Source organism: Nocardia concava NBRC 100430, from assembly GCF_000308815.1.
In the GTDB taxonomy this organism is placed as follows: domain Bacteria; phylum Actinomycetota; class Actinomycetes; order Mycobacteriales; family Mycobacteriaceae; genus Nocardia; species Nocardia concava.
Genome location: NZ_BAFX01000099.1, coordinates 1 through 56,076, shown reverse-complemented (window position 1 = coordinate 56,076; position 56,076 = coordinate 1). Strand labels below are relative to the sequence as shown.

Below are 56,076 nucleotides of genomic sequence, written 5' to 3'. Positions count from 1 at the left end.
ATTGACCCCGGCCCGACCATTCGGCACACTGCCCCGATGGGGAAATCTGTGCACGCGGACCTGCTGGACCGCTGGACGAAACTGGCCGGGCCGCAAGCACAAGCGGTGGGGGAGGACCTGGTCCGGCGCTACAGCGAGCCGCACCGCCGCTATCACACCGTCGAACATCTGGCCGCCATGCTGAGCGTCATCGACGACCTGGCCGCCGATGCCGAGGACCTGGACGCGGTCCGCTACGCCGCCTTCTTCCACGATGCCGTCTACGCCATGGACGGTGGCGACAACGAGGAGGCCAGCGCCCGCCTGGCCGAAACCACCCTGCCCACACTGGGAATCGACCCCGAGACCGTGGCGGAGGTGGCGCGCCTGGTCCGGCTCACCGGCGGCCATCACCCGGACCCGGCCGATCGCAATGGCGCGGTGCTCTGCGACGCCGACCTGGCGATCCTGGCGGCCGACGAATCCGCCTATGCCGCATACACCGCCGCCGTCCGCGCGGAATACGCGCACGTCCCCGACGACCTGTTCCGCGCCGGTCGCGCCGCCGTCCTGGCCGCCCTCGCCGACCAGCCCAACCTCTTCCGCACCCCGACCGCCCGCTCCCGCTACGAGGCCGCCGCCCGCGCCAACCTCGCGGCTGAATTGAGTGCTCTCACAAGCGATTAGGGGCCATTTTCCTCGTCATCCCGGCGTGTTTTTGGCCGGGATCCATCGTGGATTCCGGCCAAAAACACGCCGGAATGACGGGCGGACCTGGCGAGCCGGTCAGCGCGTGCCGTACTTGTAGGTCTGCTTGCGCAGCTTCAGGTACACCATGATCTCGGCGTGGCGGACTCCGCCGAGCGCCCGAATCCGGTTGGACACCAGGTCGAGCAGGGCTTCGTCGTCGGGGCAGACCGCCTCGACGAGGATGTCGTAGCGCCCCGCGCACACCACCACGTAGTTGATCTCCTCGATGGCGGCGAGGGTGTCGGCCACCGGCTGCACCGGCCCGTCCACGGTGATTGCGATCATGGCCTGCCGGAACAGACCCACCTGCAGCGGATCGGTGACCGCGACGATCTGGATGACCCCCGCGTCGGCCAGCTTCTGCACCCGCTGCCGCACCGCCGCCTCGGACAGGCCGACCGCCTTCCCGATGGTGGAGTAGGCGCGCCGCCCGTCCTCCTGGAGCTGGGCGATGATCTGCTTGGAGATGTCGTCGAGGATCGGAGTTCCCCGGCCGGATGTCTGGTCGGTCACGCGATCATCCTCCCTGATCGAAGCCGTCCGGACGAACGGTCCGCCGCCTGCCGCGCGTGCGCGGGTATGTTGGTTCGAAGTCGCCGGGTTCGGCGGTTTTCGGTCCGATAAGGATGATCTCCCGTGAAGTACGTTCCGCGCGCGGTTCTGTTCCTCGGCATTCCCGCCCTCCTGTTCGCCCTGCCGTGGTGGCTGCTGGTCTACACGACACTGTCGGGCCCGTGGTTCTGGCTCGGCACCGCGATCTTCGCGCTCGGCTATCTGGCGTTGCCCGCGGGGATGGTGCTCGGGCACGGGCCGCGCGAGTCGGATGCGGCGTCGCTGGTCGGCGATACCCTGCTGGGCGTGATGTGGGTGCTGTTCACCTGGTCGGTGATCGGGGCCGTGGTGCGGGGAGCGCTCGCGGTCGCGGGCGTGGACGATCCGGTGCGCTCACGCATCGTGGCACTCGGCGTGCTGGGTGTCTCGGTCGTGCTGACCGCGTGGGCGATCTACGAGGCGCGGCGGGTTCCGCGCATCCGCACCGTCGATGTCGAAATCCCGGGTCTCGGAGCGGGTTTGGACGGCTTCCGGCTGGTGGTCGTCACCGACACCCACTACGCCGCGACCGATCGGCTGCGCTGGTCGGAGCGGGTAGTCGAGGAGGTCAACGCGCAGCGTCCCGATATCGCCTGCCACGCGGGCGATCTCGCCGACGGTTCGGTGGTCAAGCGCCGGGCGCAGGTCGATCCGCTGGGCAAGGTCGAGTCGGAGTACGGGCGCTTCTACATCACCGGCAACCACGAGTACTTCGGCGACGCCCCGGGCTGGATCGAGCACATGTCCGGCCTGGGCTGGCAGCCGCTGCGCAATCAGCACGAGGTCATCACCCGCAATGGCGACAGCCTGGTCCTTGCGGGCATCGACGACCCCACCGGCGCCGCCCTGTCCGGCCACGGCCCGGACATCACCAAGGCGCTGGCCGGCGCGGACCCGTCCCTGCCGGTGATCCTGCTGGCCCATCAGCCCAAGCAGGTCACCGACGCGGTGTCCGCCGGTGTGGCACTGCAGATTTCGGGCCACACCCACGGCGGCCAGATCTGGCCCTTCCGCTACCTGGTCCGCCTGGATCAGCCGGTGGTCGCGGGCCTGTCCCGGCACGGCGAGCGCACCCAGCTCTACACCAGCCGGGGCACCGGCTTCTGGGGCCCGCAGCTCCGCCTCTTCGCACCCAGCGAAATCACCGTCCTGGTACTGCATCCCGCTAGCTGACCGCCGAATGGCACATGCGGGCGGCGGTTTCGGACAAATCTCCACGCGGATGTGCCACTCGGCGAATGGTTTCGGCGTAGGCGGCGGGATGGGTGAGGTTGCCATTGTGGCCGCCGGGGAATTCGGTGAGCTCCACGCCGAGCAGGTCGGAGAGTTCGATGGCGCAGTGCCGATCGAAGACCTGGGTGGGCGTGCGGCGGCCGACGCCGGGCAGGATCCGGGTCGTGGTGCGCGCCAGCCGCGCGACATCGACCCAGTCCTCGCACACGGCCGTGAAATCCTGCTCGATGAAATAGGTGAAGTTGCGCGCCCTTTCGGGGGTCAGCGGCCGTAGCTGGACGCCCGGCTCGGTCTCCTGATCGGCGGGGTTGATGCCGAGCGTCTCGACCATCGGCGCGAGCGCGGCCTTCCAGCCCTCGGCACGGCACACGTCCTGGCAGTGCTCGAGTTCGCGCACGTGATGGGCACGGTCGGTGGCGGCGAGCAGCCACGGCGAGACCGGCTCGTGGGCGATGAGGGTGTGCACCTGCTCGGGATGCGTTGTGGCCAGGTGCAATCCGATGGACGCGCCCATGCTGCAGCCGACCATGAGCACCGGCTCGTCGGTCACCGCCGCCAGCAGCCGGTGCACGTCATCGGCGTGGGCGGCAATGCTCGGCCGCCGGTTCGTGTCGTGAATCAGGCTGCGCGACAGGCCCCGTCGGTCGTAGGTGACGACGGTGAACTCGTCCTCCAGGTTCCGCACCAGGGCTTCGCTGCGGCCCGCATCGCCCTCACCGCTCTGGGACAGCAGCAGCATCGGTCCGGTGCCGCGGATTTCGTAGTAGAGCTCCGCGCCGTCGACGGGGAGGGTGGCGTTCTCGATCGTGGTCATGACACCAACCATAATCCATCAATTCTGATGTATCAAGAGTGATGTATCTGAAGTGATGTATTGTCGGGGCATGAACGGAGTCGAGCTGTTCCTGCTGGGGCGCGCGCTGATGAAGATCGGCGAACAGGCGCTGCCCGACACCGGCGCGCGCACCGGAAACCGCGCTGTCCTGGTCGTTCTCAGCGATGTCCTGGAACATCCGGGCACCACGATCAGCGAGGTCGCCGCCCGCACCGGCCTACCGCAGAGCGCGGTATCCGGGGCGGTGGCACGGCTGCGCGAGGCCGGTTCGGTGGTGGCGGAGAAGGATCCGCGCGATGCCCGGCGCACACTGCTGGAGCCCGCGCGTGAACTCTCCGGCCGGGTGGCCGAAGTCCGTGCCACCACAATCGATGATGCCGTCGCGGCGGCCGTGGGCGGCGATGATCCCGCCGCCGTCGAAGAGGTTGTCGAGGCGCTGAAACTGCTGTCTCAGCGCCTCGGCGTCCGACCGTGAAACCTCAGCTGTCGAAGCCCAATCCGGTGTAGTCCAGGGTCTTCAACCACAGATTCCGGCGGCCCTGATGTGCGTCGGCGCGGGCCAGCGACCAGCGGGTGAGGTGAATTCCGGCCGACCGCAACGGTTCCGGCGGCAACGGCAACGGCCGGGAGCGCACCATTCGCAGCCGGGTGCGTTCGGTGTCGAGACCCCAGAGCCGGTCGAGCATGACCTCCGCGCCGAACCGGGTCGCCCCGACTCCGAGCCCGGTGTACCCGGCGGCGTAGACGAGTTTGCCCTTGTAGGCAGAGCCGAAGAAGGCGCAGAACCGGCCACAGGTATCGATGACGCCGCCCCAGCGGTGGGTGAAGCGCAGGCCGTCGAGTTGCGGGAAGGTCTGGAAGAAGTGCTGCGCCAGGGTTTCGAAGGTGGCCTCGTTGTACTCCAGGGTCGGGGCGATGCGATTGCCGAAGTGGTAGATGGCGTCGTAACCGCCGAAGAGAATGCGGTTGTCGCTGGTCAGCCGGTAATAGTGGAAGCGATAGGACGCGTCGCCCAAGCCCATGCGGGTGTGCCAGCCGATGCTGTCGAGCTGTTCGGTGGTGAGCGGTTCGGTCATGAGCGCGTAGTCGTAGACCGGCACCACATGCCGTGACACCTTCGGCACCGGCCCCGCGAAAGCGCTGGTGCACAACGCGACCCGGGGCGCGCGCACCTCACCGTGCGGCGTGTGCAGGGTCAGGGTGCCGCCGCAGGATTTCGAAATCCGTTGCACGGGAGTGCCTTCGTAGATGCGCACCCCGGCTTCCATGCAGGCCCTGCGCAATCCCCAGGCCAGCCGTGCCGGATCCAGCATGGCCACCCCGTCGCGATCCCACCACCCGCCCAGATAGGTGGGGGAGTGCACCATCCCCTGCACCTGGCCCGCGTCCAGCAATTCGGTGCGGTAGCCCAGGGATTCGGCCGCGTCGTGGCTCTCCCGCAGCCAGTCGATCTCGTGCGGGGCGGTGGCGACCTCCATCTCGCCGGTGCGCTCGAAATCGCAGTCGATGCCGTAGCGCAGGATGGCCTTCTCGATATCGTCGAGGTTGGCGCGGCCGAGCCGTTCCAGCTCGGCGATCTCGTCGGGGAATCGCTCCATCCCGTTGGCGAGCCCGTGGGTGAGGCTGGCGGAACAGAATCCGCCATTGCGGCCCGAGGCCGCGTGCCCGCAGAGCCCGGATTCCAGCAGCACCACATCGGTGCCGGGATTGCGTTCCTTGGCCAGCAGGGCGGTCCACAGTCCGCTGTAGCCGCCGCCGATGACGGCCAGATCCGCCTCGGTGGCGGTGGTCAAGGGGTCTGTCGGGGCCGGCCGCTCGGGCCGGTCGGTCCAGTAAGGCGTCGGCGCCGCATCGATGAGCGCCGACGCCGACAGTTTGCTTCCTTTGGCCGACATGGCCGATCAACTCCTTCTCTCTTGCCGACCGGTCCGGCCGCTCGGCGGTGATGTGTCCCTGTGCAGGTATGCGTGGTCACGGTGTGCGGATATGCGAGAACCCCGTCCGGGTATGCCAAAAGACCGCCGGTCGGTCCGCGTGAACGGACGACCGGCGGTCGAGGACGGGATCAGCTGGTGGCGGCGCGATCGTCGCAGCGGCGGCGCATGCGCAGCTGCCCGGCGATATTCATGGCTGCGTGCTGCAGCCTCGGGTCCAACCCGGCGGTGCGGGTTTCCACGGTCAACCACCTCAGAACGTGACGTGTGCGGTGAGAATAACTCACCTCGAGGTGGAATGTCGGAACCGGGTTATTCCGTGTCGCCGCCGTTACTCGGCCCGGAAGATCACCTCGTGCCAGGGTTTGCTGGCGGCCGCGGTGATATCGGACATGACGTGCTTGATATTCGTGTACTCCTCGAATGCGTACGCGGACATGTCCTTTCCGAACCCGGAGGACTTGTATCCGCCGTGCGGCATTTCACTGATGATCGGAATGTGGTCGTTGATCCACACGCAGCCCGCCTGGATTTCGCGAGCGGCTCGCTGGGTCCGGAAAACACTGCGTGACCAGGCCGACGCGGCGAGCCCGTAGGGCGTGTCGTTGGCCAGGGCGATGGCCTCGTCATCGGTGTCGAAGGGCAGCACGACCAGCACCGGGCCGAAGATCTCCTGCTGCACGATCTCCGAGGACTGGGCCGCGCCGGTGATCAGAGTGGGCTCGTAGTACGCGCCGGCCTCCGGGGTGTGCTCCGGAATTCGGCCGCCGCGCACGATTTTCGCGCCGGATTCGCGGGCCCGCTCGACCATGCCGCTCACCTTGTCCCGATGCGTGCGGGAAATGAGCGAGCCCAGATCGGTTTCCGGGTCCTCGACGGGACCGACCCGGACCTGATCCATGAGATCGGCGACCCGCCCCACGAATTCCTCGAACAGCGGCCGCTGCACATAGGCGCGGGTGGCGGCGGTGCAATCCTGGCCCACATTGATGAGCGCGCCCGCGACCGCACCACGTGCGGCGGCCTCGAGATCGGCGTCGTCGAACACCACGAACGGGGCCTTGCCGCCGAGTTCGAGATGGACCCGCTTGACCGCACCGGCGGCGGTCGCGGCCACCTGTCTGCCGACGGCGGTGGAGCCGGTGAACGAAACCATCGCCACCGCGGGGTGTTCCACCAGCGGCTGCCCCGCTTCGAGGCCGGTGCCGGTGAGGACATTGATGACGCCCGGCGGCACGCCCGCCTCCGTGGCCGCCTCCGCGAAGATCAGGGAGGTGAGCGGGGTCAGCTCGGAAGGCTTGAGCACCACCGTGTTTCCGGCCGCGATGGCGGGCAGGATCTTCCAGGCCGCCATCTGCAGCGGGTAGTTCCACGGCGAGATGGAACCGATCACGCCGATCGGCTCGCGGCGGATGGAGGAGGTGTGGTCGCCGGAGTACTCGGCCGACGCCTTGCCGTCGAGATGCCGTGCGGCGCCGGCGAAGAAGGCGGTGTTGTCGATGGTGCCGGGGACGTCGAATTCGCTGGAGAGCCGAATCGGCTTGCCCGCGTTGAGACTTTCGACCGACGCCAGCTCCTCGGCGCGGGTCCGCAGGATCCGCGCCCATTCGTGCATGATGTCCGATCGCGCCCCCGGCGTGAGCCCGGCCCAGCCCGGGAAGGCGGCCCGGGCCGCCGCCACGGCCGCCTCCACATCGGCGGCGTTCGCGCCCGGACCGGAGACGATCTCCGCTCCGGTGGCGGGCGCGATGACCGACAGCGGCGCACCCGACCCGGATTGCCGTGTGCCATTGATGAATTGCAATTCCTGAGGATGCACCGTGCTCCTAGCTGGTCGAGATCGTCGAGGTCACCGGGTCACACAGTATGACCGTCGGCGACCGTGAGCGCCTGGTCGAGAATCGCGAGGCCCTCCTTGGCCTCGGCCTCGGAGATGGTGCAGGGCGGCACCACGTGCAGGCGGTTGAAGTTCACGAACAGCAGCAGACCGGCGGCCTTGGCGGTGGCGACGGCCTCGGTCATGGCCGGGCTGCTGCCGCCGTAGGGGGCCAGGGGTTCGCGGGTGGTGCGGTCGGCGACCAGCTCGACGGCCCAGAACACGCCCAGGCCGCGGACTTCGCCGACGCTGGGGTGGCGTTCGGCCAATTCGCGCAGGCCGGGGCCGAGTACGCGCTCGCCCATGTCGGCGGCGTTCTCGACGATCCGCTCCTCGGTCATGGCATTGATGGTCGCGACGGCAGCGGCCGTGGCCAGCGGATGACCGGAGTAGGTGAGCCCGCCCGGATACGGGCGATCATCGAAGGTCGCGGCGATATGCGGCGCGATGGCGACGCCGCCCAGCGGCACATAGCCGGAGTTGACACCCTTGGCGAAGGTGATCAGATCGGGTACGACATCGAAATGCTCTATGGCGAACCACTTTCCGGTGCGCCCGAAGCCCGCCATCACCTCGTCGGCGATGAACACGATCCCGTACCGGTCGCACAGCTCACGCACCCCGGCCAGGTAACCCGGTGGCGGAACCATGATTCCGGCCGTTCCCGGCACCGACTCGAGGATGATGGCCGCGATGGTGCTCGGTCCCTCGAACACGATGGTCTGCTCGAGATGCTGCAGCGCCCGCTCGGTCTCCTCGGCCTCGGTGGTGGCGTGGAACTGCGAGCGGTACAGGAACGGCCCGAAGAAGTGCACGACCCCGGCATTGCCGTGGTCATTGGGCCAGCGCCGGGGGTCGCCGGTGAGGTTGACCGCGGTCTCGGTGCCGCCGTGATACGAGCGGTACCGCGAGAGCACCTTGTACCGGCCGGTGTGCAGCCGCGCCATGCGCACCGCGTGCTCGACGGCGTCCGCGCCGCCATTGGTGAAGAAGATCTTGTTCAGCTCACCGGGGGTCCGTTCGGCGATCAGCCGCGCCGCCTCCGAGCGGGCGTCGTTCACGAAGGCCGGGCCGATGGTGCACAGCGTGGCCGCCTGCTCCTGGATGGCGGCCACCACCTTCGGATGCTGGTGCCCGATATTGGTGTTCACCATCTGCGAGGAGAAGTCCAGCAGGCGGTTGCCGTCGCCGTCCCACACGTAGCAGCCCTGGGCCGCGGTGATCGTCATGGGGTTCAGCGACTTCTGGGCGGACCAGGAGTGGAAGACGTGCGCACGATCCAATTCGTAGGCGCGGGCGGCCTTGTCGCGGGCCGCGTCGGGGGTGAGGCCATTGGGCAGAGTCATCGCATGTCCTTTTGTCGGGTTGGCCTCGGGGGTCAGTGGTTCTGCGGGAAGCCGAGATTCAGCCCGCCGTGGCTGGGGTCCAGCCAGCGGGTGGTGACGGCCTTGGTGCGGGTGAAGAAGTGCACGCCGTCGGTGCCGTGCGCATGCGAATCGCCGAACAGGGAGTTCTTCCAGCCGCCGAAGCTGTAGTAGGCCATGGGAACCGGGATCGGCACATTGATCCCTACCATGCCCACCTCGACCTCGTTGTGGAAGCGCCGGGCCGCGCCGCCGTCATTGGTGAACAGCGCGGTGCCGTTGCCGTAGGGGTTGGAGTTGATCAGGGCCAGCGCCTCGTCGTAGCTGTCCACGCGGACCACCGAGAGCACCGGGCCGAAGATCTCGTCGGTGTAGACGCTCATGTCGGTGGTGACGTGGTCGAGAATCGTGGGGCCGAGCCAGAATCCGTCGGCCTCGCCGTCGGGGGCCACCGCGCGGCCGTCGAGAACGATGGTGGCTCCGGCGGATTCGCCCGCAGCGATGTAGGAGGCCACCTTGTCGCGGTGCGCCTCGGTGACCAGCGGGCCCATATCGGTGCCGCGGGTGCCGTCGCCGGTGCGAATCGTCTTGGCGCGCTGATCGATTCGCGCCACCAGATCGTCGGCGATGGAGCCGACCGCCACCAGCGCGCTGATCGCCATGCAGCGTTCCCCGGCCGAGCCGAAGCCCGCGTTCACCGCGGCGTCCGCGGCCAGGTCCAGGTCCGCGTCGGGCAGCACCACCATGTGGTTCTTGGCCCCGCCCAGCGCCTGCACCCGCTTGCCGCTGGCGGTGCCGCGCTCGTAGACGTACTTGGCGATCGGCGTGGAGCCGACGAACGAAACCGCCTTGATCGCAGGGTTTTCCAGCAGCTCGTCGACCGCGACCTTGTCGCCCTGCACGACATTGAACACGCCGTCGGGCAGTCCGGCCTCCTGCCACAGCTCCGCCATCCACAGCGACGCCGACGGATCCTTCTCACTCGGCTTGAGCACCACGGTGTTCCCGGCCGCGATGGCGAGCGGGAAGAACCACATGGGCACCATGGCCGGGAAGTTGAACGGCGAGATGATCGCCACCGGGCCCAGCGCCTGCCGCACCGAGAAGATGTCGACCTTGGTGGAGGCGTTCTCGGTGTAGCCGCCCTTGAGCAGATGCGGGATGCCGCAGGCGAATTCGACGATCTCGAGGCCGCGGGTCACCTCGCCCAGGGCGTCGGACAGCACCTTGCCGTGCTCGCTGGTGATGATCGCCGCCAGCTCCTCCTTGCGCTCGTTGAGCAGCTCGCGGAACCGGAACAGCACCTGGGTGCGCTTGGCCAGCGAGGCGTCGCGCCAGGCAGGGAAGGCCGCCGCGGCGGCCTCGATCACGGTGCGCACGTCGGCCGCGGAGGCCAGGGCGACCTGTCCGGTGACCACACCGGTGGCGGGATTGGTGACGGGCGCGGTCGCCGTGCTGGAACCGGCGAAGGGCTTGCCGTCGAGCCAATGTGCGATGGTCTGCATGTCTCCTCGATTCCCTGATGCTTTCGATCCGGTCCCTACTCTGCGCCATTACCCGCCGGTTCGCTCCCGACATTCTGTGCGTGATTTCGCGATTCGTTTTACGATTCGTCGGTGCTCCTCACCGTTGCCGACGTCGTAGCCATGCCGGTCGTGCGGGCCGGCGAACCCGAGATCATGGGCGGCGGCTCCCTCGATCGGCCGGTGCGCTGGGTGCACGTCAGCGAGCTCGCCGACGTCGCCAAGCTGCTGGTCGGCCGGGAACTGATTCTCACCACCGGGCAGGCGCTGGCCGGTAGCGACGCGGCGACCGTCGCCTATCTGGAATCACTGGCCGCCGCCGGGGTTTCGGGGCTGGTCGTCGAATTGGGCACCTACCTGCGGGAAATGCCGAAGCTCGTGGTCGATACCGCCGATCGGATCGGGTTGCCCGTGGTGGCGCTGCACCGGGTGGTGCGGTTCGTGGAGGTCACCGAGGCGGTGCACCGGGTGATCGTGGCCGACCAGTACGACGAACTGGAATTCGCCCGCACCGTGCACGAGACCTTCACCGACCTGAGCGTGCGCCGCGCCTCCCTCGCCGAGATCGTGAAGACCGCTGCCGGGATGCTGGACGCCTCGGTCGTGCTCGAGGACCTCACCCACCGCGTACTGGCCCTGACCGCCCGGCACACCAGCACCCCCGCCCTGCTCGAGCATTGGGAATCGCTGTCCCGCCTGCTGCCCGACACCGACCCGAATGTCGTTCCGGTGGGCCCGCATACACAGCGCTGGGGCCGGCTGCTGCTGCGCTCGAACCGGGTGCCGACCGCCCGCGCCCGCATGGTGCTCGAACGCGCCGCCCAGACCCTCACCCTGCACCGCATGATCGAACGCGACCGCTTCGGCCTGCACCGCCAGGCCCAGACCGGCCTCATCGACGATATGGTCAACGGCCGCCTCACCGACGAACGTGACGCGGTGGCGCTGGCCGCCGCCCTCGGCCTGGCCCGCCGCGCCCGATACGTCCCCCTGGCCATCGACGTCGCCGCCGCGGCCACTGAAACACTCGAAAGCGCGGATCCGGTGGCGCAGCAACGCCACACCGCCGCTCTCCTCGACGCCACCCTCCACGGCGTGGCCCTCGCCAAGGCCACCGCCCTCGCCGCCCCCGACCACGGCACCCGAGTCACCCTGATCCTGGCCATATCCCGCACCGGTGACCTGGACAAGGCCCTCACCACCATCTGCTCCACCATCCTCGCCGAAGTCCGCCGCGTCCCCGGCGTAGACAACGCGGTCATCGGCGTAGGCGCGGAATCCGACTCCCTCCTCGACACCGCCCGCGAACTGGCCCAAGCAGCCCACGTAGCCGAAGTAGCCCTCTCCCTCACGGCCTCCACCCCCCGCCCCTTCTACCGCAGCGGCGACATCCGCCTCCGCGGCCTCCTCTCCCTCATCCGCGACGAACCAGGCGTCCAACGCTTCGCCGAAACCGAACTCTCCGCCCTCCTCCGCCACGACATCCGCAACGCCACCGACCTGACCCGCACCCTCCGCCAATTCCTCGACCTGGCAGGCAACAAAACCGAACTGGCCAAACGCCTCAACATCTCCCGCCCCACCCTCTACGACCGCCTCTCCCGCATAGAACGCATCCTCGACCTCGACCTCGACAACGGCGAAACCCGCACCTCCCTCCACACCGCCCTCCTAATCCGAGACCTAGTCACCACCCCCACCCGCTGACCCGGCGACGAGAATGCGCTGACGGACACATCGGCCGAGAAGCCATGTCCGTGAACGCATTCTCGCGGGGCGGGCTGCTGGCCGGGGTGAGGGCGGGGAGTGGCGGCATACTGGCCGCGTGGAGTTCGGGATTTTGGGGCCGGTCGAGGCGCGGCGCGGGGATGGGAGTCCGTTTCCGGTCGGGGGGCCGCAGGTGCGGGCGTTGCTCGCGGCGCTGGCGTTGGATGCCGGGCGGGTTGTGAGGCGGGAGCGGCTCATCGATGAGTTGTATGGGGAGGAGCCGCCGGGGGATGCGGGGCATGCGTTGCAGTCGCAGGTTTCTAGGTTGCGGCGGGCGTTGCGTGGGGGTGGGGAGTTAAGGGAGATCGTCGAATCGGCCGGTGCGGGTTATCGGTTGGCGGTTGAGACGGAGGCAGTGGATGCGCTGCGGTTCGCGCGGTTGGCGGAGGCGGGGCGGAAAGCCCTGCGGGACAGTGATCCCGGGGCTGCGCTGACTCTGCTGGATGAGGCCCTCGAGCTGTGGCGGGGAACCGCGCTGGCCGATGTCAGGGATGCACCGTTCGCGGAAGCGCAGGCCGCGCGGTTGGACGAGCGGCGATTGGCCGCTGAGGAGGATCGGGCCGAGGCGGCGCTGGCGGTGGGGGAGCCGGATGCCGTACTGCCCGCCCTGTCGGAACTCGTTGCGGCGCATCCGCTTCGAGAACGTGCCCGCGCATTGCTGATGCGCGGGTTGTATGCGGCCGGACGCCAGGCCGAGGCCCTCGAATCTTTCGAACAGGGACGGCGACTACTCGCCGATGAGCTCGGTGCGGACCCGTCGGCGGAGCTCATGGACGCCCACCTGGCCATCCTGCGCGCGGATGAGGTTGCGGCGGTATCGAATCGGCGATTGCCAACACCGCTCACCAGCTTCATCGGCCGAGAAGAGGACCTCGCGCGACTGGTGCCGCTATTGGCGAGTTCACGATTGGTCACCCTGCTCGGTCCGGGCGGAACCGGGAAGACCCGGCTCGCCTTGGCGGCGGGAACCCGTGTGCGCGGCGAGGTGTACTTCGTGGACCTCTCGCCCCTGGTGGATGGTTCGCAGATCGCCCAGGCGGTGGAGGCCGCACTCGGCGGACGCGACAGCTCCGCCCACATGAATCCAGCTGCCGCCCACATGAATCCGGGTGCCGACGGCGTGAATCAGGGTGCCGCCCAATCAAACCGCGACCCCGTGGAGCGGCTGACAACGATGCTTGCGGATCGCGCGCTCGTCTTGATCCTCGACAACTGCGAGCAGGTCGTCCTCGACGCGGCCCGCCTCGCCAACCACCTGCTCCGCACCTGCCCGGGCCTGCGCATTCTCGCGACCAGCCGCGAAGCCCTGCGCATCACCGGCGAAACCGTGGTCCCCGTATCCCAATTGCCCATCGCCGCATCCGACGCACCCCTGCCGGCCCAGCTGTCGAGCCCCGCCGTCCGCCTGTTCGCGGAACGCGCCACGGCCGTCCGCCCGGATTTCACCGTCGACGCGGGCACCATCGCCATGGTCTCCCGCATTTGCACCCGCCTCGACGGCCTGCCCTTGGCTATCGAACTGGCCGCCGCCCGCCTGCGCACCCTGGATCTCACGGAGATCGACGCCCGCCTCGACGACCGTTTCCGCCTCCTGGCCCGCGGCGACCGCACCGCCGAACCCCGCCACCAAACCCTCCAAGCCGTCGTCGCTTGGAGCTGGGACCTACTCTCACCCGCCGAACAACACCTGGCTCAACGCTTCTCGGTCTTCGCCGGTGGCGCGACTGCCGACCAAGTCCGCGGCGTGTGCGCCGCGTCCGTGGTCGCCGAGCCGCTGGATGAGATCGACGATCTACTGGCCGATCTGGTGGACAAATCTCTGCTGAACGTGCACAGCGGTCGCTATCGAATGCTCGAAACCATCCGCGAATTCGCCGCCCGCCACCTCGCCGAATCCGAGGCCCACGCCCCCACCCACCACGCCCACGCCGCATACTTCACCACCGTGGCCGAAGCCGCAGAACCCTTGCTGCGCACCCGAACCCAACTCGACCACCTCGCCCGCCTCGCCGCCGACCACGACAACCTCCAGTCCGCCCTACGCTGGTCCGCCACCACAGACCCAGCCCTCGCCGCCCGCCTCATCGCCGCCCAATCCTGGTACTGGTGGCTCACCGGCCGCCCGGGTGAAGCCCCGGCCCTCGCCAATCGCATTCTCCCCGAGCTGAGTTCGAGGATTTTCGGCACCGACCCCGCGCCGGGCGTCGCTGACGATGCGGAGGCGGATGGACAGGTGCCGGGTCAGCGATCGGGAGTGCTGGTTGAGCTGGATGCCGAGGTCTACGCGCTGTGCGCGGGGGTGGCGGCACGGGGACGCCATGACCTCGGTGCGGAGCTCGGGCGGGCGGCGGCGGGCGTCGCGGAATTGGATCGGCCTCTGCGACAGCCGTATACGGTGCTGCTGCTGGCCGTAGCGGGGGCCATGGTGCCCGGGGATCCGGCGGTGTTGCGCCGGTTGTTCGGGGAGGATGCGTGGTCTCAGGCGTTCCTGCGGTTGGGGGATGGCATGGGCCTGTTCATGGCCGGGCACGTCGACGAGTCCGAGCCGGAGTTCGCGGCTGCGCTGGCGGGATTTCGGGAAATCGGGGATCGGTGGGCGATCGCGACGAGTCTGGACAAGTTGGCGGCGGTGGCCGAACGGCACGGGGATCTGGCCGCGTCACTGACACTGATCGACGAGGCCATCGCGGTGAACACCGAATTGGGCTGGGCCGCCGACACGTCGGATCTGCTGACCAGACGCGGCGATATCCGGCTCGGTGCGGGAGCGGTCCGCGATCTCGAGGCGGCGCGGGCGGACTATCAGCGCGCCGCCGAACTGGCGCGCACGCACGGTGCGGTCGATATGTACGCGAATGCGCTGCGCGGATTGGGAGATATCGCTCGCACCGAGAATCCGGCGCAGGCGCGTGCGTACTACGCGACGGTGCTGGAGGTTCCGGCCGGTGGCTCGCCCACTTTGCTCGAAGCACACGAACGCGCACAGCGGGGCCTCGCGCTACTCGACGGTGCGTGAGCGCGGGTCGCCCATCGGCGCGCACGTCGGGGCGTGGCAGGGTGCTTTGAGGTGTAGTGGCAGGGTGCTTTGAGATGTATTTGTGCAGGTCAGGGGGTTGGTGAGGGGTGGTGAGGCGATGGTGAGGGTTTGGTGAGCGGCTCCGCCGAAGCTTTGCTCATGACAAACGCACAGCAGTTCGCCAACAAGACCATTCTGATCTCCGGGGCCAGCGTTGCCGGTCCGGCGCTTGCCTTCTGGCTGCGGGAGTACGGGTTCACCGTCACCGTCGTGGAGCAGGCGCCGACGCTGCGGGAGGGCGGGTACAAGGTTGATCTTCGGGGCGTCGCGATGGAGGTCATCGAGCGGATGGGGCTTTCGGAGGAGATCCGGAAGGCCTCGACCGATATGCGCGGCGGGTCGTGGGTGGACGAGGACGGGAAGGCGATCGCCACCCTCGGGCCGGATCTGATCGGGATGCGGTCGCCCGGCGACGACGAGGTGCTGCGCGGCGATCTGGCGCGAATCCTGTTCGATGCCAGCAAGAGTGGGGTGGAGTACCGGTTCGGGGATTCGATCACCGAGCTGGTGGAGCACGCGGACGGGGTTGAGGTGCATTTCCGGAATTCCGCGCCCCGGGTGTTCGATCTGGTGATCGGTGCGGACGGCATGCATTCCACGGTGCGCCGCAGCGTCTTCGGCCCGGAGGAGCAGTTCGCCAAGCACACCGGCATGGCCGCCTGCGTCATCTCCGTCCCCAATTACCTGGAGCTCGACCACTGGGAGCTGTTGCACGCCAAGCCGGGCAAGGTCGTGCAGATGTACAGCACCCAGCGCTCGACGGCCAAGGCGCAGTTCATCTTTCCCGCCCCGGAGCAGCTGCCCGACCGCCGCGATATCGCTGCCCAGCAGCGCCTGGTGGCCGACACCTTCGCCGACGGCGGCTGGGAAGTGGCGAATCTCCTGGAAGCCATGCCGAACTCCCCGGACTTCTACTTCGACACCGTGAGCCAGATCCACCTGGAGCGCTGGTCCGCCGGCCGCGTCGCCCTGGTCGGCGACGCCGCCTACTGCCCGTCCCCCCTGTCCGGCCAGGGCACCAGCATGGCGCTGGTCGGCGCGTACGTCCTCGCCGGTGAACTGCGGGCCGCCGCGGGCGATCACCGCGTCGCCTTCGACGCCTACCAGGACCGCATGGCCGAATTCGTCTCCGAGAACCTGACCCTGGGCTGGAACAACGCCACCCAGATGGTCGCCTCCGACGCCAAGGCCCTGCGCATGCAGATGACCATGATGCGCATGCTGCGCTGGATGCCGTGGAAGGGCCTGGCCCTGCGCCCGATCATCAAGCCGATCGAGAAGGCCGCCAACGCCATTCGACTGCGGACTTACTGAACCGCGACCGCGCCGTACCCCTGACGATTCGTAAAGCCGCGGAGGATTTTTCGAGCCGACCGTAAGCAAAGTGACCTGAGTCACATTGCTGATCACGGTCGGTAACTCCGTTTCATATCCACGCAACAATCCGGCCCGCACAATTCCTCGCAGGTCGCACGACCGAGATTGAGGAGCTTCACAATGGAACCGAGTACACCAACCGTACTTTCGGGGGAAACCAACGCATCAGAACCCGGGGTGTCGCGGCTCAAACCCAATGTGGTGGGTCTGCTCGGCGTGGTATTCATGGCCGTCGCGACGGCAGCGCCCATTACCGCCATGACCGGCAATGTGCCGTTCATGATGTCGGCGGGCAGCGGAATCGGCACGCCCGCAGCGTTTTTGATCGCCATGGTGGTCCTGGCCGTCTTCACGGTGGGCTTCACCACCATGGCCAAGCACATCACCGCCACCGGCGCCTTCTACGGATTCATCTCCTTCGGCCTGGGCCGCACCACCGGGCTGGCGGCCGGATTGCTCGCCGCCTTCGCCTATGCGGTGTTCGAGCCGTCGCTGATCGGCATCTTCTCCAGCTTCGCCCACAACACGGTGCAGGATCAGCTCGGAAAAGACGTGCCCTGGTGGGTTTTCGCGATCCTCATGCTGGTGATCAACGCGGTCGGCACCTGGTTCGGCGTCGCGCTGGCCGAACGCCTGCTGGTGGTGCTGCTGGCCACCGAGGTGACGGTGCTGTTCATCATGGCCGTCTCGGTGCTGTTCCACGGCGGCGGCCCGGACGGCTTCTCGCTGGCGCCGATCAACCCGGTCAACGCCTTCCACGGTCCCTCGGCGGGCCTGGGTCTGTTCTTCGCGTTCTGGTCGTGGGTCGGTTTCGAATCGACCGCCATGTACGGCGAGGAATCCAAGGATCCGAAGCGAATCATCCCGCGCGCCACCATGATCGCGGTGCTCGGCGTTGGCGTGTTCTACCTGTTCGTGTCTTGGATGGCGATCTCCGGCAGCGGTCAGGACAAGGCCCTGGAACTGGCCGGATCCGATAATCCGATGAACGTCTTCTTCGGTCCCACCGAACGTTATGTCGGGCACTGGGCGGTCGACGTCATGCAGTGGCTCATGGTCAGCGGTTCGCTGGCCTGCGGCATGGCCTTCCACAACTGCGCGGCCCGCTACCTGTTCGCACTCGGCCGCGAGGGCGTCGTTCCGGCGTTGCAGCGCACCATCGGATCCTCGCATCCGAAGCACGGCTCCCCGCATATCGCGGGCGTGGTGCAGACCGTGATCGCGGGCCTGCTGGTGCTGGCCTTCGGCCTCGCGGGCAAGGATCCCTACGCCGGCCTCTACACCCTGCTCGCGGTGCTGGGCACCATGGCCATCCTGATCGTGCAGGCCACCTGCTCGTTCGCGGTGATCGCCTACTTCCGCAACAACCACCCCGAAACCCGGCACTGGTTCCGGACATTGGTGGCCCCGCTGATCGGCGGGGTGGCCATGATCGGCGTGGTCCTGCTGCTAGTCCTCAATATGGACACCGCGGCGGGCACCGAAGCGGGCTCCCTGATCCTGAAGGCGACGCCTTACCTGGTCGCCGCCGTGGCCCTGGCCGGAGTCGGCTACGCGCTGTATCTGAAGCGCACCGACCCGTCGCGCTACGCGCTGCTGGGCCGGACCGTGCTGGAGGAGTCCCACGAGCGCTGAGGGCCTCGGCCCCGAGTGGGACTCGTCATCGGGCGGCATCGGGTTCGAGCCGCCCGAACAGCAGATTCCCCGCCGCCCCGCGCTCATCGGTGGTGAAGTAGTCCCGGAACGCCTCATCGAGTTCGTCGAAGCTGAGTACACCGTCGTTGTTGGTGTCCAGCCGCAGTGCGGCGGTGCCGATCTCGGCTGATCCGACCCCGAAGGCGGTCAGCAGGGTGGCCAGTTCGACGGTGTTGAGGACCGAGTCCCGGTCGTGGTCGGCGGCGGTCAGGATGGCGGCGACGGCGGGCAGCACGGTGTCGTCGTAGGCGGCCGGGGCCGCGGCCAGTGCGCCCATGGCCGCGACGAAATCGTTTGCGGTCATGGCGGATTCGGCCGCGGTGCCGGTCGTGCGGCACAGTCCCGACCACAGGTCGGCGAAGGTGGTGCGCAGGCGATGGTCCACGTGACTGTCCACAGGATGCCCGAAGGCCACGCAGACCCGATCCGCGACGGCGCCGAAATGGGCGGCGTCGATCCGCCCGTCGTGGTCGGTGTCGAGGAGCTCGAAGAACCTCAGCAGTTTCGATCGGACGAAGCCGGAAACCACCGGTGGCGGACTCGGCGCGAAGCGGATCGCGTGATCGGAGGTCGAATGTGTTCTGGTGCGGGAGCGGATGGTCGCGACCTTGCGGTCGGCGGGGGCCCGCAGGTACTCGACAGTGCTGCGGTATCCGGCGCTGACGCGGCGTTCGAAGACCTCCAGCTGTTCCTTCACCGTGGTGTAGAGACCGGTGTCGGGCGGTTCCAGCAGGTCCTCGCCGGTCGGCAGCAGATGCACGCGCACCCCGGCGGGCCGCATATTGATCACCTGGCCCAGGCGATGGCGGCGCGACACCTCGAAGACGGTCTGGCCCAGCTGCCAGGGCAGCCGCGGCACCCGCAGGGGCAGTTCGCGCTGGCGCAGGCGCAGCACGTAGATCTCGGTCGCGCCATAGGAGACCGCGCGCGTCAGCGGGACGGTCTCGACCACGCCGCCGTCGATGTAATGCTCGTCGCCGATCGCGATCGGCGGCCACAGGCCCGGAATGCAACTCGAGGACAGCAACGCGGGTATCAGCGGTCCATGGTCGAAATACCTTGCGGTGGAACGTTCCACGGACGCGGCGACGCATTGGAACGGGATTTCCAGGTCCTCGATGAGGGTGCGGGCGCCGACATGCCGTTCGAGTACCGTGCGCAGCGCGTCCTGGGTGGCCAGCGCGGGCCGCAGCCGGACCAGATTCGACAGCAGCGCCCGGAGCGGGACGCCCATCACCTTGCGGGTCAGCGCCTCGTGCCAGAAGTCGGTGAGCGCGTCCACGGCGTCGCGGGATCGATAGGTCGCCAGGATCGCGCCTTGGATGGAGCCGACGGAGGTTCCGATCACCAGGTCGGGGGTGATGCCGTGTTCGTCCAGGGCGCGCAGCATGCCCACCTGATAGCCGCCGAGCAGGCCGCCGCCACCCAGGACGAACGCGGTGCCCGGCGTGGGCGAGGGTGTGGCGCTCATGGCTGCTCCAGGGCTTGGAGATCCGAAAAGGGCGGTGTGTGAGCGGGTTCCGTGCCGGTCCAGATGACGGTGGTGGAATTATCTTGCGGCCCTCCGCGTACGGCGGCGATCCAGGAATCGACCTCGTACCACCGCTCGTTGAGCCAGTGCGCGAACTGTTCTCGATCGCGGGGCACGTCCTGGGCCCGGATGTGCCACCAGGTGTAATGCACGGTGCCGGTGTGGATCGGCGGATAGTCGAGCCGGCCATCGGTGGCCGAGAGATCCTCGAGGCCGGTCTGGGCCAGGATCAGGACGTCCGCGTTCGGTGCGGCCTCGGCCAGCGTCCAGGCTCCGGCGGGGTGGGCCGGTAGGACGTGGCGGCAACGCTGGGCGCGGTGGGCGAGTCGATGCCGTCCTCGATCGCGCAGGGCGGAGATCGCGGCGCGGCGTCGGGTCGCGGTGTAGTTGGTGCCCTCCGGAAAGATCAGCAGCGCATCCGAATTCGACGCACGTGCGGCTTGGTCGCGCATGCATTGCGCGGCCGCCGCCCGGCCGCGCGCCTTCCCGAACCGGAACAGCTCCACCCCGGAACCGAGATAGGACCGCCGCAGGCCCGGCGTGAGCGCCGAGGTGGTTTTGGCGGCGCAATAGATGTCGCGCCCGAGGTCGGTGCTGATGAGATGGGCGACCAGTGGGCTGTTGAACATCCCGGCGTGGCGGGCGAGCACGATCAGGGGCCGGTCCCGCGGCACTGTCGGTTTCCGGTCGGGCACCAGGCGCATACCTGCCAGCGCGAAGCCCCAGCGGCGCAATCGCCGGTTCTGCGCGGCCAGCAGATCGCATCCGCCCTGTCGGCCGGGCCGGCGCTCGGTGACGCCGAAATCGCCGAGCACCTCGAAGACCGCGAGAAAGACCGCCGCCAGCAACACCAACCGCGCGCGGGCGCGCACGCGGTTGGGCGTACCGGGAAGCAGCAGAATTGCCTTGGCGCACAAGAGAAGCGGTGCGGCCGCAAGCAGTAGCAGTGAACTCAGAGCGGCCGACACCGGGTGGAGCAGTCGCAGAGCCATCCCCCATTGATAGCAAGTGGAAATAACCGCTGCGAGGATCCCATGGCCGGTTCGCGTGTCGGGCATGCCCGGCTCAGAAGCGGCCGAAGAGCCAGGCCCCGGGCTGGGTCGGCGTGGGATTCAGGCAGAACTCGCGGATGGCGGTGATGAGCTCGTCGGTGGTGATGGTGTCGGAGTCGTCGAGGTCGAGCCGGTCGAAGATCTCGGACGCCTCCGCGGGTGTCTGCTCGCAGCCGACCAGCAGGCGAACCAGTTCCTCGCGATCGAGCACCCCGTTGCGGTCGGCGTCGGCCAGCTCGATGACCGCCTGTGCCAGCGGCGCGATATCCCGGTCGAATGCGTCGTTGTCCCGGTGTGTTTCGAGCCAATCGCGAAATTCCGTCTCGGTGATCCGCCCGTCCCGGTTGGCGTCGGCCCGCTCGGCCAGCGACTGCCACAGCGCCCGGTATCCCGCGCGGACGGCGAGCGCCCGGGACGAACCCGGAGGTTCGCCGTAGGCCTGTGCCAGCCGCAGGGCGAAGGCATCGAAGTCGTCGACGGTCAGATAGCCGTCGCCGGTGATGTCCAGCAGCCCGAACCCGTTTCGCGGTGCCGCCGCCGCGGCGGCCATCCGTTCGCCGACCCAGTCGAGCAGATCGGGGACGGCCGACAGCATCCCCGTATGGTCCGCTTCCACGCAGGTGACCTGGCTGATGTCGGATCCCGCGCGCCGGGCCGCGGCGGCGAATCGCTCCACGGCGGCCATGGGCAGCACCGCGTCCGCGGTGCCGGCCGCGAGCAGGACCGGCCGGTCGAAGCGGGCGGCGGGAACCCGGCAGGCGCGCAGCATGTCCTCGACACCGGGACGCCGGATCAGTTCGGTGGTGCCGATATCGGCATTGGTCAACACCGTGACCGCATAGTGGACATCGCGGACGGGGGCGTGCTCGGCGAGTCCGAGGAGGCGCTGACCCAGGCCGGTCATGAACTCCTCGGTCGCCAAGCCTCGGGTGATGCGCAGCCCGGCCAGCAGATAGGGCAGGAACAGGGTGACCGGCGCGGTGTCGTCGGCGGTTTGCAGGCCCACGATCAGCGGCAGCTCCACCGGCGGGGCCAATGCCACGGTGCCTCGAAAGTCGAGGTCGGGGGCGTATTTGGTGGCCATCAGTCCGGCGAACAGCGCGGCGTGCCCGCCCTGGGAGAAGCCGACCGCGACCCAGCGCGGACTCAACCGGTGCCCGAGCCCGCGCGCGGCGCGCACGATATCGACCACGTCGTCGGCGGCGGCCTCACCGTTGAAATACGGATGCGGCCCCGGGGATGCCAGGCCCTCGTAGTCGGTGACCGTTACGCAGTAACCGGCGGCCAGCCACCCGGCCACGTGCCGGCTCTCCGGTCGCGACAATCCGGCTATCGACGGGGCGGTGTGGTCGGCCAGTCCGGTCGTGCCGTGCGCGTAGCTGATCACGGGCCAGCCGTCGGCGGGTGCGTCGCCTTCCGGGAGGAAGACCGATCCCGACACGATCCGGCCCGAGCCGTCGTATCCGATGCCCTGATACCAGACGCGATAGCCCACGCCGGTGTGCGCGGGCCGCAGCGCGTCCGGGAGTTCTTCGCTGCGAACCAGGGTGCCCGGGTGAAAGGCATTGTCCGGCAATGATTTTTCCGCTGTGACCATCGTCCGCTCCGTCCCGGGGCCGGTTCATCTGATGTCGAGCTTGCGGTAGCCAGAAGGTAGCGATGCGATTGTAGTCGGCGATACCGGAAATTCCGGGCAATCCGCCCCAGGGATTACCCCCGGGGCGGAGCGTTCATCCTCCGGGTGGATCCCCGATGTGCGCGCATGCCGTTGGATGGGACTCTCGTGCCAGTCGATTCGGACCGCGGAAGGAACTCCCCGACGTGAATATCGCCGTGCTGACCACCTGGGTGTGGCTGGCCTTCGAAATCGCTCTGCGCGTGCGGGATCGGGTGCGCGGCACCGGCTCCACCGCCGGCGACGGCCGCACCCGATTCACCATCATGCTGCTGGTCGCGGGCTCGATGATCGCCGCCAATGTGGTGGTGGTGCTCCTGCCCGCCGACAGTCCGCTGCGGTTTCCCGGCCCGGCGGTGGTTTGGCAGATCGCCGGTATCGCGCTCATGTGGCTGGGCCTGGTGATCCGTGCCTGGGCAATCGCGGTGCTGGGCAAGCATTTCCGCACCACCGTCGAGGTGGATGTCGACCAGCCGGTCATCGAACACGGGCCCTACCACTGGATTCGCCACCCGTCCTACACCGGCGTCCTGCTCATCACGCTGGGCTTCGGCATAGCCACCGCCACCCTGCCCTCACTGCTGCTCACCACCGTCATCCCGACCTACGCCTTCCTCCGCCGCATCAACCTGGAGGAGAAGACCCTCGTCGCGACCCTGGGCGCTCCGTACGAGACCTACCGCCTCGGGACGAAGCGCCTGGTTCCCGGCGTCTACTGAGCCCCGACTCCGGTTTCCTCGTAACGGATCTCGTACTTCGCGGCGACCGGATTGATCTTCACCGGATCCAGCGCCCCGTCGGTGAGCACCGCCGGTCCCGCCTCGAACAGATCCTCCAGATAGCATTCCCAGCCGCCCGGCGAGGAGATCTGGATGAGCCGGGGCGGCGGTGTGGACCCGCAGCGCAGAGCATGCGGAATGCCGTGGGGGAGTAGTACGAACATGCCCTCGGTGGCGTGCTCGACGCGATCGTCGAACTCCACTTCGAGGGTGCCTTCGAGCACGTAGATGCACTCGTCGGCCACGTGATGGGTGTGGCGGGGGATATCGCGGGCGAGGGTCACTTCCAGCAGGGAAAACCGGCCCTCGGTATCGGAGGTGGTGGCCTTCACGGCGAAGGCGGGCGGCAGGGGAACACGGCCGGGGCGCACGGCGCCGGGGTCGAGGAGCAGGAATCGATTGTGGGACATGGTGGTACCCTTTCGACCGAAGAGAAACGGAACCGGAATCCGGATCCGTTTCGAGTGTAGGCCGGAAGGGAAGTCTGGTGTCAAGCCCGTCATCGCCGTCACGCAAGGCGCGCGCCGATGCGTCGCGCAACCGCGATCGCATTCTGGAGGTCGCGCGAAACCTGTTCGCGGAGCGCGGAAGTCAGGTCCAGCTGCCGGAGGTGGCGCGCGCCGCCGGGGTCGGGATCGGCACGGTGTACCGGCACTTTCCGACCCAGGCCGACCTCATCGAAGCCGCTGCGGCGCAACGCTTCGCCGAGATCGAGGAATACGCGCGGACCGCCTGTCTGGTCGGCGAGCCCGGTCGGGGTCTGTGGCGCTATCTGAACCATGTCGGTGAAACCCTGGCCGCCGACAGTGGTTTGTCGGCCGCCATCGAGGCGGCCCGGCATTCACCCGGCAGTGCGCCGCGCGGCGAAGCCCTCGCCGGTCTCGAGGTCGTGATCGGCGACATCATCGAATCCGATTGCGCCGCAGGCGCACTGCGTGCGGATCTCACCGTCGCCGATGTGTACATGGTGGTCGGTGCATTGTCCGCCACAATCAGCACGGGGAGCGGCGACTGGCGGCGGCTGCTCGCGTTGCAGTTCGAGGGTCTGAGGCCTGCCTGAAAAGTACTGTGACGGAACGTACTTCGACTTAGGCGGGGTCGGCTCCCATGGGATTGGGGTAGGGCACCTCGCCGCTGCGGGCGACAGCCCGGGCGGCGGGGGCCAGGATCGAGAGAGTTTCGACCATGCCCGGGACATCGCGATAAGCTGTCATGGCCAGTGCATCGGTGCGAGCCTCGATGTGCTGGCGCAATGCGCGCCCGGCGTCGGTGAGTCCGGTGGCATCGAGCAGACCGCGTTCGCGCAGGCGATCCTGCGCCGCCTGCCAATCGGTTTCGCTCCAGCCGCGATTGTCGCGCCACATCTGCTCGGGAGTCCCCGTCGAGGCCGAGAACAGCACGTGCGCCTCGCACCCGTCGATGCCCTCGGTCAGCAGGCACGCCACGTGTCCGTCGCCACGATGCTCGCGCAGCGCGGTGGCGGCCTGCCACAACGCGTGCACCGCATCGCCCGGCGTCGGCAGATCGCGATTGGCGGCGAAGAGCGGACGGCCGCCGGCGGGCGCGGCATTGATCGCGTCCCGCAGATGCGGCACCGCCCGAGCGGCGATGGTGACGATGTCGGGCACCACATTCCGCAGCACCGCCGCCGCGGCAATCGTCCGGGTCGCGATGACCGCGTCCGGCGTCGCATACGTCCAGGCGTCGGGAATGGCCCGCCGCACCATCGCCGGATGGAAGTTGTAGAAGGCGGCCTCGACCACCGACGGCCCGACCGCGCCCAGCGGCGCCGAACGCGACGCGAAGTACCCCATCCAGAATCCGCGCAGGCCAACCGCTTTATTGGCGGCAATGCAGTCGGGGGCGAAGTAGGAGACCGCGTGCAGCGGCTCCAGCACGCGCCACATATCGCGGGCGAACGCGTTGTCCATGGCCCACACCTTAGTGTCTGAGTTGAGCGAACTGTAGCCAGATTGGGGCGCGGATCGCGTCACATACTTGGTATGTGCTGGTAACCCAGTTTGATGTCCAGGCAACATTCCGGACCGCACAATTCCTCCCATGACCGAGATCCAGATGCGGTCGGCCTACGGCGATCGGGTGATCGCCGTCGAGCCCGGCGGAGACGATTACATTCCCGAGGAAGCCCGCCACGGGACTCCGCGAAAGCTGTTCTGGACCTGGATGTCCCCGAACATGGAGTTCGCCACCGTGTTCGTGGGCGTGCTCGCGGTCACCGCGTACGGCATGAACTTCTGGCAGGCCACGCTCGGTCTGGCGGTCGGCACCGGGCTCGGCGCGGCCGCGCACTACCTGCTCTCGGCGCGCGGGCCGCTGCACGGCGTTCCGCAGATGGTGCTGGGGCGCTTGGCCTTCGGCTATCGCGGGAACACGCTGCCCGCCGCGTTCATGTCGATCATGTGCGGTGTCGGCTGGTTCGCCACCAACTCCGTCAGCGGCGCGTGGGCGTTGAACTCCCTGACCGGGCTGCCGAAGCTGCCCGCCCTGCTGGTGATCGTGGTGGTGCAGACCGCCTTCGCGTTCTTCGGGCACAACCTGGTGCAGGCGGTGGAGCGCATCGCCTTCCCACTGCTGGCGATCGTGTTCGCCATCGTGACCGTGGTGATCTTCAGCAAGGCGAACCTCGGCGCGCCCGCACCCGAGGGCGGCATGGGCGGTATGGGCGGATTCCTGCTGACCGTCGGCACCGCCTTCGGCTACGGCGCGGGCTGGAACCCCTACGCCGCCGACTACTCCCGCTACCTGCCCGCCTCGGCCTCGCGCCTGGCGACCGGCGGCTACGCCTCGGCCGGACTGTTCCTGTCCTGCTTCTGGCTGACCGTCGTCGGCGCGGCCTCGGCCACCGTGACCAGCACCGCCCAGGGCAGCCCGACCGACGTGTTCACCGCCAATCTGCCCACGCCGCTGGCGGATCTGACCCTGCTGGCCATCGCGGTCGGCGCGGTCGCGGCCAATGCGCTCAATGTCTATTCGGGCGCGATGGCGTTCGTGACCATGGGCTTCCGGTTCTCGGTGCGCACCCAGCGGGCGGTGGTGTCGGCGGCCTTCGGCGTGGTCGGGTTCCTGGTCGCCTGGTGGGCGCTGCCGGACGCGGCGGCCAGCTACGAGGGCTTCCTGCTGATCGTGGCGTACTGGATCGGCCCGTGGCTGGGCGTGGTCTTCGCCGACGAGTATCTGCGGCGCGGGCAGCGCGTCGATCACCTGCTCTACAACCGGTCCTACTCCAATTGGGGTGGCGTCGCGGCCTTCCTGATCGGCCTGGTGGTCTCGGTGCTGCTGTTCTCCAATCAGCAGAAGTTCGTCGGCGCGATCGCCAAGGCGGTCCCGGAGCTCGGCGACATCACCTTCTTCGTCGGCTTCCTGCTCTCCGGCGCGCTCTACCTGCTCGTCAACCGCGCCAGGATTTCTCAGACTCCGGTGGCAGCATGATCGGAATGATCAACGCACAGGAGCTGCTGACCACCGCCTACGAAGAGGCCATGCTCGGACTGCGCGAGGGCGGCATCCCGATCGGCGCCGCCCTGTTCGACAGCAGCGGAAACCTGCTGGGGCGCGGCCACAATCGCCGTGTCCAGAACGACGATCCCAGCGTGCACGCCGAGACCGACGCCTTCCGCAACGCCGGCCGCCGCCGCGACTACCGCGACACCATCATGGTCACCACGCTCTCGCCGTGCTGGTACTGCAGCGGGCTGGTGCGGCAGTTCAATATCGGCGCGGTCATCGTGGGGGAGTCGCGCACCTTCACCGGCGGTCACGATTGGCTTGCCGCGCACGGGGTTTCGGTCACCGTGCTCGACGATCCGGCCTGCGTGGACATGATGACGAGCTTCATCGCGCAGCGGCCGGAGCTGTGGAACGAGGACATAGGAGTGGCGGAATGACGGCGATCGCGACCATCGACCTGGACCGCTGGCGCGCGGGCGGTGACGACGCCGCGCAGGTGCTGCGCGAGGTGGACGCGGGCATGCAGCGCGCCGGATTCCTGCTGGTGCGCGGACACGGTGTGCCGCAAGGGCTTCCGGCCGCCCTGCGCGCGGCCGCCCGGCGCTTCTTTGCGCTGCCGGAAGAGGTGAAGCAGCGCTACGCGGTGTCGGTCGGCGGCCGCGGCTGGATCGGCCCCGGCCTCGAGGCCAACGGCTACTCCGAGGGCACCGAGACCCCGCCCGACCTCAAGGAGACCTTCGCCATCGGCGCGGACACCCGCACCGGCGATGCGCTCGTCGACGACGTGTGGTTCCTCGACAATGTCTGGCCCGCCGAGGTGACCGAACTGCGCGAGCTGTTCCTGGCCTACACCGACGCCGTGCACACCCTCTCCGACGAGCTGCTCGCACTCTTCGCCGAGGCACTCGACCTGCCGCACAACCCCTTTCAGGGTCTGGCCAGTCGTCCCACCTGGACCTGCAATATCAACTGGTACCCGCCCCTGACCGAGGTCGGCCCGCCCGAACCCGGCCAGTTCCGCATCGGCCCGCACACCGATTTCGGCACCGTCACCGTCCTGGACCGCGAGCCCGGCGCGGGCGGCCTGCAGGTCTACACCGAGGACGGCGGCTGGGAGGACGCGCCCTACGATCCGGAGGCCCTCACCGTGAACATCGGTGACCTGCTGGCCTATTGGAGCGGCCAGCGCTGGCCCGCCGGCCGCCACCGCGTCCTCCCGCCCCAGGAATCCGCCCCCGACGAGGACCTGGTCTCGCTCATCTACTTCTACGAACTCGACCACGACGCCCGCGTCACCCCCCTCGCCCCACCCATCGGCCGCATCGACGGCCTGGAACCGGTCGTCTCCGCCGAGTTCCTCCGCACCCGCCTCGACGCCATCACCCTGGGCTGAAATCCCCTGGCCAGCAGTATCTCCGGCGAAATAGACCATCCGGCGAGTTCCCACGGCCGTCGAAGCGGCGGCCGTGGGGGCGACCCTTCCAGCCGGGTGGGGACGGCGCGGACGGAGCGCCCGGGTCGAAAGTTCCCACCGTCATTCCGGCGTGCTTTTGGCCGGAATCCACCTCGGGCGGCGAGATCCCGGCCAAAAGCGCGCCGGGATGACGAGCTGGACCGCCACCAAAGCGCTCAGCGGGCAGGACGAAGGGGCCACACCGGGCCACTCCGTCAGGCGGTAGCGCCCGCGCCCTGCGCGACTGTCGGTGCGGTGCCGGGGTTTCGGCTTCCAGCGCCCCGGAGGCTGACGGCCAGCAGGCCGAGCGCGGCTACGACCAGCGCCGCACCGATCCAGCCCAGCGAGCTCGCACCCCACCACCGCAGGCCCAGACCTCCGGCCGCGCCGCCTATGGCGATGCCGAAATACTGTGCCGAGGCGTTCAGTCCCAGCAGCAGCGGGGAGCCCTGCTGCGACAGTTCCACCAGCCGATGCTGTTGTGCCACAGCCCAGATCCAGCCGGGGATGCCGAAGGCGACGCACCAGACGACGGCGGTGGCGAAGTGTCCTCCGGCCGCCTGCGCCAGCGCCACTACGACGCCCGCGCCGATCAGAGTCAGCGGCATGATTCGGCGTGAGCCCAGCCGGTCGACCAATCTGCCGCCGAGCGTGCTGCCCACCACGGCCGTGAGGCCGTACACCCACAGCAGCGCGGTGAATCGCCCGGTGCTGCCGCCGGTCGCGGTGTGCATGGCCGCCGCGAGGTAGGTGTAGACGGTGAACATGCCGCCGAAGAGCAGCACCGCGTGCAGCAGTCCGGTGGCAATGGTCTTGTCGCGCAACGGCATCAGCCGATCCCGCAGCCGCGCGGGCGCGGGGAGATGAACGGCGGGAACGATCGCCGCGACACCGGCGAGAGCGACCGCGCCGAGCGCCGCCACCAGCCACAGTGTGGCCCGCCAGCTGTATGCGCCGCCGATCCAGGACCCGATCGGCACACCCAGCGCGGTCGCCACCGTGAGCCCGCCGATCACCACCGAAATGGCGCGGCCGCGCCGCTCGGGTGGCGTGAGCGCGGCCGCCACGGCGGTCGCGTTCGGCGTGTACATGGACGCGCCCGCCGCCGCGATCACCCGCGAGGCCAGCACCAGCGCGAAGGTTCCGGCCAGCGCGGTGACGATATTGCCGAGCGTGAACAGCGATAAAGCGATCAGCAGCACCTGTTTTCGGGACAGCCGCGCCGTCGCGGTGGCCAGGATCGGCGACAACAGTGCATAGGACAGTGCGAACACGGTGACGAGCTGCCCGGCCGCCGAGGTCGACACGCCGAGATCCGCCGACACCGGAGCGACCAGCCCCGCGGTCACGAAGGCGTCGATGCCGATGGCAAATGTCCCCAGCGCCAAGGTAATCAGTCGTGAATTCACCCGAGACTCCTCGTGGTGGATGAGCGGGAATCCGCATTAGTTTGACGATCGTCATACTATGAAGACGGTTCGATAGATGTCAAACAATCCAACAATCGTTAGGGTGATGCCATGCGGTACCTGCCCCAACCCGCCACCGGCGATATCGAGTTCGTCGCCGTCATGCACGCGCTCTCCGACCAGGTGCGCCTGCGCCTGCTCGCCGCGCTCGCCGACGACGCCGAACACTCCTGCGCCGCCGCGGCCGAGGGCATCGAGGTGCACAAATCGACCATGTCCCACCACTTCCGCGTACTCCGCGAATCCGGCCTCATCAGCACCCGCCAGGATGGCCGCAACCGCTTCGTGAGCCTGCGCCGCGACGACCTCGACGGCCGCTTCCCGGGCATACTGGACGCCGCGCTCGCCGCCGCCGACCGCCTGCCCGTCGACGGCTGAACCATGTCCGCCCCAGTTGGATCGCGCGCGTTGACGCCCGAACCGCGTTCGCTGCCGGCTGAGCCCCCGCGCGGCAGGTCGGGAACATTGCCTGGCCGCGGGGTGTTGGGAGCGGGCATGACGACGCTTGGATTGATCGGGAGTGGCAATATCGGCGGCACGCTGGCCCGGCTGGCCGTGGCCGCGGGAATCGATGTGGTGCTGAGCAATTCGAGGGGGCCGGAAACCCTGGCCGATCTGGTCGCCGAACTGGGGGACAAGGCGCGCGCGGCCACCCCGGCCGAGGCGGCCGCCGCGGGGGACATCGTGGTGGTGACCGTGCCGTTGAAGGCGTATCAGTCGGTGCCGGTGGATCCGCTGGTCGGCAAGGTGGTCATCGACACCAATAACTACTACCCGGGCCGCGACGGCGAATTCCCCGATATCGAGGCGGGTGTCGCGACGAGTTCCGAACTGCTGCAACGGCATCTGCCGCGCTCGCGGGTCGTGAAGGCGTTCAACAACATCTACTTCAAGCATCTGGCCGTGCTCGGCCGCCCCGCCGGGGCCGATGGCCGGACCGCGCTGCCCATCGCCGGTGACGACGCCGAGGCCAAGCAGGTCGCGGCCCAGCTGATCAGCGAAATCGGCTACGACACAATCGATATCGGCGCGCTCGCCGACGGCTGGCGCACCCAGCCCGAAACCCCCGTCTACGGCGCGCCCTACGCGGTCGCCGAACCGTTCTGGGAGAACCCGGCGGCCCCGGCCGACGCCGAGAAGATCCGCAAGGCGGTCGAGGCAGCCGAACGCTGAGGGTCCACTCCGTCGTCAACCCCGTCATTCCGGCATGTTTTTGGCCGGAATCCACACTGCTGGAGTGGATCCCGGCCAAGAAGCGCGCCGGGATGACGGTGGTGTGCCGCGATGACGGGTGCTACCGCCGCCTCAGTCGTTGCAGATGGCGGTGCGCACCAGGTACGAATCCGAGTACCACAGCGCCGAGCTCTCGGCCGCGTCCGGCGTCGCGCCGTAGCCGCCGGTGTACTTGTTCATCGAGTTCGAGAACGCCGCCGCACCGCAGCCGGTGAAGGTGGTGATGACCGAGCAGCTGAACCGCCCGCACTTGTCGATCGCGGCCTGGCTGGCGCCGCCCTCGGTGTCGTAGTTCCAGGCCCAGCCCAGATCGCCGTTGTCGGACACCGCGATCGCGCCCCAGGCCCCGGCGGCGTTCGCGGGGGCGGCGGGCAGCACGGCGGCGGCGGTGGCGACGGCCAGGCCGGTCAGGGTGAACAGTGTCTTGCGCATGTTGTTCCTAGCGTTGTTCGAACCAATCGCAGTCATGATCGACAGGCGCCGAGAACGCGTTAACCGCTGGATGCGGTGGGGCGCAGGACTTTCCGATCGGAAGTGATCAGCGGGGCGTCGCGAACTCGGCCCAGCGGTTGGCGGTGAGGGTGTAGCCGGGCAGGTCGCCGGTCGACTGCGAGGATTCGTAGATGCGCTCGTAGCCGGTGGTCGCGATGCGCCACACGCCGTTCTCGCGCCGGTAGGTGTCGGTGTAGTAGGCCGCGCCGCGAATCAGAATGCCGTAGTCGGCGGCGATGACGGTGTCCTCCAGCAACCAACTGCCCGTGGCGGTATCACCGTCGACGGTGATCTCGTCGTGGTTGGCCACGTGCACGGTGATGATGTTCTTGCCGTCGAGCGACTTGCGCATGAAGTCGACGATCGCCTCGCGGCCCCGGAACTCGGCGGGCAGCCCGCCGGAGGGGGAGCCGTATTTGCCGACAATGTCCTCGCACATGGTGTCGCCGTACACGTCCCACTGCTTCAGGTCCAGGCCGCGCAGGTAGCGGTGCTTGAGTGCGCGAATCGCTTCGAGTGCTTCGAAATCCATCACCGCAATGTAGCCGAATCGGACCCTTACCTACCAAGCATTTGCTACGGTTCGCCCATGATTTCCACCCTGGTCTGGGGTACGGGCAATGTGGGCCGTGCCGCCATCCGGGCCGTCGCCGCCCACCCCGGGCTGGAATTGACCGGCGTCCTGGTTCACAATCCGGCCAAGGTCGGGCGCGATGCCGGTGAATTGGCCGGGCTGGACGCCGAATTGGGGGTCGCGGCCACCGACGACATCGATGCTGCCCTGGCCGCCGGACCCCGGGCGATCGTGTACGCCGCCTCCGGCGACATTCGCCCCGACGACGCCCTCGCCGATATCGAACGCGCCCTGCGCACCGGAGCCGTAGTGGTCACGCCCGCGCTCTACGCGCTCTACGACCACCGCAGCGCTCCCGCCGAACTCCGCGACCGGGTCGCCAAGGCCATCGATGACGGCGGCGGATCCCTGTTCGTCTCCGGCATCGATCCGGGCTGGGGCAACGACATCCTGCCGCTGCTCATGTCCGGCCTCGGCAGCACCGTGGATGTCCTGCGCTGCCAGGAGATCTTCGACTACACCACCTACGACCAGCCCGATTCGGTGCGCTACCTGGTCGGCATGGGCCAGCCCATGGACTATCAGCCGCCCATGCTCGCGCCCACCATCCCGACCATGGTGTGGGGCGGGCAGATTCGCATGATCGCGCGCGGACTCGGCGTGGCGCTCACCGACATTCGTGAGGTGGTGGAGCGCCGCGCCCTTGACGACACCGTCGAGACCGACCTCATGGGCAAGTTCGAGGCGGGCACCCAGGGCGCGGTGCGCTTCGAGGTGCAGGGCATCGTCGACGGCAGCCCGCGCATCGTCATCGAGCACATCACCCGCATCCACGCCAGCTGCGCGCCGGACTGGCCGCAGCCGCCCAGTGGTGCCGGCGCGCACCGCGTCCTGATCGAGGGCCGCCCGCGCATTGAGATCACCGTCCAGGCCACCGACGAGGACGGCAATCACTCGGCGGGCGGAAACGCCACGGCCGTGGGCAGATTGGTCAATGCCATCCCCTGGCTGGCCGATGCCGAACCCGGCCTCTACGACGCCCTCGACGTCCCGCTGCCCTTCGGCACGCTCGGCCGGCAGTGATATTCCAAAGGAGCAGGAAATGATCATCGACATCCCCGAGGGCAAGGACCCGATCGGCTACGTCTGGGGCGAAATGGTGCCCGGCATCGGCGTGGCCGCCTCCAACTTCTCCCTCGCCGTCTACTCCCACTCCACCCTGGGCCTGCGCGAATTCGAGGCCGCCCGGCTGCGCATCGCCCAGATCAACGGCTGCCTGTTCTGCCTGGACTGGCGCACCGACCGCAATGGCGAGAAGGTCGAGGAGTCCTTCGCCGACGACGTGACCAACTGGCGCACCACCGAGAACTTCGACGACCGCACCCGCATGGCCGCCGAATACGCCGAGGTCTACGCCCTCGACCACCACAGCCTCGACGACGAATTCTTCGAGCGCATGAAGAAGCTGTACACGGACACCGAGATCGTGGAACTCTCCATGTGCCTGGGCTCCTGGCTGGCCTTCGGCCGCCTCAACCACGTCCTGGGCCTCGACGCCGTCTGCGTCCTCCCGGGGCACTCCGCGCAATAGCCCGTCAGAGCTTCCAGCCCGCCGACTCCGCCAGTTTGCGCAGGCCGATCCACTGTTCGAAATCGGCCACCACGGACGAGTTGCACGACTTCGAGGTAAAGGCGGGGACATCCCATTGCGGGGCATCGAGATTCGGCTTTCCGGTGAAGTCGAGCACTTCGGCGATGTTGCGTGCTGCGGCGTCCCGTGGCGTCAAAGACGGTAGGCCCCAGCGCCATTCGATGGCCTTGAGGACCGACGTGTGGTCGTAGACCTCGTGCGCCACGTGCTTGCGACGCGCCAGCGGCGAGATCACCAGGCATGGCACCCGGAATCCGCGTAATCCCCAGTCCGGGTTGGCATCCGGCGCGGTCTGCGGCGGCACGTGATCGAAAAACCCGCCCCACTCGTCGTAGTTGATGATCAGCAGCGTGCGTGACCATACCGGGCTCTTGGTAACCGCCTGATACACCTGGTTCAGAAACGCCTGCCCCGCACGGATATCCGCGTGCGGGTGGTCGTCGGCAGAGGTGCCGGTGGCCTCGTCGAGGAATTTCGGGTCCACGAACGAGACGGCGGGCAGCGTCCCGGCCGCGCAGTCGGACAGGAAGCTCGAGAAGAATCGGCTGATGGACAGGTACTTCGCACCCCAAGCCGCCAGGAATGGGACATCGTGGAAGTAGTAGCGGGCCTGAATGCCCGCCGCCGCCAGACTGTCCCAAATCGTCGGCAGCGTAGAGATTTTCGTCGAGTTGTGAATGCGGTCCGTCTGTGCGGCGTGCATATAGCACCGGTTCGGGTAGGTCTCGGCCATGATCGCCGAGAAGTAGTTGTCGCACACGGTCCAGGCCGGGGCTGCCTTGCCGTAGAAGTCCAGATCGCTCTTCTGGTAGTAGCCGATCGCGAATTCGTCATTGGTGCCCGCGCGCAGCCAGCCGTCGCACTTGCCGTCGTTGAACGCGGTGCGGCCGCCGTCGAAGGAGTGGTCCGGGTCGTTGTACTGGCAGCCCTGGGTGGTGGTGTCCAGATGGAAGGTCTTGCGCTTCTTGCCGTTTCGATCGGTGAAGCTCAGCCCCGACTGCTTGCCGTTCGCGCCCGGCAGCCAGCCGAGATAGTGATCGAACGAGCGGTTCTCCATCATCACCACGACGATGTGGTCGATCCCGGAGTCCGCGGGCGCGGGTAGTGCGGAAGCGGTGGCTTGCGGTTCGGAGGCGGGTTGCTGGTCTTGGCAGCCGACCGCCGCGCCCAGTGCGAGGGCTCCGGCCCCGGCCAGGACACTGCGGCGGCTCGCGGTGCGGCGAAGAAAAACGGTCACACCGAAAGCATCGCGGAAACAGGGTTACTCTGATCAGAGTAGAGGAGTACTCTGGTCAGAGTATTAGGAGGCGATCGTGGTCGCGAAGCGGACGTTCCGGCGGGTCAACCCGTTGGCGCTGGCCGTGCTGGTGGTGCTCTGGGAGCGGCCCATGCATCCGTACCAGATCTCGCAGACGCTCAAGCAGCGCGGCAAAGAGGGCAGCGTCCGGATCAACTACGGCGCGCTGTACCCGGTGGTGGAGTCCTTGCTGAATCAAGGCTTCATCGAGATAGTCGGGGCCGAGCAGGACGGGAATCGGCCCGCGCGCACGGTGTATCGGATCACCGATTCCGGAATCACCGAGGCGCGGGAGTGGTTGCGCGCCTGGCTTTCCGAACCCGAGAAGGAGTATCCGCGGTTCATGGCCGCGCTGTCCTTCCTGCCCGCGGTCGCGCCGGACGAGGCCGTGGGGTTGCTGCGACACCGGGTCGCCATGCTGGACAAGCGGATCGGCGAGATCAACGAGGAGGTCGAACCCGTGCTGTCGTGGCTGCCGGAGGTATTGCTCGTCGAGAGTAATTACGAGATCCGCATGCTCGAGGCCGAGCGCGACTTCACCGCCGAGCTCGCCGAGCGCATCGAATCCGGGGTGCTGGGCGGTCTCGACGGCTGGTGGCGGATGAACGAACTGGTCACCAAGTATCCCGGCGGGGTGCCGCCGGATGTCAGCGACAAATTCTTCGAGGAATGGGGGGTGCCGACACCACCCGAGTGAGCAATCAGCTCGAGAACAACAGTGGCCCGAGTGCGCCAACACCCGAGCCACCGCCGAATCCGAACGACCGACGGCTCACCGCCGGATGCTCGAACCGCAAACCCAGCATATCGATCGGTGGCCTGGTCGTTCGTCTCACCTGACAACAGGAGACGAAACATGTCCATCACACCCATGCCCTCGGCCGCGGTCGAGGTGCACGACCTGGTCAAGACCTATCCCGGCGGCCGTCGCAAGCCCGATGTCCGCGCGCTCGACGGCCTGAGTTTCAGCATTGCCGCGGGCACCGTCTACGGGATGCTCGGCCCCAATGGCGCCGGCAAATCCACCACCACCAAGATCTGCACCACCCTGTCGCAGGCCGACTCCGGCAGCGCGCGGGTGGCCGGATTCGATGTCACCGCCGGCGCGGCCGCCATCCGGCATCGCATCGGCTATGTCTCGCAGGGATCCGGGGCCGATCCGCGGCAGACGCCGTTCGAGAACCTGGTGATGGCCGCGCGGCTGCACGGCCTGACCCGCCACGATGCCGTGGCGCGGGCCGACGGCCTGCTCGACCAGTTCCAGCTCGGGGATGCGCGAAATCGCAAGGTGTCCAAGCTCTCCGGCGGCATGCGCCGCAAGCTGGATGTCGCCGTCGGCCTGGTGCACACGCCGTCGGTGCTGTTCCTCGACGAGCCCACCACCGGCCTGGATCCGCAGGCGCGCGCCGAGATGTGGTCGGAGATCCGGCGGCTGTCCACCGAGGCGGCGCTGACCGTGGTGCTCACCACCCACTATCTGGAGGAGGCCGACGAGCTGTGTGACCGGCTGGTCATCATCGACCACGGTCGCGCGGTCATCGAAGGCACACCGGCACAACTGAAGTCGACGCTGGACGGGGACACCCTCACCGTCGAACTCATCGAGCCGGATGTGGCGGCCGTGCGCGCGCTCGGCGAATCCATTCCGTCGCTGCGGGACATCGTCGTCGAACAGGACGGCCCCAACGGGAAACTCATCGCCCGCACCGATGACCCGTCCGGCATCGTGGGCCGCGTCATCTCCGAATTCGACGCCGCCGCCATCGGTTTCGGTGCGGTCTCCATCTCCCACCCGTCCCTCGACGATGTGTACCTGCACTACGCGGGCCGCTCGTATCGTGCCGACAACCACCGCGACCACAAGGAGGCGGCGGCATGACCACCCTGACCTACGACGTGCCCGCCGTGCGCGAAACCCCAACGGCCGGTTGGCTGGTGGCCGCCGGGCAGATCTACCGCCGCTGGATGGTCAACACCCTGCGCGAATCCTGGGGCGTGTTCGCTGCCCTGCTGCAGCCCATCGTCTGGATCCTGCTGTTCGGCCAGGTGTTCAAATCCGTGGGCGACATTCCGGGATTCGGCGCGGCCAACTACATCACCTTCCTGACGCCCGGCGTCCTGATGATGACCGTCCTCTACTCCGGTGTCTGGGCGGGTACCGGCTATATCGAGGACATCGACAACGGCGTCATGAATCAGCTGCTCACCGCGCCGGTTTCGCGCAGCGCGGTGGTCGCGGGCCAGCTCGCCGTCCAGCTCACCATCGGATTGGTGCAATCCGCGCTGGTGCTGCTCATCGGATTCGCCGGCGGCGCACGCTTTCCCGGCGGCGTGGTCGGCATCCTGCTCGCGCTGGCGGCGGCCACGCTGCTGGCGGCCACCCTCTGTGCGGGCTCGGTGGCGATCGCGTTGATCACCCGCAGCCAGATCGCCCTGATCGGCCTGTCCCAGCTCATCATCCTGCCCCTGACCTTCCTGTCCTCGGGCATGATGGCCCCGGCCCTGATGCCCGGCTGGGTGCAGGGGATTTCGAAGTTCAATCCGGTGACCTGGGCGGTCGACATCGGCCGCACCGGCCTGGCGGGCACGGCGGACGCGGGCTCCGTCGCCGCGCACCTCGCCTACCTGGTGGGGCTGGCAGCGCTCGCCTTCGTCTGGGCGCTGTCGGCCTTCCGCACTTACCAGCGGACGCAGTAGGCGATCGCAAAAGTCCGGTCCGCGAGGCGATTTCGTCACGCGGACCGGACATTCGCGTGTGCTACGCGGCGCTGCACACGGGAACCCTTGACCTGGAGCGCACTCCAAGGCATACGGTCGATGGCATGGACGAACGCAGCGTATTGACCGACCGCGTCGCTCTGATCACCGGCGGGTCTCGCGGCATCGGCCGGGGGATCACCCTGGCCCTGGCCGACGCCGGGGCGGCGGTCGCGGTGAACTATCGCTCTCGATCCGACGAGGCCGACTCGACGGTCGCCGAGATCGAAAAGGCCGGAGGCCGGGCCATCGCGATCCGGGCGGATGTCGCTGTTCGGGCGGAGGTGGAGGCGATGGCCGAGCGCGTCGTCGCCGAACTCGGCCCGATCGACGTGCTGGTGAACAATGCCGGCATCGCGACCATTCGCAGCGTCGACGACATCACCGAGGAAGACTTCGATCAGACCCTGGCGATCAACCTGAAGTCCGCCTTCCTCTGCACCCAGGCGGTCGTGCCGGGGATGCGCAAACGCGGCTGGGGGCGAATCGTGAACATCTCCTCGGTGGCGGCCCGCGGCGGCGGCGCGGTCGGCGTCCACTACAACGCCTCCAAGGCGGGCCTGGAGGGCCTGACCCGCGGCTACGCCGCCCGTCTTGCCTCCGACGGCATCACCGTCAACGCCGTCGCCCCGGGCCTGATCGACACGGAAATGGCTGCGCCCCTGAAGGAATCAGGCGTCGCCGACCGCCTCCCGGTAGGCCGCATCGGAACTCCCGACGAAATCGGCCAAGCGGTTCTCATGGTGATCGGCAACGCCTTCCTCACCGGCCAGACAGTCGCCGTCAACGGCGGCGGCAGCTTCCTCTGACCGGTCGGTCGTCAGACCCGGGCGAGGAATTCTCGGATGAGACCGGCGATCTCCGTGCCGTGCGTCTCCAAGGCGAAGTGGCCCGCGTTCAGCAGGTGCAGTTCGGCGTCGGGCAGGTCCCGCAGGTAGGCGCGGGCGCCGTCGGCGCCGAAGATCTCGTCGTGCTCGCCCCACGCGATCAGCACCGGCGGGCGGTGTTCGGCGAAGTACTTCTGGAAGGCGGGGTAGCCGTCCAGGTTGAACTGGTAGTCCCAGAACAGCTGCAGTTGGATCTCCTTGTTGCCCGGGCGATCCAGGTACGCCTGATCCAGCGTCCAGGTGTCGGGGCTGACCAGGGACTGGCGGTCCTCCGGAACGCCGTGCAGGTACTGCCATTTCGTGGCGTCGAGCTCGAGCAGCTTGCGCACCTCGGCCTCGTTCGCGGCGCGGTCCTTGGCGTGGGCGAAGAGGATGTCCCAGAACGGGGTGAAGCCTTCGAGATACGCGTTGCCGCTCTGCGAGATGATCGCGGTGACCCGCTCGGGATTGCGGGAGGCGATGCGCAGGCCGATGGGAGCGCCGTAATCCTGGATGTAGAGCGCGAATTTGTCGAGGCCGATGGTGTCGAGCAGTTCCTGGGTGATCTCGGTGAGTTTCTCGAAGCTGTAGACGAATTCGCCGACCTGCGGCATGGCGGACTGGCCGAAGCCGATGTGGTCGGGGGCGATCAGGTGGTAGCTGTCGCCGAGGTCGCGCAGCAGGTTGCGGAACATGGCGGAGCTGCTTGGAAAGCCGTGCAGCAGTACGATTGTCGGGTTCGCCGGGTCTCCGGCCTCGCGGTAGAAGACGTCCAGGTCCTGGATCTTGATGGTGTGGTGGCGCACTGCGGTCGTCATAGGCACTGCGGTGGTCATCGTTCTCTCCTTGGTGATGGGAACTGCTCGGTGATGAGGGGAACTGCTAGTGGGCAGGGACGAGTTGGGGCCGGGACGCGCGAGCCGGAGCCACGAGCGCCACGCAGGCGAGGGTGAACAGCAGGCCGAGCGCGAAATAGCCTCGGTAACTGTCGGTTTGGGCATGGATCAGGCTGGCGACACCCAACCCGGCGGCGGCCGCAAGCTGGTGCGTGATCCACGCCGGAGCCAGCGTGCGGCCCATGCGCGCCGGATCCAGGCCGCGCGACATGACGGCCATGGTCAGCGGCACGATCGGGAACGAAGCGGCTCCGAAGAGGATCGCGACCGCGATCAGCACGCCGGGTCCGGGGACGAAGACCGCCAGGACCAGGGCGGCAATGCGCACGAGATACAGTGCGCGCAGCAGGATTTCGGGTCGATAGGTGCGCAGCAGTCGGACCATCGCGGCCGAGGTCAGCCCCGCCGAGAGCGCCGCGAGGGCGACCAGGCGGCCCGCATCGGTGATGCTCCAGCCCAGTTCGGTGGCGTGCTTGGGCAGCATGAGGATCACCACGTAGAGCGTGGCCGCGTGTAATCCGAAGGCCACCAGCAGCTTTCCTCGACCGCGCAGGGATTCCCCGCCGCCCGCGGGTCGGCCTGCCTTGGCGCTGGCGGGCAGCCGCCAGGCCAGATAGGCGGTCACGGCTAGCCCGATCGCGCCCAGCACCGCGTAGGTGGCGCGCACCCCGATCGGCTCGAACATGGCGGTGGCCGCCCACGGGGTGACCAACTGCCCCAGGTTGATACCGAGTGCGGCGCGGGCCAGCGAAGGTCCGGCCTGATCGCCGCGCGCCCTGCCGATCAGCGTGGTGACCGTGAGCGTGGACGACGAGGCGAACCCCAATCCGCCGAGCACCATGTAGGCCGCGACGAATTCCCAGGTGCGGGTGACCATCGACAACACCAGATAGCTGCCGGAGATGAGCGTGAGCCCGCCGATCAGCACCGCCTTGGCCCCGACGCTGTCGAGCAGTCGCCCGATCGGGTGCTGGGCCAGTCCGGTGACGGTGGTGCCGAGCGCCGCGGCCACCGCCATCGCGGTGGCGCTGAGGCCGTATGCGGCGGCGGTCGGGGCGAAGAAGACGCCCATGGTGAAATTCAGGCCGAAGGACACGGTCATGGCCGCGAGCCCCGCCCACGCGATCCGTTCAGGACGCATGACGTTGTCTCCCAAGTGAATACGAGTGTGAAGAGGGTGTGTGAAAGTCAGTGCGGCAGCTGCGCGGCCGCGTCCAGCCGGGCGCGCAGTTCGGCGTTCTCGCGCTCCAGTTCGGCCATCCGCTCGCGCATCGGCCGGACGGCCTCCAGCACCTGGTCGCGCGGATACAGTTCCGGGATGTGCTGGCTGCAGTTCCAGTCGAAGGCCTCGATCTCGATCAGCAGCGCCCGCTCGGCCTCGGCGTTGTATTCCGGAATCGACAGCGAGGCAACGAGTTCCGGATCATCCTCGGCCTCGACAACCCGGGCCCGCCCGAGGATCTTCAACCGGGTCTTGTTGGCGTAATCCATCAGGAACAGCGCCACCCGATCGTCGTGGTCGAGATTGCCGCGGCTGATGTACTGCTTGTTCCCACGAAAATCGGCGAATCCGATGGTGCGCGAATCGATCACCCGCAGGAACCCGCGCGGCCCGCCCCGATGCTGGATGTACGGCCACCCCGTCTCGCCGACCGTGGACATGTAGAAGCTGTCCCGCTCACCGATGAACCAGGCTTCGTTCTCGCCCAGCCGATCCGGCACATCCGGCACCGCCGCCATCCGCTCATAACCGCGTCGGCTGCCATGGGCGATCTGGTGCGCACGCACACCCTCGGTGAACGTCACCTGCCCGTAGTGCCCTGTCATGCCGGAACTCCCTTCTCGCCCAGTGGATCTCCGGCCCGACCTGACGGCTTCTAACCGGTGATATTGATTTGAACGGTTAGAGAGCTCCGATTGATTCCCGCCCGGCGAAACTTTTTTCACCCGATTCGACGCGCGCCTGCTCCGGACATGAAAAAGCCCGGTTCACGTGGTGTTTTCACCTCGTGAACCGGGCTCGCCCGGAGTCGACTCAGTTGTCGAAGAGCTTCAGATACTTGGTCTGGCCGAACATTTCGGCGGCGTCGCGGGCCGACGGGCTGCCCGCGTTGGGGTCCGCGCCCGCGGCCAGCAGCGCCTGGACGATCTCGTCGGAGCCCTTGAAAACCGCGCCGGAGAGCGGGGTCTGGCCCTTGTCGTTGCCGAAGTTGGGGTCGGCCTTGCGTTCCAGCAGAACGTTCACGGCCTCGGGATGCGAGTAGTAGGCGGCGAGCATGAGCAGGGTGTCGCCATTGTCGTTGGTGAGGTTCACCGGCACCCCGGCGTCGAGGTAGGCGCCCAGGGTGGCGGCGTCGCCGGAGCGGGCGAGGTCGAAGATCTTGCTCGCCAGCTCGAGCACTTCCGGGTCCAGATCGTTGGGTTCCACCAGGCCACTCTATCGAGCCGGTAAGGGCGTGGCCGGGCGAACTTTCGTATATGAGAGCCCCTCGTCATCCCGGCGTGCTTTTGGCCGGGATCTCGCCTTCCTGGGTGGATTCCGGCCAAAAGCACGCCGGAATGACGCAGGGGGACCTCTCAGGAGGTGATGATCAGCAGTTCGGTGGGGGAGGCGATCTCGGTGCGCAGGCCCGCCTTCTCGGCGATCTTGGCCAGCCCGTCGATGGTCGAGGGCTCGGTGCGCGAGAGCACCAGCGCACGCGCCAGCAGGCCCTTGTGGTGTTTGTTGAAGTGGCTCACCACGGTTCGCTTGCCGTCGGGACGCTCGGTCAGCACGGTCGCGGTGATCGCGCCCGGCACGCGGCCCAGCGCCTGGTAGGTGCCCGAGCGCAGATCGACCAGCAGCTGACCGGCGGCCTCCGCCTTCAAAGCCTCGGGCAGCACCGGCTTCCACAGCGACTGCAGCGTCGGCAGGCCCGGCAGCTTGGAGCCGCCCGACAGCCGGTAGGCCGGAATCGGATCGCCCGCGCGGACGACGCCGAACAGCGCCGAGCCGATGCCCAGCCGGGCCTCGGCCTTGGCCCGCTGCGCCTTGGTGAACCCGGGCGCGTCGAGCGCGTCGTAGAGCACACCGGTGTACCGGTCCAGCGCGGGCCGCGTCGCCGAGGTGCGCAGCGCGGCATTGCGCGCTATCTCCGCGTCAGCCCCCTTGCCCAGTCCCAGCGCGGTCCGCGAGGCGTCCGCATCGGCGGCCAATCCGACCACCTGCGTGACGAGTTTGTCGCGCACCGCCGTGAGCTGCGGCATCGCGAGGGAATCCAGGTCCAGGGGACCGCCCGAACCGCCGTCGGACTTGGTTTCTGAGGGAGGCAGCAGCACCAGCACGAGCCAACACGGTAATGCCTTCGCGGCATCGCATGAGCAGCGGCTACTGTGTTGAGCCGTGATCACCCGCCTCTCCCACCTGTTCCTGCGTACCCTGCGCGACGATCCCGCCGACGCCGAGGTGCCCAGCCACAAGCTGCTGGTGCGTGCCGGATACGTGCGTCGCATCGCGCCCGGCGTCTACTCGTGGCTGCCGCTCGGCCTGCGCGCGCTGCGCAAGGTCGAGGACGTCGTCCGCTCGGAGATGAACGCCATCGGGGCGCAGGAGATCTCGCTGCCGGCGCTGCTGCCGCGCGAACCCTACGAGACCACCAACCGCTGGACCGAATACGGCGACGGCCTGTTCCGGCTCAAGGACCGCAAGGGCCAGGACTACCTGCTCGGCCCCACCCACGAGGAGCTGTTCGCGCTCACCGTTAAGGGTGAGTACAACTCCTACAAGGACCTGCCCGTCACGCTGTACCAGATCCAGACCAAGTACCGCGACGAAGGCCGTCCCCGTGCGGGCATCCTGCGCGGGCGCGAGTTCATCATGAAGGACTCGTACTCCTTCGACCTCGACGAGGACGGGCTCAAGAAGAGCTACAACGCCCACCGCGAGGCGTACCAGAAGATCTTCGACAAGCTCGGCGTGAAGTACGTGATCGTGGCCGCCACCTCCGGCGCCATGGGCGGTTCGGCGTCCGAGGAGTTCCTGGCCGACAGCCCCGTCGGCGAGGACACCTACGTCATCTGCCGCGAATCCGGCTACGCCGCCAATGTCGAAGCCGTCGTCACCGCCGCGCCGCCGGAGATCCCCATCGAGGGCCAGGCCGAGGCCGTGGTCCACGACACCCCCAAGACCGCCACCATCGCCGCTCTCGTGGAGTGGGCCAACGGCGCGGGCATCGACAAGGTGCTGGGCCGCGAGGTCACCGCGGCCGACACCCTCAAGAACGTCATGGTCAAGCTGGTCTACCCCGACGGCAAGACCGAACTGCTCGGCGTCGGCATCCCCGGCGACCGCGAGGTCGACGAGAAGCGCCTCGAAGCATCGCTCGAGCCTGCCGCGGTGGAGCTGCTCGACGAGGCCGACTTCAAGGCCAACCCCTTCCTGAAGAAGGGCTACATCGGCCCGAAGGCGTTGCTCGACAACGGTGTTCGCTACCTCGTCGACCCGCGCGTGGTGTCCGGCACCGCCTGGATCACCGGCGCCGACGAATACAACAAGCACTACGTCGGCCTGGTCGCGGGCCGCGACTTCACCCCCGACGGCACCATCGAGGCCGCCGAGGTCCGCGACGGCGACCCCTCGCCCGACGGCCGCGGCGTCCTGGAGGCCGCCCGCGGCATCGAGATCGGCCACATCTTCCAGCTCGGCCAGAAGTACACCGACGCCTTCGAGGTCGACGTGCTGGGCGAGAACGGCAAGCCGGTCCGCCTCACCATGGGCTCCTACGGCATCGGCGTCTCGCGCATGGTCGCCGTCCTCGCCGAGCAGATGCACGACGAGAAGGGCCTCCGCTGGCCCCGCGAGGTCGCCCCCTTCGACGTCCACGTCGTCATCGCCAACAAGGACGAAGGCGCGCGCTCCGGCGCCGAACAGGTAGCCGCCGAACTCGACTCCCTCGGCTTCGAGGTCCTCCTCGACGACCGCACCGCCTCCCCGGGCGTCAAGTTCAAGGACGCCGAACTCCTCGGCATGCCCTACATCGTCGTAGTAGGCCGAGGCTGGGCCGAAGGCAAAATCGAACTCCGCGACCGCTTCGCCGGCACCGCCGAAGAACTCCCCGCCGACACAGCCGTAGCCTCGGTAGCCGCCAAGATCCGCGGCTGACCCCCCTCCCGCGAAACCCCGAGTGGCGCATCACCTCCAGGTGATGCGCCACTCCGCTTTACCAGCGGTAAATGGTCGAGGCGATGGTGCCGGCAAGGTGCTAACAAGATCAGGGAGCTCTCAAGGCGGGGAATCGGACATATTTCCGTGCTGAGAGCTCCCTGATCTTGAATGGCCTCAGGCATTGTGGCGGGCGGTGTATTCGAGGGTGGCGAAGACGAGGACTACCAGAGCGCCGATCTCCAGGAAGGCCCGGCCGAAGGTGGTCAGCGGCAGCACATCTACGGCGGCGAGGGCCGTCATCGCTACTCCGGACACGGCGTTGACCGCTGCCACGCCCATCGCGAACGGGGTGGGAATGGTGGGGCGGGCGGCGATCCAGCTCAGTGCCGCCGCGCCGCCGAGCATGCCCAGGCCGAAGCACATCGACACCGCGGTGGGCAGACCGAGGGGATCCCGCAGCAGGGGAGCAGTGGCCAGCAGGCCGATGCCGAAAATGCCTGTGCTCCAAGAATCTACGCGCAGGAGGGTGCGCAGACGGAGGAGGGAACGTCGGGCAGTCAGCGTGGTCATTCGAAACTCCTTGGTGCCGAGGGCTCGCCGGTGTCGGCCGCCGAGTTCGACTGTGCCGGGGTGAGGTCGCGGTCTCAATAACCTCGGAGGTCATGGCCGCGTCTACCCGGCCGTCGATATGCTGCGGCGATGACCTCGACCATGCCCGGGGCGGGCGCGCTGCTGCGGGAGTGGCGGCAGCGGCGGCGACTCAGCCAGCTGGACCTGGCGCTGGCCGCGGACACCTCCGCCCGCCACCTGTCCTACGTCGAGACCGGCCGCTCCAGCCCGAGCCGAGCCATGGTCCTGCGCCTGTGCGAGACGCTGGAAGTCCCACTGCGCGAACGCAATACGATGCTATTGGCCGCCGGCTACGCCCCCGAGTACCGCGAGTCCGGCCTCGACGACCCCGACCTCGCAGCGGTCCGCTCAACCTTGGACGCCATCCTGTCCGCCCATGAACCGTTCCCCGCGGTGGTGGTCGACCGGCATTGGAACGTCGTCCTGGGCAACCAGGCAATGGCTGTGCTCACCACCGGCACCCCCGACCACCTGCGCACCCCCGAGCCCAACGTCTACCGCCTGGTCCTCCATCCGCAAGGCCTCATCCAGCACCTGGTCAACGCCCACCAGATCCGAACCCACTTCCTCGATACCCTGACCCGCCAGGCCGCCGCCACCGCCGACCCCCACCTCACCGCCCTCCTCGAAGAAGTCTCCGCCTATCCCCAACCCCCCGAACCCGACCCGGAACCAATGGAATCCGGCCCCTTCGCCGTCCCCATGCGCATCCGCACCCCCGCCGGCATCCTCTCCCTCTTCAGCACCATGGCCACCTTCGGCGCCCCCTCCGACGTCACCCTCTCCGAACTGGCCATCGAATTGTTCTACCCACTCGACGAATTCACCGCCACGACCCTGCGCGACTTCGCTTCTCGAGTACAGTCGCTGGCATGAGCTCCGGCGCGGCCCGGGAGTGGGCGTTGCAGCAGCTGAAGGGGATCCGTGAGGATCCTGAGGCTCGGGTGCGGGCGGCGGTTGCGTTCTATCCGGAGCGATTGCGGGATTTCGCGCGGGCCGAGGTGCGGTTTCTGCGGTGGGAGATCGAGCGCGGGGTGATGCATCCGCATTCGGGGAGTCCGTGGTGGCGGGCGGTGAACGATCGGCTGTTGCTCGACAAATTCGAGGCCGGGGCGGAGTATGCCGAGATCGGGTCGGGGCCGATGTGGTGGCGCAGGTTTCTGGCGGCGCCGTCGCCGGTGAGTTGGTATCGGGCGCACAATCGCAGCATCATCTCCGGGTTTCTCGATCATGAGGAGGAGGCGCGGGCCGAGCCCGAGGTCGAGCGGTTCATGATGAACGTGACGCTGGCGCGGGTGGTGTTCACGCACGTCCTCGCCGAGCGGCCGGCGTTGGCGCTGGGGCGATTCGGGTGGGCGACACGGTCGGTCGCGGATCCGCGGCGCAGCTCGGTCGGGGTGTTTCTCGATCTGCACAACGTGTTTCCGCAGGGGTATCCGCTGACGCGGATTTCCCTGGAGGAGATCATCGCGGCCGAAGGGAAGGTGGCGCGAATCATCGATTTCGGACTCATCTTGCCGAAACTGCCGGAGCTGTACCAATTCTCGGCCCACACCCTCGAGGAACCACGGCTGCACCAACTCGTCAGTGACGGACTGTTTCGCTACGCCGGAATCGAGATCGACCATTCGCAGCTCCGTCCGGACGCGGCGAGCCGGTTCGTCGGGCGACTCACCGCGCATAGTCCGCGCGGCGCGAATATCGTGAAAAGACGATTTGCGGGAAAGTAACGCGCTCGCTGTGGGCGCGATGTTCCGGGCAACACCTATTCAGGAGGTCGGAATGCTATCTGCGAAGCGGCTTGCTGCAGGCGCTGTCGTCGTCACCGCCACCGCGGGCACCATGCTCGCCGGTACCGGCACAGCCCAGGCCGATGTCCCCGTGTGGGAGGCCAACTGCCACGTGTACAACATCTTCAACACCGGCGGAATGTCCCTGTGCGAACTCCCCACCTGGCATCAGGTGAAACTCACCTGTATCGCCTGGCCAGTGCCCTTCACCTATTGGAAGTACGGCCCCATCCAGTACGGCCAGAACCAATCCTGGGCCAGCTGCGACTCGTGGAACGCCCTGGTCAACGTCGAGGTCATCCAGGCGTACCCCTGATCTCACCAGCTGCCGTTGAAGAACGCGGCCAACGCCGAGGTCGAATGGATCACCGCGGTCGTGTTCGCGATGAGCAACACGACCGCGGCCGATCCCATCAATGCGCTGACAATGCCCGCCGCGCACAGAACACGTCGCACGCGTGCGTTGTCGGATCGTGTGAATTTCCGCCAAGACACCACGCTGAGCCCTATAGCGGTAATCGCCAATATCGCGGCAATGACCGCCACCGCGACGTGATACCGGGCGAAATCATCGACCATGTCGTTCACCGGCGCCGAGGTGCCGCCATTACCGGCCAATTGCTGCCGGATCTGATCGAAGACGGCCGATAGCTGTGGGTCGCCCGCCCCGGACGGCAACATGGGCAGCAGCGACGAGAACGGCGCCACCGCCCCTTGAATATTCGCGATCACCGCCAGCAATGCCGCGAACGCGAACAGCCCGACCAGACTTCCCGCCGCCACTAGCCAAATCCGCTGCGCTGCACCGAGCATCGCCCCACGCACGAATGCTTTCCAGAGCAGTACGGCCAAAACCACGAGCACCACGAGCAACGCACCCGCGATCGCCCCTTTGACCAGGTGGTACCGGAACCAGTAATCGATCACCCTGGTGAGTGCGGGCGGCCGCCCCTGATCCCCGGAATCCCAGTAGGCGACAAACCCATCCCGCAAGGCCCGCCGCAGCTTGCTCTGATCGGCAAACCCATCGGACCCACTATCGGCCAGCGGCCCCGGCACGAGAACGAAGGCGAAGCCGAGTGCCACGGCGACCGCGGTCAATCCGGCGAGGGCACGACCGGGAACGACGCCCGCCGATCGCGTCGAGACAGCAGAGCCGGTCAACGAGCCCCCTTCAACTCGGATCCAACACCCCCTCCCATTCTGTCCGCGATCCGCCTCACCCGCCAAGCCCATTCATCGCTGTCGGGTAACTCACATCGCGAAAATCGACCAATAAGTACGTAATTCGACCCCCGCGCCCCCGCCCCCTTGCCGATTGTGCCAGCGCAACTGACCAACCGTGCCTAACTTGATCTCCCACACGGTGATTCCGCCGGTATGCGCCAGAATTGCTGAGTCCGGCGCAATCTCGCTGCCCGGACCTCCCGAACTCCTGGAAGGTGAAACGTGCCCAAACGCTTGATCACAACGGCGGCAATCGCGCTGACCCTCGTCGCAGCCCCCGCCTGCGCCGACCACCGCAACACCCCCCTCGCCCCACCCACCCCGGCGACCTCGGTCCCGGTCCTCGGCGGCGGCCAGGTCCCCGAAGTGATCGAAGTGCCCACCGCCACCTCAATCCCCACCACAACCAAATCCAGGTGACCCGATCACCTCGTCGGCTGTGCCCACCGCAACCTCGGCGTCGAGCACGTCGTCCACATAGAAGTGGCCGACCGTGCGCAAGCCTTCGGTAACAACCACCACCGTCCCGGCCTGGATCCGGAATCTGCCGGTGTTCTCGACTATCAGCCAGCCAGCGGTGGCGGGGGAGTTCCATGCCTTCCGGTCTTCTACCCGTAGGACGAAGGACGCAAGGCCCGTGTGGACGGTGTACGGCGGCACGAATGCCGTTGAGGCGTAGTCCTGATCGACCGGTGTGTTGGGCGGCCCCGAGCGGCGGCCGCCCTGTTCGGGTGTGAGCCAGATGATCCGGCCGCGAACCGGAAGACGCCCTCGGAAATACACGCCGCCATCCTGCCCAACCCCGGCAGTGCGGTGAGAATGCGCTGGTGGAGGCAAAGTGCGAGAAATGGGGTGCGTCAGTGCATTCTCGGTGCGCATGATGGGGTTATGGGATTGGTTGTGCGGCTGTGGAAGTGGGTTGGGGGACTGATGCGGGATCGGCCGACAGGGTTGAGTAGCTACAGTTCTGTCTCGCAGCGGCGGCCTGATGGCACCACGGGGCCGATTATTGCGCCGCAGCAGCGGCGCTGAGCGCGGAGGCGAACGTCTCTGCGCCGCAGCCCGACTCATGGGTCAGGGGTTTGGCTCCCCATCAGGGGCGGGGGATTCGGTGAGGCGGGCGTGTAGGCGGTCGCGGATCTGGTCGGGGGTGTAGGCGCGGCGTTTGCGCTCGGAGCGGATTATGACCACGCCGGTTGCGGCGACGCCTGCGGCGCCTGCCAAGCCGAGGACTTTCCACCATCGCATGGGCCTAGGCTAGTCGGCGTGGCACGTGAAGTGATCTCGAGGCTCGAGCTGGACGAAGCGGTGGAGCTCACGCGGACCGGTGATCTGTGGTTGTTTCGCGGGCATTCCGGTGCGGATCGGGCGATTCGGGGGCTGACGAACAGCCCGGTCAATCACGTCGGCATGGCGATCGTCATCGATGATCTGCCCGCCCTCATCTGGCACGCCGAACTCGGGCGCGCACTGCCGGATGTCTGGTCCGGCAACCACCATCGCGGCGCGCAACTGCACGACCTGCGCTCGGCGACAATGCGCTGGGCGAATGTCTATGGCCAGCAGGCGTGGATCCGACAGCTGAATCGGCCGGTCACCCGCGAGATGGAGGATTCCGCACTGCGTATGGTGGCCCGCCTGGACGGCATGCCCTTCCCCTCCACCAGTGCCCTCGCGGGACGCTGGCTGCGTGGTCGCGTGCCGCTGCCCAAGCGCGGCGCCCCGCGCGAAACCGAAGCGGCCCTGGAAGACGCGTACTGCGCCGAAATCGTCGCCATGACCTATCAGTCGATGCGTCTGCTCCCGCAGAAGCGCCCGAACCGCTACGACCCCGGCAGCTTCTGGAGCGGCGACAACCTCACCCTCTCCGGGGACTACCACCTGGGCGGCGAAATAGCCGTCACGATCCCGACCGGGTAGCGGGTGCGATGCCGTATCGCCCCCGGGGCGGGTGACAGGCTGTGCCGGAGTTTGCTGTCGCGCTGTGGGACCGGCGCGAGTGTACGAGAATCGGTGAGTCCGGCGCTGATTCGCTGTCCGGACGGTCCTGTTTCGAGCGATTCACGCGGAAGGTGAGATGTGCTCAAGCGCCCGATCACCCTGGTGACCCTTGCCACGGCCGCCCTCGCGTCGGCGGCCTGCGGCGCCCAGCACAGCCCCCTGCCCCCACCGGCCACCACGACGTCGGTCCCGATGCTGGGCGGTGGCCGCCTGCCGAGCGTGATCGACCTGCCGACCGCCACCTCGGCGGCGGCGACGGTGACAACCACCAAAGCGCCGACCACCACCGCACCCCCGACCACCACGGAAGCGCCCACGACAACGGCGACGCCGATGGCGTCGGTGACCAGGGCCGGATGATCGACCCGGCTGCGGTCGGCCCGGGTATCGCGCGGCCCGGGTATCGCGCCGACCGCCGGGCGTGGCGTCAGTTGTAGGACTTGGCGACTCCGTCGAGCAGGTGCTCGAGGGTGTCGTAGTCGGGCGGGGTCACCTGGTTCACGAGGTTCACATCCACCGGGATCCGGTGGGCTACGGTGACTTTCGTGAAGAGGTTCACATCGGTCGGGCGGAAGCCGTGGTCGGCGGCCAGACGCTGCAGGTCCGGATCGGTGGTGAGCAGCTTGCCGAGCTGATCGCCCTTGTCGTTCAAGGGGATCACGGTGTGCTGGGACATGACCGTCGGAGTCGGATACATCAGGACCATGTCCGGCTTGAGCTGGCCGTGGGCCGCGGCGTCGACGTACTGGGCCTCGTAGATCCAGGCCATCGGGATGGTGCCCATGCCATTGGCGAGATAGTCCTTGAACGGCCCGTCACTGCTGGACTCGGTGAAGCCCTGACGGGTGAACAGCCGCGAAACCCGGGACACCGCATAGTCTTCCGCCTTCGCGCCGCGCACGACGGTGTTGTCATTGGCGACATAGGCGGTCACCGCCAGGTACATGGCCGCCGAATTGGAGGTGCGCGGGTCGGTGGTCGAGACCAGCACGTTCTTCGGCACCGCATAGGTGAAATTGCCGTCCAGCTGATTCCACTGCACGCCCTTCTCGGCCAGCGCGAGATATTTGTCGACGTCGAAAGTCGTTGTCGCGCCGGGCGTCACGATCCCGGCCTGGGTCAGTAGATCGGCGATCGGCTGGAACGTCGCGATGGCCATGGGCGAGGAGAACGGCACGTACTTCCCGCTCACCCCGCGCTGCCGCTGAATCCGCTCCGCCGCAGCCGAACTCGACGGAAACGCGAAATCGTACTTCCCCAGATCCACCGACGTGGCGATCTGCCGCGACCCGGCTGGTTCGGCAACCACCTTGAGCCCGTGCTTGGCCAGCGCGACGACCACCTTCGGATCATCGAAGAACGCCGACTTCTCCGACCCCACCACCCCGTGCACCATGGTCAGCGCGGGCGCGGCCGTCGTGGTCGCCGACGGCGAATCCGACTGCTGCACAGCCAAAACCGCCCCCGCCGCCAACACAACCGCCACCCCCGCCGCGACCGCCCCCAATGCCCGCTTGTTCTCCACCAGCCGCGCCGGCACGAACCGCCCCGCCACCGCCGCGAACACACTCGTGTTGTCCGCCTGACCATCGGGCGAGCCCGAACCGGCTCCCGCGGCCGACTTGCTCAATTCCACCGCGCCGTTCTTCCCCCGCGTGGGATCCAACTCCCGCCGCGCAATCCGCTCGACGAGAATCGGTACGAACTCCCGCACCGAATGCCCCTCGAACCGCTTGCGCACCGCCCCCACCACGGCCTCCACCCGCTCCGCCGGATGCGCCTCGCCATAGTCCTCGACCAGGCGATCGGTCACGTCCCGCAGCGCCTTCTCTTCCCGCGCAGCCTTTTCACCCCTCGCAGCATCCACCGCCACAGCATCTCCTCGCCCTCGCACCGAATTCCGTTGCACGGCAAGAAAATGCGAAAAGCCGCGCCGCCGAGGACCCTATGCCCGCCGAGTGCCCAACCACGGACGCGCACGCGAACGGCAAGTGCGCCCTTGGCGAATTCCCGGTGACCGGCCGGAGGCGCGGGTCAGGGTTGGCCGGGAAACGCGACCGTCGCCGGGTTCACGCCCAGGATCGACTGCCAGGTGGCGAGCCGGACCGCGCATTCGGTGAGCGCCTCGATGCCGGTGCGCCGCAACTCGGCGGCATCGGCGCGTTCGACCACCGAGCGCCAGGCGGCGGCGGTGTCGGATTCGACAGTCACGGCGAGCTTGGCGGCCGGGATCGGGTCGTTGACGACGATGGGGGAGGTGTAGGCCGCGGCCGGTTCGGGAACCGTTGCGCCGGAAGCCTTCAGGGCGTCGATCGTGGCGTCCCGGCGGGCACGGTGGGACGCGGTGTACTCGGCGACGAGCTTGTCACGGTCGTGGTTGGCGTAGGCCGCGATCACGCCGTAGGCGTAGACAGCCGCGTATTCGGCGCTCAGGGCATCGATGAGCGCCTGCTGGTCGGTGGTGGTCATCCGAGGAGAACTCCCGCGTGGGTGGCGCAGCACGCGCTGATGGAAGAGAGGAGGGCGGCGCGGTAGCCGGAGAGCTGGGCGCACAGGTCGGCGGCCGAGCGCTGGGATTGCTGGAGCTGGGTGCGCAGCGCCGAGACCGCGGGCGGCGGGACCGGGGCGATGGGAGTGACCGGCGGCGTGCGGCGGCTGGGCGTGGTGCCATCGCCGTAAACGCCTACGGCGCGGTCGATCTCGGTGCGCAACGCATCCGCGTGAGCCGTGCGCTGGGTCGCGATGACCTGCAGCGCGCCCGCCTTATCGGGGCTGGTCGCGATGGCGGCGGTCGCCGCGGCGGCATCGGTGCGGGCCGCGGTCTCCTGGGCGATAAGCGGATCGGGTGCCGCCGGGGCGTCGTCCTTCGAGCACGCGGCCAGCGCCCCGACCGCGGCCACCGCCAGCGCGCCGCCACCCGCCAGCCGCAGCGCGCCGCGGCGGTTCACCGCGGGTACGGAAATGGGGCTGGGGGAGGACCCGGTTCGATCCCTCGGGACCGTGAGACCGACGACACCGGCGCGACGGCCGCTCTGACTGCTGGGCACGGCATACATGGTGCCAGCCGTCGCCGACCGCTTGCTGCGCCAGGGGCGTCGGATAGGCTGTGATCTGGAACGACGGGTAACCGTCACGGGCGCGTCGCGGCTGACACGCCGTTGGCAGCACAGCGCCGACCATGCCGAACTCGAGCCAGTCGGCTGGTCCTTTACACTCTTTCCGCGCGTTACGCTAGACCTTCGGCGCGGCATTTCGCCGAAACCGACAACTCAACCCGTGACAACTGAACCAGGAGCCGCCCCACATGCCGATGCCGACCGAGGAAAGGGTGAGCCAGCTAGTTGCTGAGCTCGTCGAACGCCGAGGATTCGACCTCGAAGGCGTCGCGCTTTCGGCTGCCGGTACAGCACACACGAAGCTCGTCGTGACCGTCGACAGCGACGGCTCCCCGGACCTCGACGCGGTCGCGGAACTCAGCTCGGAGATCTCGCAGACCCTCGACGACGCCGGCGACTTCGGCGAGACCCCGTATCTGCTCGAGATCACCACGCCCGGCATCGACCGGCCCCTCACCGCCCTACGCCACTGGCAACGCGCCCAGGGCCGCAAGGTGAAGATCGTCCTACGCCCCGGCGCCGAATCACCGGAGGAGAAGGGCAAGACCACGTTCGAGGCCCGGGTGGGTGTCGCCACCGACACCGATGTCGCCCTGGTCCTCGGCGGCAAGCGGAAGCCACACCGGGTGACGGTGCCGCTGGCCGACATCCAGTCCGCGGTGGTCCAGGTGGAATTCAATCCACCCGGCGCCGCGGAGCTGGAACTGGCAGGTGGAGTCGCACCGGGCCGCCCCACGCCCGGCGCGCGGGAGGAAACCACTGAGTTCGACACGAACACCGAAGACGAAGCAACTGAATCCGATTCACTGACCGAAGGGATCGTGGAATGAACATCGAAATCGAAGCCCTGCGCGCGATTGTCGCCGACAAGGGGATCTCGATGGAGACCGTGATCTCCGCGATCGAGTCCGCTCTCCTCACCGCCTACCGGCACACCGAGGGCCACCAGCCCAACGCCCGCATCGACATCAACCAGAAGACCGGCGTCGTGCGCGTGATGGCGCGCGAGCTGGACGCCGACGGCAACGTCATCTCCGAATGGGACGACACACCAGAGGGTTTCGGCCGCATCGCCGCCACCACCGCCCGCCAGGTCGTGCTGCAGCGCCTGCGGGACGCCGAGAACGAGAAGTCCTTCGGCGAATTCTCCACCCACGAGGGCGATATCGTCGGCGGTGTCGTGCAGCGCGACGCCCGGATGAACGCCCGCGGCACCATCGTGGTCCGCATCGGCTCGGAGGCCAATGGCGCCGAGGGCGTCATCCCACCCGCCGAGCAGGTGCCGGGCGAGACCTACGAGCACGGCGACCGCATCAAGTGCTACGTGGTCGGCGTCTCCCGCGGCCCGCGCGGCCCGCAGATCACCCTCTCGCGCACCCACCCGAACCTGGTGCGCCGCCTGTTCGCGCTGGAGGTCCCCGAGATCGCCGACGGCTCGGTCGAGATCGTGGCCGTGGCCCGCGAGGCCGGGCATCGCTCCAAGATCGCGGTCCGCTCCACCGTCCCGGGCGTCAACGCCAAGGGTGCGTGCATCGGCCCGATGGGCCAGCGCGTGCGCAACGTGATGAGCGAACTGGCCGGCGAGAAGATCGACATCATCGACTACGCCGAGGATCCCGCGAGCTTCGTCGGGAATGCGCTGTCCCCGTCGAAAGTTGTATCCGTCACCATCGTCGACCCCGAGGCTCGTGCCGCGCGGGTGGTGGTTCCCGACTTCCAGCTCTCCCTGGCCATCGGCAAGGAGGGCCAGAACGCCCGTCTGGCCGCCCGGCTCACCGGCTGGCGCATCGACATCCGCTCCGACGCGGCGCCCGATAACCAGGGCGGAGTGCGTCCGGCGGCGAACGCGGGCGGGGGAGAGGCCCACCGGGGTTGATCTTGCCGGATCCATCCGGCCCGGTCCGCCCCGAGATTTGTGAAACAGACCCCCGGGATGACAGGTTGGTAACTTCCAAGGGGTACGGATGCGGAGATCGGGACGTGACAGCGGTAGAGTGGACGCAGGCTCAGCGCGAGTCGACGGCTTCTCCGCGTGCCGAGCGGGTGTCAGCAAGATCAGCACCCGTCCGGACCTGCATCGGATGTCGCCGACGCGAGCTGGCTGCCGATCTGATGCGGGTCGTGGCGCAACCTTCTGCCGAGAGTGGGCAAACGGTTGTGGTCGTTCCGGATCCGCGGCGCAGACTTCCGGGAAGGGGTGCGTGGTTGCACCCCTCTTCGGCTTGTTTGAGTCAAGCAGTTCGGCGCCGAGCAATCGGCAGAGCACTACGAGTGTCCGGAAATCTGGATATCTCAGCCCTGGAGCATTACGTAGAGAACAGGCACGAGCACTCATGAGCACACCGTGAAGTCCCAGAAATGATCGGCCTTCGAAATTAGTCGAGGTCGTGCGCGCGTCCCGTCGTGAAACGGGCTGCCGCGCTCGACCTCTGAGTGAGGAGAGCAGTGGCAGGCAAGGCCCGCGTGCACGAGTTGGCTAAAGAACTCGGTGTCACGAGCAAAGAACTACTCGCGCGGCTCAAGGAGCAGGGCGAGTTCGTGAAGTCGGCGAGCTCGACGGTGGAAGCACCCGTCGCGCGTCGCCTGCGGGAGTCGCTCGCACCCAAGAGCGCCCCGTCCAATGGGACCGCCAAGTCGGCGACCCCCAAGCCCAGCGGTGACAGCACCCCGCGTCCGGCCGCCAAGCCGGCCACCCCCGGTGCCGGCCCGCGTCCGGGTCCGCGTCCCACCCCGGCTCCGGCGCCCGCGCCGAAGCCCGCGACCCCGGCCCCCGCGGCCGAGCAGGTGGCTCCGGCCGCCCGCGCCGAGTCGCCCAGCCCCGCGTCGGCGGCCCGCCCGGGTCCCGCGCCCAACGCCCGCCGTGCGCGAGAATGCCGCTCCCGCAGCGTCTTCCGCCCCGGCAACCCCCGCCGCAGCAGCCGCGGACCGACTGCGCCGCGTCCGGCCGCACCGGCCCCGCGTCCGGCCGCTCCGCAG

General features: G+C 68.0%; 57 protein-coding genes. 30 read left to right on the top strand and 27 right to left on the bottom strand.

Translation table 11 applies throughout. The features are described 5' to 3' along the window. Positions 1–36 precede the first annotated feature (36 nt). Positions 37–666 carry an HD domain-containing protein gene (locus ON43_RS23275; RefSeq protein WP_040810820.1) on the top strand — a complete coding sequence of 210 codons (630 nt, stop codon included), beginning with the start codon at positions 37–39 and terminating at the stop codon, positions 664–666. A gap of 99 nt (positions 667–765) precedes the next feature. Here the strand turns inward: ON43_RS23275 and ON43_RS23270 are convergent, their stop codons facing one another. Continuing rightward, positions 766–1,242 carry an Lrp/AsnC family transcriptional regulator gene (locus ON43_RS23270; RefSeq protein WP_040810819.1) on the bottom strand — a complete coding sequence of 159 codons (477 nt, stop codon included), beginning with the start codon at positions 1,240–1,242 and terminating at the stop codon, positions 766–768. 123 nt (positions 1,243–1,365) lie between these two features. On the opposite strand from ON43_RS23270, the gene ON43_RS23265 reads away from it, so the two are divergent. Further along, positions 1,366–2,493, top strand: coding sequence for a metallophosphoesterase (locus ON43_RS23265; protein WP_040810817.1), 1,128 nt, complete (start codon positions 1,366–1,368; stop codon positions 2,491–2,493). On the opposite strand, the gene ON43_RS23260 is transcribed toward ON43_RS23265, so the two are convergent. After that, on the bottom strand, positions 2,486–3,367 hold the full coding sequence (locus tag ON43_RS23260) for an alpha/beta fold hydrolase (RefSeq protein ID WP_051179009.1): 882 nt from the start codon (positions 3,365–3,367) through the stop codon (positions 2,486–2,488). The two genes, ON43_RS23265 and ON43_RS23260, sit on opposite strands and share 8 nt — an antisense overlap. A gap of 70 nt (positions 3,368–3,437) precedes the next feature. Between ON43_RS23260 and ON43_RS23255 the strand changes: the two genes are divergently transcribed. Continuing rightward, positions 3,438–3,863, top strand: a complete 426-nt coding sequence (locus ON43_RS23255; RefSeq protein WP_040810816.1) for a MarR family winged helix-turn-helix transcriptional regulator — start codon at positions 3,438–3,440, stop codon at positions 3,861–3,863. A gap of 4 nt (positions 3,864–3,867) precedes the next feature. On the opposite strand, the gene ON43_RS23250 is transcribed toward ON43_RS23255, so the two are convergent. From ON43_RS23250 to ON43_RS23235, 4 genes are all read right to left on the bottom strand, one after another. Then, positions 3,868–5,283: an NAD(P)/FAD-dependent oxidoreductase gene (locus ON43_RS23250; RefSeq protein WP_040810815.1), complete on the bottom strand. Its 1,416-nt coding sequence runs from the start codon at positions 5,281–5,283 to the stop codon at positions 3,868–3,870. A 370-nt stretch (positions 5,284–5,653) separates the two neighbouring features. Continuing rightward, positions 5,654–7,141, bottom strand: coding sequence for a gamma-aminobutyraldehyde dehydrogenase (locus ON43_RS23245; RefSeq protein ID WP_040810813.1), 1,488 nt, complete (start codon positions 7,139–7,141; stop codon positions 5,654–5,656). A gap of 38 nt (positions 7,142–7,179) precedes the next feature. Continuing rightward, positions 7,180–8,544 (bottom strand): aspartate aminotransferase family protein, encoded by a 1,365-nt coding sequence (locus ON43_RS23240; protein WP_040810811.1) that lies wholly within the window; start codon positions 8,542–8,544, stop codon positions 7,180–7,182. A 32-nt stretch (positions 8,545–8,576) separates the two neighbouring features. Continuing rightward, complete coding sequence (locus tag ON43_RS23235) at positions 8,577–10,067, bottom strand: CoA-acylating methylmalonate-semialdehyde dehydrogenase (protein ID WP_040810810.1); 1,491 nt, start codon at positions 10,065–10,067, stop codon at positions 8,577–8,579. Positions 10,068–10,178: 111 nt separating this feature from the next. Here ON43_RS23235 and ON43_RS23230 point away from each other — a divergent pair, with 111 nt between their 5' ends. The 4 genes from ON43_RS23230 (at position 10,179) to ON43_RS23215 (ending at position 17,940) form a co-directional block, all read left to right on the top strand. After that, the gene (locus tag ON43_RS23230; protein ID WP_040810808.1) at positions 10,179–11,792 is read left to right on the top strand and encodes a PucR family transcriptional regulator; all 1,614 of its coding nucleotides are present in this window, start codon (positions 10,179–10,181) and stop codon (positions 11,790–11,792) included. A gap of 118 nt (positions 11,793–11,910) precedes the next feature. Next, positions 11,911–14,868 (top strand): AfsR/SARP family transcriptional regulator, encoded by a 2,958-nt coding sequence (locus ON43_RS23225; protein ID WP_083913644.1) that lies wholly within the window; start codon positions 11,911–11,913, stop codon positions 14,866–14,868. Between the two features lie 159 nt (positions 14,869–15,027). Next, positions 15,028–16,242 (top strand): FAD-dependent monooxygenase, encoded by a 1,215-nt coding sequence (locus ON43_RS23220; protein WP_040810807.1) that lies wholly within the window; start codon positions 15,028–15,030, stop codon positions 16,240–16,242. A 183-nt stretch (positions 16,243–16,425) separates the two neighbouring features. After that, entirely contained in the window at positions 16,426–17,940 is a 1,515-nt protein-coding gene (locus ON43_RS23215; RefSeq protein ID WP_040810805.1) for an APC family permease, read from the top strand. A 25-nt stretch (positions 17,941–17,965) separates the two neighbouring features. Here the strand turns inward: ON43_RS23215 and ON43_RS42735 are convergent, their stop codons facing one another. The 3 genes from ON43_RS42735 to ON43_RS42730 form a co-directional block, all read right to left on the bottom strand. Next, positions 17,966–19,471 (bottom strand): patatin-like phospholipase family protein, encoded by a 1,506-nt coding sequence (locus ON43_RS42735; protein WP_051179006.1) that lies wholly within the window; start codon positions 19,469–19,471, stop codon positions 17,966–17,968. After that, complete coding sequence (locus tag ON43_RS23205; protein WP_040810804.1) at positions 19,468–20,523, bottom strand: lysophospholipid acyltransferase family protein; 1,056 nt, start codon at positions 20,521–20,523, stop codon at positions 19,468–19,470. Before ON43_RS23205 ends, ON43_RS42735 begins: the two co-directional genes overlap by 4 nt. Before the next feature lie 73 nt (positions 20,524–20,596). Continuing rightward, positions 20,597–22,180, bottom strand: a complete 1,584-nt coding sequence (locus ON43_RS42730; protein WP_051179004.1) for a lipase family protein — start codon at positions 22,178–22,180, stop codon at positions 20,597–20,599. A gap of 224 nt (positions 22,181–22,404) precedes the next feature. Between ON43_RS42730 and ON43_RS42725 the strand changes: the two genes are divergently transcribed. Further along, on the top strand, positions 22,405–22,977 hold the full coding sequence (locus ON43_RS42725) for a methyltransferase family protein (RefSeq protein WP_051179002.1): 573 nt from the start codon (positions 22,405–22,407) through the stop codon (positions 22,975–22,977). Here ON43_RS42725 and ON43_RS23190 read toward each other — a convergent pair. Next, positions 22,971–23,447, bottom strand: coding sequence for a cupin domain-containing protein (locus ON43_RS23190; protein WP_040810802.1), 477 nt, complete (start codon positions 23,445–23,447; stop codon positions 22,971–22,973). The genes ON43_RS42725 and ON43_RS23190 overlap by 7 nt on opposite strands. Positions 23,448–23,524: 77 nt before the next feature. Between ON43_RS23190 and ON43_RS23185 the strand changes: the two genes are divergently transcribed. After that, positions 23,525–24,097 carry a TetR/AcrR family transcriptional regulator gene (locus ON43_RS23185; protein ID WP_040810800.1) on the top strand — a complete coding sequence of 191 codons (573 nt, stop codon included), beginning with the start codon at positions 23,525–23,527 and terminating at the stop codon, positions 24,095–24,097. Between the two features lie 28 nt (positions 24,098–24,125). Here the strand turns inward: ON43_RS23185 and ON43_RS23180 are convergent, their stop codons facing one another. After that, positions 24,126–24,968, bottom strand: a complete 843-nt coding sequence (locus ON43_RS23180; protein ID WP_040810798.1) for an SCO6745 family protein — start codon at positions 24,966–24,968, stop codon at positions 24,126–24,128. A 130-nt stretch (positions 24,969–25,098) separates the two neighbouring features. Between ON43_RS23180 and ON43_RS23175 the strand changes: the two genes are divergently transcribed. Genes ON43_RS23175 through ON43_RS23165 form a run of 3 tightly spaced genes read left to right on the top strand, consistent with a single transcriptional unit; the run spans position 25,099 to position 27,898 of the window. After that, a complete protein-coding gene (locus ON43_RS23175; RefSeq protein ID WP_040810796.1) occupies positions 25,099–26,487 on the top strand; it encodes a purine-cytosine permease family protein in 1,389 nt (462 codons plus the stop codon). 5 nt (positions 26,488–26,492) lie between these two features. Further along, on the top strand, positions 26,493–26,942 hold the full coding sequence (locus tag ON43_RS23170) for a nucleoside deaminase (protein ID WP_218003340.1): 450 nt from the start codon (positions 26,493–26,495) through the stop codon (positions 26,940–26,942). After that, complete coding sequence (locus tag ON43_RS23165) at positions 26,939–27,898, top strand: isopenicillin N synthase family dioxygenase (protein WP_040810789.1); 960 nt, start codon at positions 26,939–26,941, stop codon at positions 27,896–27,898. Before ON43_RS23170 ends, ON43_RS23165 begins: the two co-directional genes overlap by 4 nt. Before the next feature lie 275 nt (positions 27,899–28,173). On the opposite strand, the gene ON43_RS23160 is transcribed toward ON43_RS23165, so the two are convergent. Continuing rightward, entirely contained in the window at positions 28,174–29,367 is a 1,194-nt protein-coding gene (locus tag ON43_RS23160; protein ID WP_040810787.1) for an MFS transporter, read from the bottom strand. Positions 29,368–29,478: 111 nt separating this feature from the next. Here ON43_RS23160 and ON43_RS23155 point away from each other — a divergent pair, with 111 nt between their 5' ends. Next, on the top strand, positions 29,479–29,805 hold the full coding sequence (locus ON43_RS23155; RefSeq protein WP_040810786.1) for an ArsR/SmtB family transcription factor: 327 nt from the start codon (positions 29,479–29,481) through the stop codon (positions 29,803–29,805). 117 nt (positions 29,806–29,922) lie between these two features. Then, positions 29,923–30,600, top strand: coding sequence for an NADPH-dependent F420 reductase (locus ON43_RS23150; RefSeq protein WP_040810784.1), 678 nt, complete (start codon positions 29,923–29,925; stop codon positions 30,598–30,600). 132 nt (positions 30,601–30,732) lie between these two features. On the opposite strand, the gene ON43_RS23145 is transcribed toward ON43_RS23150, so the two are convergent. Both ON43_RS23145 and ON43_RS23140 read right to left on the bottom strand, forming a co-directional pair. Beyond that, on the bottom strand, positions 30,733–31,092 hold the full coding sequence (locus tag ON43_RS23145; protein ID WP_051179000.1) for a DUF4189 domain-containing protein: 360 nt from the start codon (positions 31,090–31,092) through the stop codon (positions 30,733–30,735). 106 nt (positions 31,093–31,198) lie between these two features. After that, positions 31,199–31,684 (bottom strand): nuclear transport factor 2 family protein, encoded by a 486-nt coding sequence (locus ON43_RS23140; protein WP_040810781.1) that lies wholly within the window; start codon positions 31,682–31,684, stop codon positions 31,199–31,201. A gap of 57 nt (positions 31,685–31,741) precedes the next feature. Here ON43_RS23140 and ON43_RS23135 point away from each other — a divergent pair, with 57 nt between their 5' ends. Together ON43_RS23135 and ON43_RS23130 are read left to right on the top strand one after the other, a co-directional pair. Next, positions 31,742–32,809, top strand: coding sequence for an NAD(P)H-dependent amine dehydrogenase family protein (locus ON43_RS23135; RefSeq protein ID WP_040810779.1), 1,068 nt, complete (start codon positions 31,742–31,744; stop codon positions 32,807–32,809). 19 nt (positions 32,810–32,828) lie between these two features. Then, the gene (locus ON43_RS23130) at positions 32,829–33,317 is read left to right on the top strand and encodes a carboxymuconolactone decarboxylase family protein (RefSeq protein ID WP_040810777.1); all 489 of its coding nucleotides are present in this window, start codon (positions 32,829–32,831) and stop codon (positions 33,315–33,317) included. A 4-nt stretch (positions 33,318–33,321) separates the two neighbouring features. Here the strand turns inward: ON43_RS23130 and ON43_RS23125 are convergent, their stop codons facing one another. Then, the gene (locus ON43_RS23125; RefSeq protein WP_051178998.1) at positions 33,322–34,614 is read right to left on the bottom strand and encodes an alkaline phosphatase family protein; all 1,293 of its coding nucleotides are present in this window, start codon (positions 34,612–34,614) and stop codon (positions 33,322–33,324) included. Between the two features lie 76 nt (positions 34,615–34,690). On the opposite strand from ON43_RS23125, the gene ON43_RS23120 reads away from it, so the two are divergent. The 4 genes from ON43_RS23120 to ON43_RS23105 all read left to right on the top strand — a co-directional run bounded on the left by ON43_RS23120 (position 34,691) and on the right by ON43_RS23105 (position 38,240). Then, entirely contained in the window at positions 34,691–35,371 is a 681-nt protein-coding gene (locus ON43_RS23120) for a PadR family transcriptional regulator (RefSeq protein ID WP_040810775.1), read from the top strand. Between the two features lie 159 nt (positions 35,372–35,530). Next, positions 35,531–36,553, top strand: coding sequence for an ABC transporter ATP-binding protein (locus tag ON43_RS23115; RefSeq protein WP_040810773.1), 1,023 nt, complete (start codon positions 35,531–35,533; stop codon positions 36,551–36,553). Next, complete coding sequence (locus tag ON43_RS23110) at positions 36,550–37,371, top strand: ABC transporter permease (protein ID WP_040810772.1); 822 nt, start codon at positions 36,550–36,552, stop codon at positions 37,369–37,371. Before ON43_RS23115 ends, ON43_RS23110 begins: the two co-directional genes overlap by 4 nt. A 125-nt stretch (positions 37,372–37,496) precedes the next feature. Continuing rightward, positions 37,497–38,240 carry an SDR family NAD(P)-dependent oxidoreductase gene (locus ON43_RS23105; RefSeq protein WP_040810771.1) on the top strand — a complete coding sequence of 248 codons (744 nt, stop codon included), beginning with the start codon at positions 37,497–37,499 and terminating at the stop codon, positions 38,238–38,240. 11 nt (positions 38,241–38,251) lie between these two features. On the opposite strand, the gene ON43_RS23100 is transcribed toward ON43_RS23105, so the two are convergent. From ON43_RS23100 to yaaA, 5 genes are all read right to left on the bottom strand, one after another. Beyond that, positions 38,252–39,133, bottom strand: a complete 882-nt coding sequence (locus tag ON43_RS23100) for an alpha/beta fold hydrolase (RefSeq protein ID WP_373283475.1) — start codon at positions 39,131–39,133, stop codon at positions 38,252–38,254. Positions 39,134–39,179: 46 nt separating this feature from the next. After that, positions 39,180–40,334, bottom strand: coding sequence for an MFS transporter (locus ON43_RS23095; protein WP_083913640.1), 1,155 nt, complete (start codon positions 40,332–40,334; stop codon positions 39,180–39,182). Between the two features lie 47 nt (positions 40,335–40,381). After that, positions 40,382–41,020 carry a pyridoxamine 5'-phosphate oxidase family protein gene (locus ON43_RS23090; protein WP_040810767.1) on the bottom strand — a complete coding sequence of 213 codons (639 nt, stop codon included), beginning with the start codon at positions 41,018–41,020 and terminating at the stop codon, positions 40,382–40,384. A gap of 208 nt (positions 41,021–41,228) precedes the next feature. Then, the gene (locus tag ON43_RS23085) at positions 41,229–41,621 is read right to left on the bottom strand and encodes an ankyrin repeat domain-containing protein (RefSeq protein WP_218003338.1); all 393 of its coding nucleotides are present in this window, start codon (positions 41,619–41,621) and stop codon (positions 41,229–41,231) included. A gap of 149 nt (positions 41,622–41,770) precedes the next feature. Beyond that, the gene (gene yaaA / locus ON43_RS23080; RefSeq protein WP_040810766.1) at positions 41,771–42,517 is read right to left on the bottom strand and encodes a peroxide stress protein YaaA; all 747 of its coding nucleotides are present in this window, start codon (positions 42,515–42,517) and stop codon (positions 41,771–41,773) included. Between the two features lie 58 nt (positions 42,518–42,575). Between yaaA and ON43_RS23075 the strand changes: the two genes are divergently transcribed. Then, the gene (locus tag ON43_RS23075; RefSeq protein ID WP_040810764.1) at positions 42,576–44,333 is read left to right on the top strand and encodes a proline--tRNA ligase; all 1,758 of its coding nucleotides are present in this window, start codon (positions 42,576–42,578) and stop codon (positions 44,331–44,333) included. Positions 44,334–44,510: 177 nt separating this feature from the next. Here ON43_RS23075 and ON43_RS23070 read toward each other — a convergent pair whose 3' ends face one another. Next, on the bottom strand, positions 44,511–44,906 hold the full coding sequence (locus tag ON43_RS23070) for a hypothetical protein (protein WP_040810762.1): 396 nt from the start codon (positions 44,904–44,906) through the stop codon (positions 44,511–44,513). 129 nt (positions 44,907–45,035) lie between these two features. Here ON43_RS23070 and ON43_RS23065 point away from each other — a divergent pair, with 129 nt between their 5' ends. From ON43_RS23065 to ON43_RS23055, 3 genes are read left to right on the top strand one after another with little or no spacing between them, the layout of a single operon-like run. Next, positions 45,036–45,842 carry a helix-turn-helix domain-containing protein gene (locus ON43_RS23065; RefSeq protein ID WP_040810760.1) on the top strand — a complete coding sequence of 269 codons (807 nt, stop codon included), beginning with the start codon at positions 45,036–45,038 and terminating at the stop codon, positions 45,840–45,842. After that, complete coding sequence (locus ON43_RS23060) at positions 45,839–46,696, top strand: hypothetical protein (RefSeq protein ID WP_051178997.1); 858 nt, start codon at positions 45,839–45,841, stop codon at positions 46,694–46,696. The genes ON43_RS23065 and ON43_RS23060 overlap by 4 nt, the downstream gene beginning before the upstream one ends. Before the next feature lie 52 nt (positions 46,697–46,748). Beyond that, positions 46,749–47,072, top strand: coding sequence for a hypothetical protein (locus tag ON43_RS23055; protein WP_040810758.1), 324 nt, complete (start codon positions 46,749–46,751; stop codon positions 47,070–47,072). A 2-nt stretch (positions 47,073–47,074) separates the two neighbouring features. Here ON43_RS23055 and ON43_RS23050 read toward each other — a convergent pair whose 3' ends face one another. The 3 genes from ON43_RS23050 to ON43_RS45610 form a co-directional block, all read right to left on the bottom strand. Continuing rightward, a complete protein-coding gene (locus ON43_RS23050) occupies positions 47,075–47,857 on the bottom strand; it encodes a hypothetical protein (protein ID WP_040810756.1) in 783 nt (260 codons plus the stop codon). Between the two features lie 516 nt (positions 47,858–48,373). Continuing rightward, positions 48,374–48,862 carry a hypothetical protein gene (locus tag ON43_RS44960; RefSeq protein ID WP_157514148.1) on the bottom strand — a complete coding sequence of 163 codons (489 nt, stop codon included), beginning with the start codon at positions 48,860–48,862 and terminating at the stop codon, positions 48,374–48,376. A gap of 195 nt (positions 48,863–49,057) precedes the next feature. Beyond that, complete coding sequence (locus ON43_RS45610) at positions 49,058–49,231, bottom strand: hypothetical protein (protein ID WP_167333453.1); 174 nt, start codon at positions 49,229–49,231, stop codon at positions 49,058–49,060. An 18-nt stretch (positions 49,232–49,249) separates the two neighbouring features. Between ON43_RS45610 and ON43_RS23040 the strand changes: the two genes are divergently transcribed. Both ON43_RS23040 and ON43_RS23035 read left to right on the top strand, forming a co-directional pair. After that, positions 49,250–49,903: a hypothetical protein gene (locus tag ON43_RS23040; protein WP_245568711.1), complete on the top strand. Its 654-nt coding sequence runs from the start codon at positions 49,250–49,252 to the stop codon at positions 49,901–49,903. A gap of 159 nt (positions 49,904–50,062) precedes the next feature. After that, the gene (locus tag ON43_RS23035) at positions 50,063–50,344 is read left to right on the top strand and encodes a hypothetical protein (RefSeq protein ID WP_040810751.1); all 282 of its coding nucleotides are present in this window, start codon (positions 50,063–50,065) and stop codon (positions 50,342–50,344) included. Between the two features lie 67 nt (positions 50,345–50,411). On the opposite strand, the gene ON43_RS23030 is transcribed toward ON43_RS23035, so the two are convergent. From ON43_RS23030 to ON43_RS23020, 3 genes are all read right to left on the bottom strand, one after another. Continuing rightward, a complete protein-coding gene (locus ON43_RS23030; RefSeq protein ID WP_245568710.1) occupies positions 50,412–51,851 on the bottom strand; it encodes a three-helix bundle dimerization domain-containing protein in 1,440 nt (479 codons plus the stop codon). Between the two features lie 167 nt (positions 51,852–52,018). Continuing rightward, positions 52,019–52,453, bottom strand: a complete 435-nt coding sequence (locus ON43_RS23025) for a ferritin-like domain-containing protein (RefSeq protein WP_040810749.1) — start codon at positions 52,451–52,453, stop codon at positions 52,019–52,021. Next, positions 52,450–52,932, bottom strand: coding sequence for a hypothetical protein (locus ON43_RS23020; RefSeq protein WP_051178996.1), 483 nt, complete (start codon positions 52,930–52,932; stop codon positions 52,450–52,452). Before ON43_RS23020 ends, ON43_RS23025 begins: the two co-directional genes overlap by 4 nt. Positions 52,933–53,288: 356 nt before the next feature. Here ON43_RS23020 and rimP point away from each other — a divergent pair, with 356 nt between their 5' ends. The 4 genes from rimP to ON43_RS23005 all read left to right on the top strand — a co-directional run. Continuing rightward, positions 53,289–53,930 (top strand): ribosome maturation factor RimP, encoded by a 642-nt coding sequence (gene rimP, locus ON43_RS23015; RefSeq protein WP_040810747.1) that lies wholly within the window; start codon positions 53,289–53,291, stop codon positions 53,928–53,930. Beyond that, entirely contained in the window at positions 53,927–54,976 is a 1,050-nt protein-coding gene (gene nusA / locus ON43_RS23010) for a transcription termination factor NusA (protein ID WP_040810746.1), read from the top strand. Before rimP ends, nusA begins: the two co-directional genes overlap by 4 nt. Before the next feature lie 167 nt (positions 54,977–55,143). Continuing rightward, positions 55,144–55,437 (top strand): YlxR family protein, encoded by a 294-nt coding sequence (locus ON43_RS43870; RefSeq protein ID WP_245568713.1) that lies wholly within the window; start codon positions 55,144–55,146, stop codon positions 55,435–55,437. Between the two features lie 108 nt (positions 55,438–55,545). Next, the coding region (locus ON43_RS23005) for a translation initiation factor IF-2 N-terminal domain-containing protein (protein WP_040810744.1) at positions 55,546–56,076 on the top strand (531 nt) is incomplete at its 3' end.

What these genes read in the sequence shown, in the direction of transcription:
- ON43_RS23065 (WP_040810760.1), top strand. Translation starts at nt 45,036, where the DNA reads ATGACCTCGACCATGCCCGGGGCGGGCGCGCTGCTGCGGGAGTGGCGG.
- ON43_RS23165 (WP_040810789.1), top strand. Translation starts at nt 26,939, where the DNA reads ATGACGGCGATCGCGACCATCGACCTGGACCGCTGGCGCGCGGGCGGT.
- ON43_RS23155 (WP_040810786.1), top strand. Translation starts at nt 29,479, where the DNA reads ATGCGGTACCTGCCCCAACCCGCCACCGGCGATATCGAGTTCGTCGCC.
- nusA (WP_040810746.1), top strand. Translation starts at nt 53,927, where the DNA reads ATGAACATCGAAATCGAAGCCCTGCGCGCGATTGTCGCCGACAAGGGG.
- ON43_RS23180 (WP_040810798.1), bottom strand. Translation starts at nt 24,968, where the DNA reads ATGGACAACGCGTTCGCCCGCGATATGTGGCGCGTGCTGGAGCCGCTG.
- ON43_RS23205 (WP_040810804.1), bottom strand. Translation starts at nt 20,523, where the DNA reads ATGGCTCTGCGACTGCTCCACCCGGTGTCGGCCGCTCTGAGTTCACTG.
- ON43_RS23070 (WP_040810762.1), bottom strand. Translation starts at nt 44,906, where the DNA reads ATGACCACGCTGACTGCCCGACGTTCCCTCCTCCGTCTGCGCACCCTC.
- ON43_RS23110 (WP_040810772.1), top strand. Translation starts at nt 36,550, where the DNA reads ATGACCACCCTGACCTACGACGTGCCCGCCGTGCGCGAAACCCCAACG.
- ON43_RS23275 (WP_040810820.1), top strand. Translation starts at nt 37, where the DNA reads ATGGGGAAATCTGTGCACGCGGACCTGCTGGACCGCTGGACGAAACTG.
- ON43_RS23090 (WP_040810767.1), bottom strand. Translation starts at nt 41,020, where the DNA reads ATGACAGGGCACTACGGGCAGGTGACGTTCACCGAGGGTGTGCGTGCG.
- ON43_RS23115 (WP_040810773.1), top strand. Translation starts at nt 35,531, where the DNA reads ATGTCCATCACACCCATGCCCTCGGCCGCGGTCGAGGTGCACGACCTG.
- rimP (WP_040810747.1), top strand. Translation starts at nt 53,289, where the DNA reads ATGCCGATGCCGACCGAGGAAAGGGTGAGCCAGCTAGTTGCTGAGCTC.
- ON43_RS23240 (WP_040810811.1), bottom strand. Translation starts at nt 8,544, where the DNA reads ATGACTCTGCCCAATGGCCTCACCCCCGACGCGGCCCGCGACAAGGCC.
- ON43_RS23145 (WP_051179000.1), bottom strand. Translation starts at nt 31,092, where the DNA reads ATGCGCAAGACACTGTTCACCCTGACCGGCCTGGCCGTCGCCACCGCC.
- ON43_RS44960 (WP_157514148.1), bottom strand. Translation starts at nt 48,862, where the DNA reads ATGCGCACCGAGAATGCACTGACGCACCCCATTTCTCGCACTTTGCCT.
- ON43_RS23100 (WP_373283475.1), bottom strand. Translation starts at nt 39,133, where the DNA reads ATGACCACCGCAGTGCCTATGACGACCGCAGTGCGCCACCACACCATC.
- ON43_RS23060 (WP_051178997.1), top strand. Translation starts at nt 45,839, where the DNA reads ATGAGCTCCGGCGCGGCCCGGGAGTGGGCGTTGCAGCAGCTGAAGGGG.
- ON43_RS23220 (WP_040810807.1), top strand. Translation starts at nt 15,028, where the DNA reads ATGACAAACGCACAGCAGTTCGCCAACAAGACCATTCTGATCTCCGGG.
- ON43_RS23255 (WP_040810816.1), top strand. Translation starts at nt 3,438, where the DNA reads ATGAACGGAGTCGAGCTGTTCCTGCTGGGGCGCGCGCTGATGAAGATC.
- ON43_RS23175 (WP_040810796.1), top strand. Translation starts at nt 25,099, where the DNA reads ATGACCGAGATCCAGATGCGGTCGGCCTACGGCGATCGGGTGATCGCC.
- ON43_RS23055 (WP_040810758.1), top strand. Translation starts at nt 46,749, where the DNA reads ATGCTATCTGCGAAGCGGCTTGCTGCAGGCGCTGTCGTCGTCACCGCC.
- ON43_RS42730 (WP_051179004.1), bottom strand. Translation starts at nt 22,180, where the DNA reads ATGGTCACAGCGGAAAAATCATTGCCGGACAATGCCTTTCACCCGGGC.
- ON43_RS23095 (WP_083913640.1), bottom strand. Translation starts at nt 40,334, where the DNA reads ATGCGTCCTGAACGGATCGCGTGGGCGGGGCTCGCGGCCATGACCGTG.
- ON43_RS23235 (WP_040810810.1), bottom strand. Translation starts at nt 10,067, where the DNA reads ATGCAGACCATCGCACATTGGCTCGACGGCAAGCCCTTCGCCGGTTCC.
- ON43_RS23215 (WP_040810805.1), top strand. Translation starts at nt 16,426, where the DNA reads ATGGAACCGAGTACACCAACCGTACTTTCGGGGGAAACCAACGCATCA.
- ON43_RS23250 (WP_040810815.1), bottom strand. Translation starts at nt 5,283, where the DNA reads ATGTCGGCCAAAGGAAGCAAACTGTCGGCGTCGGCGCTCATCGATGCG.
- ON43_RS23190 (WP_040810802.1), bottom strand. Translation starts at nt 23,447, where the DNA reads ATGTCCCACAATCGATTCCTGCTCCTCGACCCCGGCGCCGTGCGCCCC.
- ON43_RS23170 (WP_218003340.1), top strand. Translation starts at nt 26,493, where the DNA reads ATGATCAACGCACAGGAGCTGCTGACCACCGCCTACGAAGAGGCCATG.
- ON43_RS23105 (WP_040810771.1), top strand. Translation starts at nt 37,497, where the DNA reads ATGGACGAACGCAGCGTATTGACCGACCGCGTCGCTCTGATCACCGGC.
- ON43_RS23150 (WP_040810784.1), top strand. Translation starts at nt 29,923, where the DNA reads ATGACGACGCTTGGATTGATCGGGAGTGGCAATATCGGCGGCACGCTG.
- ON43_RS23140 (WP_040810781.1), bottom strand. Translation starts at nt 31,684, where the DNA reads ATGGATTTCGAAGCACTCGAAGCGATTCGCGCACTCAAGCACCGCTAC.
- ON43_RS23135 (WP_040810779.1), top strand. Translation starts at nt 31,742, where the DNA reads ATGATTTCCACCCTGGTCTGGGGTACGGGCAATGTGGGCCGTGCCGCC.
- ON43_RS45610 (WP_167333453.1), bottom strand. Translation starts at nt 49,231, where the DNA reads ATGCGATGGTGGAAAGTCCTCGGCTTGGCAGGCGCCGCAGGCGTCGCC.
- ON43_RS42735 (WP_051179006.1), bottom strand. Translation starts at nt 19,471, where the DNA reads ATGAGCGCCACACCCTCGCCCACGCCGGGCACCGCGTTCGTCCTGGGT.
- ON43_RS23260 (WP_051179009.1), bottom strand. Translation starts at nt 3,367, where the DNA reads ATGACCACGATCGAGAACGCCACCCTCCCCGTCGACGGCGCGGAGCTC.
- ON43_RS23025 (WP_040810749.1), bottom strand. Translation starts at nt 52,453, where the DNA reads ATGACCACCACCGACCAGCAGGCGCTCATCGATGCCCTGAGCGCCGAA.
- ON43_RS23130 (WP_040810777.1), top strand. Translation starts at nt 32,829, where the DNA reads ATGATCATCGACATCCCCGAGGGCAAGGACCCGATCGGCTACGTCTGG.